The sequence below is a fragment of the Burkholderia sp. FERM BP-3421 genome (assembly GCF_028657905.1).
Lineage (GTDB): Bacteria > Pseudomonadota > Gammaproteobacteria > Burkholderiales > Burkholderiaceae > Burkholderia.
Genome location: NZ_CP117781.1, coordinates 2410106 through 2466505, shown reverse-complemented (window position 1 = coordinate 2466505; position 56400 = coordinate 2410106). Strand labels below are relative to the sequence as shown.

Here is a 56400-nt window from a genome sequence, read left to right as displayed (position 1 = left end):
GTACCGGGCCGCGACGGCGAGGCGGAAGTGGCCTCGCTCGGTCGCGACGGTCGCACGGGCGGGAGCGGCGTCGATGCGGACCTCGTTCACGGCATGTAAGAGCGGCCTGCGCGCCGCATGCCGCCGGCTGGTCGCGGCGGCGCTGCTCGCAGGCTGCGCGCCGAGCGCGCTGGCGCAGGACTGCTGGTCCCGCGCGGGCGATCGCCACGGTCTCGATCCGCTGCTGCTGGTGGCGATCGCGCAGGTTGAATCAGCGATGAATCCGCGCGCCTTCAACCGCAACCGCAACGGCACCTACGACATCGGCCTGATGCAGATCAACAGCACGCATCTGCCGCGCCTCGTGAAAGTCGGCGTGACGCGCCAGCGCCTGGTCGACGAGCCCTGTACCTCGATCGACACAGGCGCGGCGATTCTCGCGGGCTTCGTCGAGCGCCACGGCTACACCTGGAATGCGGTGGGGGCGTACAACGCCGGTTCCGCGGCGAAACGCGCCCCCGCGCGCAAGGCCTATGCGACCCGGGTGTGGGAGGTCTACCGCGAGCTGACCCTCGATCGGGCCGGCAGTCTCGCGCTGCTGGCCGAATGGCGGAGGTGAGCATGCACGCGTTCCAGGTTCGCCTGCTCGACGGCGGCAAGGTCGTCGAGCGCACCGTGCAGGCCACGGACGAGGCCGATGCGCGTGCGCAGGTTGGCGCGGCCGGCGCGGGCGCGGCCGGCATCGTCCTGCAGGTCCGGCGGCGCGGCCGCACCGGCGCGCGCGGTCGGCGGCCGGCGTTCGAACTTGCGCTGTTCCTGCAAGAGCTGTCGACCTTGCTCGATGCGGGGCTGGTGTTGATCGAGGCGCTCGAAGCCCTGCGCGACAAGACGGGCGGCGGCAAGGGCGCGAAATCCGTGATCGACCGGATCCTCGCCGTGATGGTCGAGGGCCAGCCGTTCTCGAAGGCGCTCGCGAAGCAGCCGGACGCGTTTCCCGCGCTGCTGGTCGCGACGGTCGAATCGTCCGAAGGCAGCGGCCAGCTGCCCGTGGTGCTCAAGCGTTACCAGCAGTACGAAACGCGCATCGCGCAGATCCGCAAGCGGGTGACGGGCGCGCTCGTCTATCCGGCGCTCGTGATCGGCGTCGGGGTCGGCATCCTGATGTTCATGGCGTTCTTCGTGATCCCGCGCTTCTCGGCGGTGTTCGAGACGATGAACACACTGCCCGCGACCGCGCAGGCGATGCTGTGGTGGTCGCGTCTGCTCGAGGCGCGGGGCGCCGTGATCGGCGCGGCGCTCGTCGCGCTCGCGGCGGCGGCCGTCGCGGCGGTGCGCGGCGGGCTCGCGGGCCGCATCGGCCTGAAGCTGCTGTGGCGTCTGCCGAAGCTGCGCGACATCGCGGCGCTGTTCGCGCTGACCCGTTTCTATCGGACCGTCGGCCTGCTGATCGGTGGCGGTACGCCGGTGCTCGCCGCGCTGGAGCTGGCGGGGAAGATCCTGCCCGCGCACTTCCATGCGCGGCTGGCCGCCGCGCTCGCGGCGCTGCGCGCCGGCCGGCCCGTATCGGCCGTGCTGGCGGGGCAAGGTCTCACCACTTCGGTCGCCGAACGGTTGTTGCGGGTCGGCGAGCAGAGCGGTGATCTCGGCGGGATGTGCGAGCACATCGCGCAATTTCACGACGGCGCGCTCGATCGCGCGATCGAGATGCTCAGCAAGGTGCTCGAACCCGTGCTGATGCTGGCGGTCGGCGCGACGGTCGGCGCGGTGGTCGTGCTGCTTTACATGCCGATCTTCGAACTGGCGGGCAGCATCGGCTGACCCGGCGGGATGCGCGCGGGCCGCGCGCCATACGAAACAGAACAGGAAACACTGCACATGAAAGCGAACTCTATCGTGGAAAACTGGCGCGGCGGGGCGGCGGACGCCGGGCTCGCGCTGGCCGACTACCTCGGCCGGCAACTCGCGGCCGAGCCGGCGGGCCTGGCCGACGCGGCCGCGTCGCTCGGGCTTGCCGCGGTCGCGTCCGACGCCTTGCGCAGCGCGCCGACGCGCTTCGACCTGCTGCCGCTGCACGATGCGCTGACCCTGCGCGTGTTGCCCGTCGAACTCGAGGGCGAACCGTGCCTGGTCCTCTCGGACCCGTTCGCGCGCCGGGTGCGCGATGCGCTGTTCGCACGCTTCGCGCGCCGCGCGGTGAGGCTCGCGATGAGCCTGCCGGGCGAGGTCGAGCGGCTGCTCGGCGAAGCCGAAGCCGGGGAGCGCCTGATGGACGGTGACGTGACGGTCGACGGTCACGGCGACTCGCTCGCGCAGGCGATCGAGTCGATCACGCTGACGAGTATCGCGAAGGACGAGAGCCCGGTGATCCGGCTCGTCAACATGACGCTGTACGACGCGCTGCAAAGCCGAGCGAGCGATATCCACCTGGAGGCCGTCCCCGACGGGCTGTCGATCCGCTACCGGATCGACGGCGTGCTGCAGCCGATTCGCCGGATTCCCGGGGTGGAGGTGGCGACGCAGACGCTCGCGCGCCTCAAGGTGCTCGCGACGCTCGACATCGCCGAGAAGCGCGTGCCGCAGGACGGTCGTTTCAAGGTGGTGCTGCAGGGCCGCGAGATCGATTTCCGCGTGTCGGTGATCCCCGGCACCTACGGCGAGAACGCGGTGCTGCGGGTGCTGGACAAGTCGCAGCGCGGCGACCAGGTGAGTCTGGACATACTCGGCTTCGATGCGCGCACGGCGCAGCGGATCCGCGCGCTCGCGCATCTGCCGTACGGACTGATGCTCGTGACCGGTCCGACCGGCAGCGGCAAGTCGACCACGCTCTATGCGGTGCTGTCGGAAGTGAATACCGGCGACGACAAGATCATCACGATCGAGGACCCGGTCGAATACGAGTTGCAGGGCGTGCTGCAGATCCCGGTCAACGAGCGCAAGGGGCTGACCTTCGCGCGCGGATTGCGCGCGATCCTGCGGCACGATCCGGATACGGTGATGGTCGGCGAGATCCGCGACGAGGAGACCGCGTCGATCGCGGTGCAATCGGCGCTGACCGGCCACCGCGTGCTGTCGACGGTGCACGCGAACGACGGCTTCAGCGTGATCGATCGCTTCATCTACATGGGCGTCGAGCCTTCGACGTTTCTCGAGGCGCTCAACGGCGTGGTGTCGCAGCGGCTCGTGCGACGGATCTGCCCGGACTGCGGCGCGCCCGCGGGCGAGGGCGAGGGCGCGTCGCTCGCCGGCGCGTCGCTCGACGACCTCCAGCATCTGGTGCGGCCGGGAGCGGGTTGCGAGACCTGTCGCGGCACCGGCTATCAAGGCCGGATCGGACTGGCCGAGATCCTGCCGATGGATGCGTGCATGAAGGCGGCCCTGCTCGAACGTTCGCTCGAGAAGCGTGCGCGTGCGCTGGCCGACAGCCTCGAATACCAGTCGATGCGGGCGGCGGGCCTCGCCGCGATCCGCCAGCGCCTGACCACGTTCCAGGAGGTGCAGCGTGCGATCGCTCTTCAATGACGTCTACGTGATGGTGGACGCCGACCAGCTGCGCGTGTGGGCCGGCCCGGACGCGGATGCGCGCTGCGGCGGCGCGCCGTGCTTCGCGGCCGAGCATGGCGGCGAACCGGCCGAACTGCTCGCGCGGGCATTGGCGGACCTGCCGAAGGCGCGTCCTGCGCTGCGCAACCGCGTGCAGGTGCTGCTTGCCCATCCGTGGGCGCAGGGCGTCGTGCTGCCGTGGCAGGATGGTCTGTGCTCGTCGACCGGGTGGGACGCCTATGGGCGGGCGCTGCTCGAACCTCATGCGCCGGGCGTGCCGCTCAGCGTGCGCGTCGCGCACGTCGGCTTTGGCCGTGCGCGGCTCGCGATCGCGGTGCGCGAGGATCTTTTGGGCGCGCTGGCCGAGGCGAGCCGCGCGGCGGGCTGGACCTTGACGCGCTGTCGCGACCTGTTGTCGTTCGTGCTGCGCGAATACGCGGCGCGGCGGGTCGACGCCGACTGCCGGATCGCGCTGTTGCAGCCGGGCGCGCTGACCTGCCTGTTCCGGTGGGGCGGCGAGTGGGCCGATCTCGTCACCCTGCCGAGCCTGCGGGGCCAGCGCGTGAGCGACCTGCTCGATGCGGCGGCGCTCGTGAGCGAGGCGGATGTGACGGGGCCGATCTATCTGTACGCGCACGATGCCGCCCGCGTGGCGCCCGATTGCGGGGACGCCGTGCTGCTCGGCGACGTCGCCGACGAGGTGCCGGCATGAGACGCGCCGAAACGATCGATTTCGCGACGCCGCGCCGTCGGCTGACGCCGTGGGGCGCCGCGGCTCTGGGCGCGGCGGCCTGCGCGGCGTTGCTGGTCGCGCAAGCGTTCGCGGAGCTCGGCGGGTTGCGCGACGAGGTCGAGCGGATCGAACAGCGCATCGAGCAGCGGCAGCGCGCGGCGGAGCGCGAGCAGCGTCGTCAGAAGCAGCTGACGCCCGAGCAGAAACGCATCGAGCGCGTGATCCGCGAGCAGCGCATGCCGATAACGGGGTCCGGAATGCCGGTGGTCGACTGGATCGAACAGGCCTGGACCCCGCAGATCGCGCTGACGTCGATCGTCGTCGACAAGGCCGGCACGGAAGCGCGCATCGAAGGCGCGGCGTCCGACCTGTCGCATATCTATCTGTTCGTGTCGCGTCTGAACGATCGGCATGCGGAGCGCCGCACCGGTCTGTTGCAGCACCGGACCAAGGTGATCGACGGTCGTTCCATCTATCTCTTCAGCTTGAGCGTGGAGTCGCCATGAAACGTCTGAGTGCGATCGATACGGGCGCGCTGCGCGCGCGCCTGCACTGGGCCGTCTTTGCGGCGGGCCGCCGGCTCGGGCCGCTCGGGATGCTCGCGGGCGCCGTGCTGGCGGTGTCGCCGCTGCTGTATACGGCCCATCTGGGCCCGGAGACGGAGCGGCTCGAAGCCGCGCGCGCCGAGCACCGGCGCACGCTCGCGGCGTTGCCGAGGCCGGACGTCGCGCGCGGCGCGGGCGGCATGACGCTGCGCGACGTGCAGCAGTTGCGCAGCAGCGAGCAGGCCTATTCGGTGTTCGAGATCCTGATGAAGCATGGCGTCGAGCGCAAGCACGCGACCTACCGCCGCGAGGCCGAGGTCAAGGGCCAGTTGCGACGGCTGACGATCGGCATCGCGGCGTCGGGCACCTACCTGGCCGCGCGCGAGGCGCTGCGCGCGATCGCCGATCAGCCGATGGCGCGGATCGAGAGCGTCACGTTCGAGCGCGAGAAGATCGACAGCCCGCTGCTCGACATCACGTTGCGCATCAGCCTGCTGGGGCCGGACGCATGAGCGCCGCCATCAGGGCCTGGCGTGCGGCTGCGCTGGCCGCGCCCTTGCTGCTCGGGGCGGCGACGGGCCAGGCCGAGCCGCCGGACGCGCCGTCGCGCGTGGTGATCGAGGTGTTTCCGGCGCAGAACTGGGCCGGACTGGGCGCCGATGCGCCGCCGATCGCCGAGCCGACGCTTGCGCCCGAACTGCCGGCGCAAGTCGATCCCGATTCGTTCGGCGCGGCGGATGCCGCGCCGCCGGCCGCCGCGCCGCTGCCGTTCCGGCTGAGCGGCGAGTGGCGCGACAACGGCCGGCGCATCTTCGTGCTCGACGGCGCGCCGGGCCTGCGCCTGCTGTGCGAGCAGCGCTGCGCGCTGCGCGACGCATTGCGGCCGGGCGACGAGATCGCGCCGGGCTACCGCTTCGAAGCGGTGCGGCCGGCCGGCGTGCTGATCCGGACCGAAGACGGCGCGACGCATACGCTGCCGATGCCGGGCCGCGCGCCCTGAACCCCATTTAATCGCGTCGAGCGCTTCGGCGCATCTGGAAGACATCATGAAACGAACCGTCAGTTTGCTCGTCCTGGTCGCCGTGGTTGCGCTGACCGGTTGCGCGGGTACGCCGTTCAACCCTGCGCCGGACGCGGCCGGCTCGCCCGCGGACGAACTGGCCGCGCTGCGCACGCGGCAGCAGGCCGAGCCGGAGGACATCGATGCGCAGCTTGCGCTGGAGCGGCGCAAGCCGGACTACGTGCGCGCCGAGTTGCGGCGGGCCGAGGACGAGGCCGCGCAAGGCAATTATTCGGCCGCGATCGATCATCTCGGCAATGCGCTGGCGCAGGACCCGGGCAACCTGAAGGTGGAGCAGGACCTGCGGCGGCTCGAACGGCGCCAGCAGATGCGCGTCGAGCTGGCGCGCGCGGAGCGGCTGCGCGACAGCCGCCCGCAGGAGGCGCTCGAGATTGCGCGCGGTGTCCTGGCCGAACAGCCGAACCATGTCGAGGCGCGCCGCCTGCGCGACGCGCTGCTGCGCGAATCGCAGGCGAGCCGCACGGCGCGTCCGCAGTTGTCGGACGCGCTGCGCAAGCCGGTCTCGCTCAATTTCCGCCAGCAGCCGCTGTCGAGCATCTTCGAGGTGATCTCGCGCGTGTCCGGCGTCAACTTCGTGTTCGACCGCGACGTGCAGGTCGACCTGCCGGCCACGCTGCTCGCGGAGCGCACCACGGCGCAGGACGCGATCAACCTGCTGTTGCGCACCAACCAGCTGGACAAGAAGGTGCTCGACCGGCACACGCTGCTGATCTATCCGGCGCAGGCCGACAAGGCGCGCACCTACCAGGAGTTCGCGCTGCGCACGTTCTTCCTGTCGCACGCGGATGCGAAATCGGTGATGGCCGCGCTGCGCCAGATGATCAAGCCGAAGGACGTGTACGTGGACGAACGGATCAACGCGGTCGTGGTGCGCGATACGCCCGAGACGATCCAGGTCGCGGAACGCGTGGTGATGGGTCTCGACATCCCGCAGTCCGAGGTCACGCTCGACGTGCAGGTGCTCGAGGTGAACGTGAACGACAAGCTCGACCTCGGCGTCGAGTACCCGGGCCGGATCCAGTTCGATGCGCTCGGTGCCGGCGGCGGTTCGTCGCCGATGACGCTCGGCGACCTGCTGCGGATCAACCGCGACCGGATCGGCGTCTCGGGCGACGCGGGCGCGCTGTCGGCCGCGATCAACATGTTGCAGAAGAAGGGGCGCACCAAGACGCTCGCCAATCCGAAGATCCGGGTACGCAACCTGGAGAAGGCGAACATCAAGATCGGCGAGCGCGTGCCGATCGTCACCACGACCAATGCGAACGGCGTGGTCAGCGAGTCGGTCAGCTACCAGGACGTCGGCCTGATCCTCAAGGTGGAGCCGCGCATCAGCCTCAACGACGAAGTGAGCGTGAAGGTGAACCTGGAGGTCAGCAACATCCTGTCGAAGGAAACCACCAAGACGGGCCTCGTCGCCTATTCACTGGGCACCCGCAACGCGGAAACGCTGATGACCGCGAAGAACGGCGAGACCCAGATCCTCGCGGGCCTGGTCAAGCGCAGCGAGACCGCCGACATGGTGGGGCTGCCGGGCCTGTCGGGCCTGCCGGTGGTGGGGCGGCTGTTCGGTTCGAAGGCGACCAGCGACGAGAAGTCCGAGATCGTGCTGCTGATCACGCCGCACATCGAGCGCAATCTCGACCTGCCGGAGGCCGCGGTCTCGACCTTCCTGTCGGGCACCGAGACGCGCGTGACCACCGAGCCGCTGACGCTCGATTCGAGCTTCGAGCAGGCCGCGCCGCGGCGGGCGTCGGCGCCGGATCTCTCGGCGCCGATCGTGCCGGCCGATGCGGCCGCCGCGCGGGACGGCGGCGCGAATGACGAGGCGAATGACGACGCGGCATCGGAGCGTGGAGCCGGTCAGGCCGGCGCGGCGGGAACCACCACCGAGGTGGGAACGGCCGCCGAAGCGGGGGCGGGCATCGAGGCGAAGATGACCGCCGAAGCGGGGGCGGGCGCGGTCGCAGACGAGCCGGTTGGCAGTACGCGCGGCGCGGGCATGATGCGGATGCGTGCGGATCTGCCGCTGCGCGTCACGAACGCGCGTGCGCCGCGTGTGTTGCGCACCGGCGGCGCGGCTGTCGCCGCCCGCGCGGCGGCGGTGCTGCGGACCTCCGGCGCGATGCGGGCGGTTCCGCGCGACCTGGACGGGGCGACCGCGCGGGCCGTGGCGCGTGACGGCGCGGGCGACCGCGCGACGCCGGCCCGGGACCTGCGTGCCGCAGGCCGGGACGCGACGGCGCGCGACGGCCTCGATGCGGCGCAACGGCGGCTGCGCAGGGGGGGGCTGCCGGAGGCCATCGGCGCGCTGCGCCATGCGCGTGACGCGGCGCAGCCGGAGCCCGCGCAGGTTGCGCGAGGCAACCCGGCATCGGCACGACGTCGCGCCGTTGCCCTGCACGACACCACTGGCGCGGCGAGGTTGGCCGGGGGGTGTGCGCCGGCGTTGACCGCATGCGCGGCCGTGGTTCGGGCGGCGCGGCTTGACACGATTGGCAGGTTTGCCTCGATCGACGCGGGCGGCTTCGCGCGCATCGAGGCAGGGCCGCTTGCCGAGCCATCGACGCCGGTGCGTGCGTGGCGGGGGCCCCGCGCGCTCGCGCGCGCCCCGGCTTTCGGCGGGATCGCTGGCGCGCCGCGCGCCGCGCGCGCCTATGCTGACGCGCCGGCGCTCGCCGCGCGCCTGGGCGTCCTCGCATGAGGCCCGGCGCCCGTCGCCGCACGCGCGGCTTCACGCTGATCGAACTGCTGGCGGCGCTGACCTTGCTGGCGCTGCTGGCGACGGTTGCGCTGCCGCTGACGGAGCTGGTCAAGCGCCGTGCGAACGAGGGCGAGCTGCGCCGTTCGCTGATCGTGATCCGCTCGGCGCTCGACGCCTACAAGCGCGCCTCGGACGCGGGCCGGATCGAGCGCAGCATCGACGCGAGCGGCTATCCGCCCGACCTGCGCGCGCTGGTGGAGGGCGTCGAGGACAAGCAGAGCGCGAACGGCGCGCGCCTGTATTTCCTGCGGCGGATTCCGGCGGACCCGCTGTGCGAGTGCGAGGGCAAGCCGCCGGAGGAGATGTGGGAGACGCGCAGCTACGACAGCGATCCCACCTCGTTTTCATCCGGAGCGGACGTGTTCGACGTACGCTCCCGCAACCGCAAGGAGGGGCTCAATGGCGTGCCATACAACGCGTGGTAGGCGCGGCCGGCAGCGCGGCTTCACGCTGATCGAACTGCTGGTCGTGATGGCGATCATCGCGGCGCTGACGGCGCTCGTCGCGCCGGGCTACCTGAAGCAGGGCGACCGCGCGAAGGAAACCGTGCTGCGCCACAACCTGAACACGCTGCGCGGCGCGATCGACGACTATCGCGCGGACCACGGCGGCGATCCCGACACGCTCGAATCGCTGGTCGACGGCCGCTATCTGCGCGACGTGCCGCTCGATCCGCTGACGGGCAAGCGCACCACCTGGGTGTTGCAGGCGGGCGAGGCGGCGGGCGTGCACGATGTGCGCAGTGGCGCGAAGGGGCGCGCGCTCGACGGGAGCGCCTATGAAACCTGGTAAGCCGCGCCCGGCGCGGCAGCGCGGCATCGCCTATCTTGGCGTGCTGCTGCTCGTCGCGGCGCTCGGCCTGACCGCCACCGAGGCGGCGCGGGTCTGGAAAACGGTCCAGCAGCGCGACCGCGAGGCGCAGCTGCTGTTCGTGGGCGACCAGATCCGGCAGGCGATTGCGAGCTATTACAATGCCGCGCAGGGCAGCCGCTTCCCGACCACGCTCGACGAGCTGGTCGACGATCGGCGCGGGCCGCGTCCGCTGCGGCACCTGCGGCGGGCCTACGCCGATCCGTTGGGCGGCGTCGAGTGGGGCGTGGTCGCCGCGCCGGACGGCGGCGTGATGGGCGTGTACAGCCAGGCGGCCGGCCGCCCGCTCAAGCGGCGTGGTTTTCCGGACGACTACGCGGCGTTTGACGACAAGGCGGCCTACAGCGAGTGGGTCTTCGTCTATCTGCCGTCGACGAACGGCGGCCCGGGCGGAACCGGAGCGGGCGGCGCGCCGCCGGGCGCGGGGCAGTGAATCCAAGGGAGGAAGGGATGATCGTCGGAATTCTGGAAGACATCGTGACCCAGGCGGGCACCGTGTCGGGGTGGCTGAAGAGGGCGGGCTACGAGACCGTCGTGCACCACGACGGCGAGCGCTTCATCGAGCATGTGAAGCACGCGCGCGTGGATGTGCTGCTGCTCGACTGGAACGTGCCCGGCAAGTCGGGCATCGAGGTGCTGCGCTGGGCGCGCGAGGCGTTCGGCGTGGCCTTGCCGATCATCATGATGACGCAGCACGACGGCGAGGAGGACATCGTGTTCGGCCTCGACAACGGCGCGGACGACTATCTCGTCAAGCCTTTGCGCGAGCGCGAACTGGTCGCGCGGGTCACCGCGCAGGCCCGCAAGTATTATCCCGAAGTCCGCCCGGACAAGCGCATCGAGGTGGGCCGGTTCGCGCTGGATCCCGCCGCGCATGCGGCGCTCGTCGACGGCAAGCCGGTGGAGCTGTCGCAGCGGGAGTTCGAGCTCGCGATGATGCTGTTCGAGAGCGTCGGCCGGATCGTGTCGAAGGACGTGATGATCAAGCGCATCTGGGGCGGCGTCGACCGCAAGTACGACGCGACGCTCGCCACCTACATCAGCAAGCTGCGTTCGAGCCTCGGGCTGCGCTCGAAGAACGGCCTCGTGGTCTCGACCATCTACAACTACGGGTATCGGCTGGAACGGGTCTGACGTCACGCGGTCCGCTGATCGGGATCGCTCTGCCGCGCGAACAGGTTCATCTGCAGGAAGTCGACGAACGCGCGCAGCTTCGGCGACGAATGCCTGCCGGAGGGCCACAGCACGCGGAACGTCCCGAGGTTCTCCGTATACGCGGCGAGCACGATCCGCAACTCGTGCGCGGCCACGGCGTCGCGGACCACGAAATCCGGCAGGCAGGCGATGCCTTGTCCGGACCGGGCGACATGCAGCAGGGTGTCGAGATGGTTGCAGATCATCCGCACCGGCAACTGCAGATTCTCGTCGATCGAATCGACATACAACGGCCATTTCCTGAGCTTGCCCGTCGCCGGAAAGCGGTGATGGAGGCAATCGTGGTCGCGCAGCTCGACGGGGTGCTGCGGCACGCCTTTGCGCGCGAAGTAGTCGGGCGAGCCGACGAGCACCTGGCGGAACGAGCCGAGCGGGCGCGACATCAGACGCGAATCGTTCGGGGTTCCGGTACGCACGGCGGCGTCGAAACCCTCGTCGATCAGGTCGACGAGCCGGTCGGAGAAATCGATGTCGAGTTCGATTTCGGGGTAGCGCTGCATGAACGCGGCGACCACCGGCGACATCAGGTCGCCCACGAGCGGCAGGCTGAGGCGGAACTTGCCGCGCGGCGCGCGCAGCGCATGCAGCAGCTCGGATTCGGCCGCTTCCGCCTCCGCGAGGATGTGCTGGCAGCGTTTCAGATAGAGCAGGCCTTCCGCGGTCAGATTCATGCTGCGTGTACTGCGGTGCAGCAGCCTGACCCCGAGGCGTTTTTCCAGGCGCGCGATGCTCTTGCCGACCGCCGATGCCGACAACCCAAGATGCTGTCCGGCGCGGACATAACTGCGCGTCTCGGCGACCTGCACGAAGACCGTGATGCCACTCAGATTATCGATAGCCATGTGTTGCGGAATATTTTTCCGAGGACAAGGGAATCATATGTGATTTTTCAATGCGCCCGAAACTTGTAACCTAACGCGGCACTGAGCGAGGAATTGCCGCTGTCATGGCCAACGCAAACGAGGACGTTGTGAAACGAGGCGCAAGAAACGAAATCACGACGATGAAACGGCCAAGCGGCCGGGCAATGGCGAAACAGACCGGCCCGCAGCGGGCGGGCGCGCGGCTTCCGGGGCCGCGCGCCTGAGCGGGCGGTCGCAGGGCCGGTGCGCCGGAATTGCTTCTGCGATGAATGCCAATCGTGCCGCGCATGGGTTGCGATAAAAGCACGCTGGAAAGCGAATAACGCGGAATGGGTCTTTTCCGTGCCGATGCCGTTCGTCGTGGTTCATCAAATTCACCGAGGCTTTCCATGGGAAAGAATATCGATTTCATTTATTGGCCCGCCTCCACCCGGAACGGCGGGATTCGGGAACATATCGCCGCGGCCTCGGCGGGCGGATTCACCAGCATGGCGATCGCGGCCGATACCTATTTCGACGCGCGCGCTGCCGGGCTGTCGGTGCGCGACATGAAAGCGCTGGCCGGGGACGCCGGCATCGAGATCCGCCACTTCGACACGGTCACCGACTGGGCGCCCGTGCGGTTCCCGGAATTCCTGACCGGGCAGTTGAAGCGCCGCTTCGATGTCGCGCTCGATACCTGCCTGGAGATCTGCGAGGCGTTCGAGCTGAAAACGATCCTGGCCTTTCCGGGCTTCAAGGCGGGCGAGGTGGACGAGGCGATCCTGGTCGAGCGGTTCGCGCGTCTGTGCGATCGCGTCGCGCCGATGGACATCCTGGTTCAGCTGGAGTTTTCCCCGATCTTCGGCCTGCGCGACATCGCGCAGGCGTACGCGATCGTCGCGGCGGCGAATCGCGGCAATGCGAGCCTGTTGCTCGATACCTGGCACTTCCTGAAGGGCAATCCGGATTTCGATCTCCTGGAAAAGATTCCCGCGCAGCTGCTGCGGGGTGTGCAGGTGGCGGACGGCTTGACCCACTTCAAGGGCGGCGATCTGTTCGACGAAACCATCAATAACCGGAAGTTCGTCGGCGAGGGCGATTTGCCGCTCAAGAAGGTGCTCTCGATCCTGAAGGCGCGCGGCGCGCTCGACATGGTCGGCCCGGAGGTCTTTTCCGCCGACGCGGATGTGCTGTCGCCCGAGGCGGCCGGCCGTCGCGACGGCGTCACGACGAAACGGCTGTGCCTGGCGCTGGGCATCGCGTTGTGAGCGGGCGCGAGGGCCGCGGCGCGGATGCGCCGTGAATATTTGTGCAATGAACGGAGGGCCGCACTCATGGAAATTTCAACCGGGATCAAAAGAGAACGAAGCGACGCATCCAGTCTCGCGCTCATCGCGATGGCGATGACCTCGTTCGGCGTCGGCACGACCGAGACCATCGTGACCGGGCTGCTGCCCAGCATCGCGCGGGATCTGTCGGTGAGCCTGTCGAGCGCGGGCTTCCTGGTCAGCGCCTATGCCTGGGTGGTCGCGATCTCCGCTCCCACCTTGACGGCGCTGACGCTGCGTTTCTCGAAGAAGAACCTGCTGTTGCTGCTGCTGCTGATCTTCGTCGTGGCGCACGTCGTCTCCGCGCTGTCCGACAGCTACGAGGTGCTGCTGATCTCGCGCAGCATCGCGGCGGCGGTGCATGGCGTGTCGATGGGGATCGGCGTGGTGGTGTCGGCGCATCTGGTCGATGAAAGCCGCCGGGCGCAGGCGGTGGGCGTGATGCTGTCCGGCATCACGCTCGCCAACGTGGTGGGGGTGCCGCTGGGGACGTTCCTCGGCAACTTCTTCTCGGACTGGCATGCGCCGTTCTGGGCGATCGCGGCGTGGGGCGCGATCTCGATGCTGGCGCTGTGGAAGACCTTGCCCGATGACGTGAACCTGCACGTGACCTCGGTCGCGAAGGAGATGGCGGTTTTCAAGGACTACAAGATGATCATCTCCTATGCGGCGATGATCGTCGGCTTCGGCAGCACCTTCGTGGGCTTCACCTACATCGCGCCGATCCTGGAGGACATCTCGCGGTTCTCGCCGTCCAGCGTGACGTGGATCCTGCTGGTCTTCGGCGCGGGCCTGAGCCTGGGGAACGTGGTGGGCGCCAAATATTCGGACAAATGGCCGCTGCATACGGCGTTCGTCAGCCTGATATGCCTCGTGGTCCTCATGGGTTCGGTGCATCTCGTCTATACGGTGAAGTGGGCGGTGGTCGCGTACGTGTTTCTGTGGGGCGCGGCCTCCTATGCGTTCGTGCCCGCGCTGATCGTGAGAATCCTGACCCGGGCGGGGGATGCACCGAACCTCGCGTCCGCGATGAACGTCTCCGCGTTCAACGCCGGGATTGGCGGCGGCGCGCTGATCGGCAGCCTGGTGGTCAAGAGCGGCGCCCACGGCGTGGCCTTGACGCCCGCGGCGGGGGCGCTCGTGGCGGCCGTGGCGATCGTGCTGCTGTACGGGTCCGTCAAGGCCGGGCGGGATTGAACGGCGGCCTGAGGCGGCCGTGTGTGCGGGGCTTCTACGAGGAGGCGGGATGGGATCGATGCTGGCGGGCAGGACGGCGATCATCACGGGCGCCAGTGCGGGAATCGGCCGCGAGGCGGCGAAGCTGTTCGCGCGGGAGGGGGCGGGGCTGGTGCTGGTCGCGCGCCGCGCCGAACAGCTGGCCGTGCTGGTCGACGAGATCGGCCGCGAAGGCGGGGTGGCCGTCGCGATGGCGGGCGACGTGAAGGACGAGCGTTGCGCGCAGCAGGCGGTCGAACTGGCGGTGGAGCGCTTCGGCGGGCTGGATATCGGCTTCAACAACGCGGCGACGATGGGCGTCATGGGAGCCGTGACGGAACTCGCGGCGGACGACTGGCGCGAGACGATCGAGACCAATCTGACCGGCGCGTTTTTCGCCGCGAAGCACCAGATTCCGGCGCTGCTGGCGAGCTGGCGCGGGTCGCTGATCTTCACCTCGTCGTTCGTCGGTCACTCGGTGGGGTTTCCGGGCATGGCGGCTTACGCGGCCAGCAAGGCCGCGCTCGTCGGCCTGGTGCGGACGCTGGCCGCCGAATTCAGTCCGCGCGGCTTGCGCGTGAACGCGCTGATGCCGGGCGGCACCGACACCGAGATGATCCGGGGCTCGGCCGCGAGCACCGCCGAACAGCGCGCGGGCATCGAGCAGATCCATGCGCTCAAGCGCATGGCGAATGCCGAGGAGATCGCGAAATCGGCGCTGTATCTCGCGTCGGATCTGTCGAGCTTCGTCACGGGCGCCACGCTGTTCGTGGATGGCGGCGTGTCGACCACGCGGACCTGAGCGCCGGCGGGGCGGGCTCGCGTGCGTGCCCGATCCGTCCCGCCGCTGGGCGCGATACGAGGGCCGGACTGCCGGGTAACGCTGATACAGGTATTGAAACTACCAGCCAACTCACTGTTTTTATTCGGTTTTTTCTTGCGGAGAGCGTGAATCGACGGGTTCTGCGTGGCATAATCGATCGCATCCGAACGGCTTGCAGCCACAACTACCCCGCATACCCATGGCACAGACTCTCTACGACAAATTGTGGAATTCGCACGTCGTCCATACCGAGGAAGACGGCACGACCCTGCTCTACATCGATCGCCAGCTGCTGCATGAAGTCACGAGTCCGCAGGCGTTCGAGGGGCTGAAGCTCGCGCAGCGTCCGGTATGGCGGCTCAGCGCGAACCTCGCGGTGTCAGACCACAACGTGCCCACCACGGATCGCAGCCACGGCATCGCCGATCCGATCTCGAAGCTGCAGGTCGATACGCTCGACCAGAACTGCGACAGCTACGGCATCACCCAATTCAAGATGAACGACGTGCGCCAGGGCATCGTGCACATCATCGGGCCGGAGCAGGGCGCGACGCTGCCCGGCATGACGATCGTCTGCGGCGATTCGCACACGTCGACGCACGGCGCGTTCGGCGCGCTCGCGCACGGGATCGGCACCTCCGAGGTCGAGCACGTGCTCGCCACCCAGACACTGCTGCAGAAGAAGAGCAGGAACATGCTGGTGAAGGTCGAGGGCCAGCTGCCGCGCGGCTGCACCGCGAAGGACATCGTGCTCGCGATCATCGGCAGGATCGGCACCGCGGGCGGCACCGGCTATGCGATCGAATTCGGCGGCTCGACGATCCGCGCGCTGTCGATGGAAGGGCGGATGACGGTCTGCAACATGGCGATCGAGGCGGGCGCGCGCGCCGGCATGGTCGCCGTCGACGACATCACGATCGACTACCTGAAGGGCCGCCCGTTCTCGCCGCAGGGCGTGGAATGGGATCAGGCGACGGGCTACTGGCGCACCTTCCGCTCGGACGACGGCGCGCACTTCGACCGCGTGGTCGAACTGAACGCGGCCGAGATCGTCCCGCAGGTCACCTGGGGCACGTCGCCGGAGATGGTCACGTCGATCGACGGGCGCGTGCCCGATCCGGAGCGCGAGAAGGATCCGGTCAAGCGCGATGCGATCGAGCGCGCGCTCAGCTACATGGCGCTCGAGCCGAACACGCCGATCGAGTCGATCCAGGTCGACAAGATCTTCATCGGTTCGTGCACCAACGCGCGCATCGAGGATATCCGCGCGGCCGCGTACGTCGTGAAGAAGCTCAACCGCCGGGTCGCGCCGAACGTGCGCCTCGCGATGGTGGTGCCGGGCTCGGGCCTCGTGAAGGCGCAGGCCGAGCGCGAGGGGCTCGACAAGGTGTTCATCGAGGCGGGCTTCGAATGGCGCGAGCCGGGCTGCTCGATGTGCCTCGCGATGAATGCCGACCGGCTGGAGCCGGGCGAGCGCTGCGCGTCGACGTCGAACCGCAATTTCGAGGGGCGTCAGGGCGCGGGCGGCCGCACCCACCTCGTGAGCCCGGCGATGGCCGCCGCGGCCGCGATCGAGGGCCACTTCGTCGATGTCCGCAGGCTGGGGTGAGCGCATGAAGGCAAGCAGATTCGGTCTCGCCGCGCTCGCGGGTCTCCTGTTCGCGCTGGCTGGCTGCAACACGGTCGCCGGCGTCGGCGAGGACCTGAGCGCGGCGGGCCACGCGATCAAGAAGGCGGCCGACTGACGTCGCGCCGCCGCCCCCATTCGGCTTTGCCGGCCCGCGCGGCCGGCGTCCAACCAGGTTGACGGATCATGGAAAAATTCACTGTGCATACCGGCGTCGTGGCACCGCTCGATCGCGAGAACGTCGACACCGACGCGATCATCCCGAAGCAGTTCCTGAAGTCGATCAAGCGCACGGGCTTCGGCCCGAACGCGTTCGACGAGTGGCGCTACCTGGACCACGGCGAGCCCGGCCAGGACAATTCGACGCGCCCGCTGAACCCCGACTTCGTGCTGAACCAGCCGCGCTACCAGGGCGCGTCGGTGCTGCTCGCGCGCAAGAACTTCGGCTGCGGCAGCTCGCGCGAGCATGCGCCGTGGGCGCTGCAGCAGTACGGCTTCCGCGCGATCATCGCGCCGAGCTTCGCGGACATCTTCTTCAACAACTGCTTCAAGAACGGCCTGTTGCCGATCGTGCTGAGCGAGCAGCAGGTCGATCACCTGTTCAACGACACCTATGCGTTCGGCGGCTACCAGCTGACGATCGACCTCGACGCGCAGGTGGTGCGCGCGCCGGACGGCCGCGAGTATGCGTTCGAGGTCACCGCGTTCCGCAAGTACTGCCTGCTGAACGGCTTCGACGACATCGGCCTCACGCTGCGCCATTCGGACAGGATCCGCCAGTTCGAGGCGGAGCGGCTCGCGAAGCAGCCGTGGCTGAACCACCGCCTGATCGGCTGAGCCGGCGGCGTCGCACAGATATCCCTCATCCATCCAGGAAATTCGCATGAAGATTGCAGTGTTGCCCGGCGACGGGATCGGTCCCGAGATCGTCAAGGAAGCGGTGAAGGTGCTGAACGCGCTCGACGAGCGCTTCGAGCTCGAAGAGGCGCCCGTCGGCGGCGCGGGTTATGCGGCGAGCGGCCATCCGCTGCCGGAGGCCACGCTCAAGCTCGCGAAGGAGGCCGATGCGATCCTGTTCGGCGCGGTCGGCGACTGGAAGTACGACACGCTCGAGCGCGCGTTGCGCCCGGAGCAGGCGATCCTCGGGCTGCGCAAGCATCTCGAGCTGTTCGCGAACTTCCGCCCGGCGATCTGCTATCCGCAGCTCGTCGACGCCTCGCCGCTGAAGCCGGAACTGGTCGCGGGCCTCGACCTCCTGATCGTGCGCGAGCTGAACGGCGACATCTACTTCGGCCAGCCGCGCGGCGTGCGCGCGGCGCCGGACGGCCCGTTCGAGGGCGCGCGCGAGGGCTTCGACACGATGCGTTATTCGGAGCCGGAAGTGCGCCGCATCGCGCACGTCGCGTTCCAGGCCGCGCGCAAGCGCCAGAAGAAGCTGCTGTCGGTCGACAAGGCGAACGTGCTCGAGACCTCGCAGTTCTGGCGCGATGTCATGACCGACGTGGCGAAGGAGTACGCGGACGTCGAGCTGTCGCACATGTACGTCGACAACGCGGCGATGCAGCTCGCGAAGGCGCCCAAGCAGTTCGACGTGATCGTCACCGGCAACATGTTCGGCGACATCCTGTCCGACGAGGCGTCGATGCTGACGGGCTCGATCGGCATGCTGCCGTCGGCGTCGCTCGACAAGAACAACAAGGGCTTGTACGAGCCCTCGCACGGTTCGGCGCCGGACATCGCGGGCAAGGGCATCGCGAATCCGCTCGCGACGATCCTGTCGCTCGCGATGCTGCTGCGCTACTCGCTGAACCGCGCCGAGCAGGCCGACCGGGTCGAGCAGGCCGTGCGCAAGGTGCTGGAGCAGGGTTACCGGACGGGCGATATCGCGACGCCGGGCGGCACGCGGGTCGGCACGGCCGAGATGGGCGATGCGGTGCGCGCCGCGCTGTAACGGAACGAAGCAGGCGGCCGCCGCGGCCGCGCGGCGCGCCGGCCGGGCCTGAAAACAGGGTCTGGTCGGTTCCACGCGGCCGTTGTGCGGCCAGTTAGGTTTGTGTAGACTCAAGCGATGACGCGATTTTCCCTGATCTCCCCGGTCTTGAAACTCCACGGCGATACGGCCCGTGCGGGTGTGCGCGTCATCGTCATCAGCAAAACCATCACCACGAAAACGATCATTAAACGCTGATCGTCCGTCGTGCCCGCCTGTTTCCCCGCGCGGTCACGCGGGGACGGAAAATGGCGGGGAAGCTCCAGTCAAAGGGTTAGTCATGAACGTAGGTCTCGTAGGTTGGCGCGGCATGGTCGGCAGCGTGCTCATGCAGCGCATGCAGGAAGAAGGCGATTTCGACCTGATCGAACCGGTGTTTTTCAGCACCAGCAACACGGGCGGCAAAGCCCCGTCGTTCGCCAAAAACGAGACTACGCTGAAAGACGCGACCGACATCGACGCGCTGCGCAAGTGCGACGTCGTGATCACCTGCCAGGGCGGCGACTACACCAACGAGGTGTTCCCGAAGCTGCGCGCGGCGGGCTGGAACGGCTACTGGATCGATGCGGCGTCGGCGCTGCGGATGAAGGACGATGCGGTGATCATCCTCGATCCGGTCAATCTCGACGTGATCAAGGACGCGCTCGTCAAGGGAACGAAGAACTTCGTCGGCGGCAACTGCACGGTCAGCCTGATGCTGATGGCGCTGGGCGGCCTGTTCCGCGGGAACCTGGTCGACTGGACGACGGTGATGAGCTACCAGGCGGCATCGGGCGCGGGCGCGAAGAACATGCGCGAGCTGCTCGCGCAGATGGGCGCGCTGCATGGCGCGGTGGCGGCGCAGCTCGCCGATCCGGCGTCGGCGATTCTCGACATCGATCGCCGCGTGCTGGCCACGATGAACAGCGATGCGATGCCGACGAGCGAGTTCGGCGTGCCGCTCGCGGGCTCGCTGATCCCGTGGATCGACAAGGATCTCGGCAACGGCATGTCGAAGGAAGAGTGGAAGGGCGGGGCGGAAACCAACAAGATCCTCGGCAAGCCGGCCGTGGGCGAGCCGGGCTCGATCCCGGTCGACGGCCTGTGCGTGCGGATCGGCGCGATGCGCTGCCATTCGCAGGCGCTGACGATCAAGCTGAAGAAAGACGTGCCGCTCGACGAGATCAACGGCATCCTCGCGTCGGCGAACGACTGGGTGAAGGTCGTGCCGAACGAGCGCGAGGCGACGATGCGCGACCTGTCGCCGGCCCGGGTGACGGGCGGGCTGACCGTGCCGGTCGGCCGCCTGCGCAAGCTGGCGATGGGCGGCGAATACCTGTCCGCGTTCACGGTCGGCGATCAGCTGCTGTGGGGCGCGGCCGAGCCGCTGCGCCGCATGCTGCGCATCCTGCTCGACAAGTAAGCCTGCCGCGCATGGTCCGGCCCACTGGCCGGGCCGCCGACGCAAACGCGCCGCGCCGGCCGTGACAGAGTCACGGTCCGGCGCGGCGCGTTTTTCATGCGCGCGTCAGCGCATGTTGATCAGCGTCTGGTCGACTGCCTGCTGGGTCTTGATGGTCTGCGCGTTGGCCTGGTAGTTGCGCTGCGCGGTGATCAGGTTCACCAGTTCGCTCGTCAGGTTGACGTTCGATTCTTCGAGCGAGCTGCCGCGCAGCGTGCCGTGGTTGGTGCTGCCCGGCGCGGAGATCTGCGGCACGCCCGATGCCGCGGTCTCGATGTACTGGTTGCCGCCGATGCTCACGAGCCCGTTCGGATTGTTGAAGTTCGCGATCGCGACCTGGCCGAGCGTCGTCGTCCGGCCGTTCGAGTAGTTGCCCGTCAGCATGCCGTCCGCGCCGATCGTGAAGTTCGTCAGCGAACCGCTCGCGAACCCGTCCTGCGCGAGGTTGTTGACGCCGTTCTTGCCGCCGTACTGGGTCGTGCCCGTCAGGTTCAGCGTCAGGTTCTGCGGGTTCGCGCCGCCCGTCGTGTTCGGGATCGTGAATGCGAACTGGCCGAGGCTCGGGGTCGGCGCGGGCGGGGTGCCCGTGGTCGTGCCGGTGATCTGGCCCGACGTGTTGAAGGTAATGGTGCCGAGGTTGGTCGGCGTTTGCCCGTCCACGCCCGCATACGCCTGCCAGGTGCCGGCCGGCGCCGCGCTCTTGACGAAGTACATGTTGACCGCTTGCGCGCCGCCCAGCGTGTCGTACACCTGGACCGAGGTGTTGTAGTTGAAGGACGTGCGGGTGGCCGGATTGAACGGCGTCGTGGTCGGCAGCGCATCCTGCGAGTTCAGGTTGAACTGCGCGTTGATGTTGCTGGTCGCCTGCGGCGCGATGTTGGTGGTCGGCGCCCGCAGCGGCACGGTGGCCGACGTGTTGATCACGCCGTTCGCATCGGCCTGGTAGCCTTTCAGGTTCATCTTCTGCGAATTGATGATGTAGCCCTTCTCGTCGCGCGAGAACGTGCCGTCGCGCGAGTAGGTGGTCACGCCGTTGTTCGACATCTGGAAGAAGCCGTTGCCGTTGATCGCGACGTTCAGCGTCGAATTGCTCTGCGTGATGTTGCCCTGCGTGAATTGCTGCTGCACCCCCGCCGTCATCGTGCCGATGCCGATCTGGTTGTTGACCGCCGAGGCGATCGAGTTCGCATACATGTCGGCGAACAGTGCGCGGCTGGCCTTGAAGCCGACCGTGTTCGCGTTCGCGATGTTGTTGCCGATGGTGTCGAGGCTGGTCGACGCCCCTGCCAAGCCGCTTAAGCCTTGCTGATAGCCCATGTTCGGTCCCCGTGACGAGCTGGTGGATCAATGCAGTCATGCGACTGCGTGGTGAAAAACGCCTGGTATCTCGTGACGTCGATGCGCGCCACCGCGTGCCGGTCATTTGCAATGGTGATGGCTGGAATGCGCCGATCCTTGTTTGAATCCGATCGTAGCGACGATTAATCGTTAAATTGTGTAAATTTGTGTAATGCGGATGGATTGTAGTTGAAAGATTGTTCTCGGGAAGATGCAGGTTTGCTCTGGTAGGCTTGAAAGCCTTGCTGGGCGGGGCTTTGGTAGGAGGAATGCCCAATCCTTCGAATAGAGAGGGGAGCTGGCCTCTTATCATTCGATTGAAATTCAATTCAGTGGGATGCGGCTTTGGCCGGATTGATTTTTTTAGTTTGGGCCAGAATTTTATTAACGGCGGGCGCGTCGAATTATTGACCCCCGCCAGGCTGTTTTATTGAGCCTGCGCGGTTGTTTCGAGGCGCGGCTGGCGCGGCGGCGGGAGGTCCGGCGCGTGTCCCGGACGGGACTTCGCTTCGCGACATCCGTAGGCGCAGGACGCGGTGTGCGATGTTTTGGGCGAGATTGCCGGCGGGTAAAGTAAACTGTGCGCTTACGACGCGTAGACAACCCCAAAAGCGTCGCGTGCCGCGCGATGCTTTTTCTATTTGTGCTCCGAATTTTGTGCTCTTCCAAATGTGACCCAGAGCCGCGCCAGCGCGCGGCGATCGAACCGATGACGTCTCGACTCCGTTTCCCCGCCGGCCGCGGTGCGATCGCGCTGGCCGTTGCCGCGCTGACGGCCGCGTCCGCCGCTTACGCGGCGCCTGACGCGGGCCATGCCGGCGCCGCGCCGTCGACGGTCACCGTCACCGCCGGACAATCGCTGAACGACATCGCCGTCGCCGTGACGCAGTCGCGCGATCCCGGCGTATTGGCCCGTACCGGGCGTGCGCTGTTCGACGCGAATCCGCAAGCCTTCATGAAACATGATCCGAGCCGGTTGCGGATCGGCGCGACGCTTACGGTGCCGCCGCTCGATGCGACCGGCGCCGTCGTTGCGCACGGCGCGTCGGGGGCTGCCGGTGTCGCGCCGAGTGTCGGCGCGAGCGCGCCGGCGCTCGCCTCGCATGCGCCGGGCGCGTCCACGCCGGGCGTATCCACGCCGGGCGTATCCACGCCGGGCGCGTCCACTGCCGCCGGCACGTCGGCGCCGACGCCGGGCGGCGCGTCGGCCGCCGTCGCGCGAGGCGCGTCCGCGCCGGATTTGGCCGTGCCGAGCGTACCGGGTTCGGCCGCGCTGGCGTCCGGCGCATCGATTCCGGCTGGCGCCGCTTCGGGCCCGGTCCCTGGCGCGTCCGCGCCGCTTGCGGCGCCGGCCCAGGCCACGGGTGGGGAGAGCGGGCCGCATGTCTGGGCGGGCTCGATCCAGGCCGCGCCGGTCGGGGCCAGCGAGGCGGGCGCCCACGCGAATGCCGCGTCGCCCGCGGCGGATGCCGTGCGCGGTGGGGCTGCCCTGAATGGCGCGGAGGCCGCACAGGCCCGGCCGTCCAGTTTGCAGCAGTTGCTGGCGCTGAAGAATCGCGTGTTGATGGAGTTGCAGAAGCATGGGATCGGCAAGCCCGCGCCCGACGCGGCGGCGGTCGCGCCGCGCGACGCGACCGCGCCGGCGGTGAAGCCGGCAGCGCCCGCCGACATGGATTCGGCCTCGGGCGCTGCCGGGCTGCCGGCGGCGGCCGCGAGCGGCGTAGCTGCGGCGTCTGCGCCCGCGCCGGCCCCGCTGGCCGCGCAACCGGTCGCCGCGCCTGCTGCGCCGTTCAACACGGGCGCGGCGATCGCGGTCGGGGCGGCGGTTGCGGCGCTGATCGTCGGATTTGCGCTGCGCCGTCGCAAGAAGCCGGAGGAGCCGGTCGAGGACGACCGCGATCAGTCGGATTCCGAGGCGGCGCGCGGCCTTGCCGCGCAGCCGGCGTCCACCGCACCGGCGTCCACCGCACCGGCGTCCACCGCACCGGCGTCCACCGCACCGGCGTCCACCGCACCGGCGTCCACCGCACCGGCGTCCACCGCACCGGCGTCCACCGCACCGGCGTCCACCGCACCGGCGTCCACCGCACCGGCGTCCACCGCACCGGCGTCCACCGCACCGGCGTCCACCGCACCGGCGTCCACCGCACCGGCGTCCACCGCACCGGCGTCCACCGCACCGGCGGCGCTTGCCGCGGCAGACGGGGCGGCGCTGGCGGCCGCCGATGAGGCGACACACGACGCGCCGGCGCAACCGGAAGCAACCGAGCCGAACGGGCACGAGATCGCGTCGTCGCTTTCCGGTCGCGACGCGGCTGAAGCAGACGCGCCGCAGCCGGCGTCCGACGTGGCCGACGAGCCGGCCGCCGTGGCGCACGTCATCGATGGCCATGACGTTCAGCCGGCGCCGACGCTGGTCTGGGACGACGAGCCGCGCACGGTCGCGGATGCGCCGGCGCCTGTCGCCCCGGCGCCGAGCGCCGAATTCCCGAGCGACGCGATTGCCGCGCTCGACAGCCTCGACATGCCGCTGCCGCCGCGCGCGACCTCGGACGGTGAGATGGCGTTCGGGGCGTTCAGCTTGAATGCGCCTCATGATGCAACTAACGGTCTAGCCCATCCGCTCCCTCCGAATGAGGGTCGTATCGCTCCCGCGAGCGCCGCCGACCTGACGGCCATGCAGGACGACGAGCTGCCGCCGCTCGACGCGGACGACGAGCAGGGCTCGACGCTTCCGCCGCTGAGCCTGACGCCGCCCCCGGCGCCGCTGGGCGGCGCGCAGTTCGGCGTGCTGAACCTCGATTTCGACCTGGACCTGCCGGCGAGCCCGAGCGCCGTGCTGCCGGCGCTGTCGCCCGAGACGCTCGCGAAGATCGCGCACAACAAGCTCGATCTCGCGTCCGAATATGTCGAGCTGGGCGATCTGGCGGGCGCGCGTACGCTGTTGCAGGAGGTGGTCGAGGCCGGCCACGCCGGCACGGCCGACGAGGCGCGCGTGCGGCTCGCGAAACTCGCCGAATTGTCGTGATGCGGATCGCACTCGGCATCCAGTACGACGGCGCCGCGTTCTGCGGCTGGCAATCGCAGCCGCACGGCAAGACCGTGCAGGATGCGCTCGGGCGCGCGCTCGCGGAATTCGCCCAGGCGCCGTTGCACACCACGGTCGCCGGGCGCACCGATACCGGGGTGCATGGTCTCGGCCAGGTCGTGCATTTCGACACGATGCTCGATCGCACCGAGTTCTCCTGGGTGCGCGGCACCAACGCGTTCCTGCCGTCGACGGTCGCGGTGCAGTGGGCGCGGGCGATGCCGGACACGTTCCACGCGCGCTTCGCCGCCTTCGAGCGCACCTATTACTACGTGCTGTACGTCCACCCGGTGCGCTCGCCGATGCTGTCGGGGCGAGCCGGCTGGGTGCATACGCCGCTCGATGTCGACGCGATGCGCGAGGCGGCCGCCTGCCTGATCGGCGAGCATGACTTCTCGGCGTTCCGCTCGTCGGAATGCCAGGCCAAGACGCCCGTCAAGCATCTGTACCAGATCGACATCCGGCGCGACGCGGCCGGTGCCGCGGGTGCGCGCCACGAGGGCAGCTTCATCCATTTCCGATTTCGCGCCAACGCATTCCTGCATCACATGGTGCGCAACCTGATGGGTTGCCTGATCGCGGTCGGGCGCGGCCGCTATCCGGCCGGCTGGCTCGCCGAGGTGCTCGCGAGCCGCGACCGGAATCAGGCCGCGCCGACCTTCATGCCGGAGGGCCTGTATCTCGCGCACGTCGGCTATCCGGCGGAATTCGCGGTGCCGCCCGCGCAACTCGGCAGCGTCCCGTGGAGCGGGGTGTGGGCCGACCTGGACCTGCAATCATGACCGATACGTCTCTCGATTCCTCCGTGCCGGGCGCCGTCGCGTCGGGCGCCGCTGCGTCGGGCGCCGCCGCGTCGGGCCGCACCCGCATCAAGCTGTGCGGGCTGTCGCAAGCGGCCGATGTCGATCATGCGGTGGCGCTCGGCGCCGACGCGATCGGCCTCGTGTTCTACCCGAAGAGCCCGCGCGCGGTCACGCCGGCCCAGGCGGCCGAGCTGGCGCGCCGGGTGCCGCCGTTCGTGACGCTGGTCGGCCTGTTCGTCAACGCGGACGCCGACACGCTCGCGCGCGTCGCGGACCAGGTGCCGCTGTCGCTGCTGCAGTTTCACGGCGACGAGACGCCCGAGCAGTGCGCGTCGCTCGCGCAGGCCGCTCGGCTGCCCTGGCTGCGCGCGCTGCGCGTTGGTAGTACGACGCGGGCCGCCGATTTGCTAGAATCATCACTTCACTATTCGGCAGCCCGCGGCCTCCTGTTCGACACGCTCGTCGAAGGCTATGGCGGCGGCGGCAAGGTATTCGATTGGTCACTTATTCCCGAAGAGCTCGCGCATCGGGCCGTTTTGAGTGGTGGCTTGAACGCGCAAAACGTCGGTGATGCGATTCGCCAGCTGCGCCCGTTTGCGGTCGATGTCTCGAGCGGCATCGAAGCGCCGGGCGCGAAGGGCGTGAAGGATCACGCCCGCATGGCTGCGTTCGTGCGCGCAGTGCGCGACGCGGACGCCCAATGACGCCAGCCGGTGCGTGACGCCGGGCCGCAGCGCCCGTGCGCCGCACCGCAACCCGAGAGTGACATCATGTACAACCTCCCAGATGATCGCGGCCATTTCGGCCCCTATGGCGGCGTGTTCGTCGCCGAAACGCTGATTCACGCGCTCGACGAGCTGCGCGCCGCCTACGAACGCTTCAGCGTCGATCCGGAATTCGTCGCCGAATACCAGCGCGAACTCAAGCACTTCGTCGGCCGTCCCTCGCCGATCTACCACGCGCAGCGCTGGAGCGAGATGCTCGGCGGCGCGCAGCTGTACTTGAAGCGCGAGGACCTGAACCACACCGGCGCGCACAAGGTGAACAACGTGATCGGCCAGGCGCTGCTCGCGAAGCGGATGGGCAAGCGCCGCGTGATCGCCGAGACGGGCGCGGGCCAGCACGGCGTCGCGACCGCGACCATCGCCGCGCGCTTCGGCATGGAGTGCATCGTCTACATGGGCTCCGAGGACGTGCGCCGCCAGGCCGCGAACGTCTACCGGATGAAGCTGCTCGGCGCGACCGTGGTGCCCGTCGAATCGGGCTCGCGCACGCTGAAGGACGCGCTCAACGAGGCGATGCGCGACTGGGTCACGAACATCGAGAACACCTTCTACATCATCGGCACGGTCGCCGGCCCGCATCCGTATCCGATGATGGTGCGCGACTTCCAGCGCGTGATCGGCGACGAGTGCAAGGTGCAGATGCCCGAGCTGGCCGGCCGTCAGCCGGATGCGGTGATCGCCTGCGTTGGCGGCGGCTCGAACGCGATGGGCATCTTCTATCCGTACATCGACGATCGCGACGTGCAGCTGATCGGCGTCGAGGCGGCGGGCGACGGGCTCGACTCGGGCCATCACGCGGCCTCGCTGATCGCCGGCAGCCCGGGCGTGCTGCACGGCAACCGCACCTACCTGCTGCAGGACGCCGACGGCCAGATCATCGAGACCCACTCGGTGTCGGCGGGCCTCGACTATCCGGGCGTCGGCCCCGAGCACGCGTGGCTCAAGGACAGCGGCCGCGCGCAGTACGTCGGCATCACCGACGAGGAGGCGCTGAAGGCGTTCCACGACTGCTGCCGGATCGAGGGCATCATCCCGGCGCTCGAATCGAGCCATGCGATCGCGTATGGCGCGAAGCTCGCGCCGACGCTGCCGAAGGATCGGATCCTGCTCGTCAACCTGTCCGGTCGCGGCGACAAGGACATGCACACGGTCGCCGAGCGATCGGGCATCGTGCTCTGAAGCCCGCTCCGATGCGCGACCTGATCGACGAACCCGGCGGCGGCGCGGCGAGCCCGGCGCTGGCCGAGCCGTGCGCGCTGCCGAACGGCATCGCGTTGTTGAACCGCGATTTCCTGACCGATGCGGCGAACCTGCCGGATGCGTCGATCGACCTGATCGTCGCCGATCCGCCCTACGGGCTCGGCAAGGATTACGGCAACGACTCCGACAAGCGTTCGGGCGATGATCACCTCGCCTGGACCCGTGCGTGGCTCGAGCTGGCGATCCCGAAGCTCAAGCCGAGCGGGTCGCTGTACGTGTTCTGCACCTGGCAGTACGCGCCGGAGATCTTCAGCTTCCTGAAGACGCGGCTCACGATGATCAACGAGATCATCTGGGACCGGCGCGTGCCGAGCATGGGCGGCACGACGCGCCGCTATACCTCGGTGCACGACAACATCGGGTTTTTCGCGGTGTCGAAGGGCTATTACTTCGATCTCGATCCGGTCCGCATCCCGTACGACGCCGATACGAAGAAGGCGCGCTCGCGCAAGCTGTTCGAGGGCAGCAAGTGGCTCGAACTCGGCTACAACCCCAAGGACGTCTGGTCGGTCTCGCGCCTGCACCGGCAGCACGCGGAGCGCGTCGACCATCCGACCCAGAAGCCGCTCGAGATCGTCGAGCGGATGGTGCTCGCGAGTTGCCCGCCGGGCGGCCGCGTGCTCGATCCGTTCATGGGCAGCGGCACGACCGCGGTGGCTTGCGCGCGCCAGGGGCGCGACTTCGTCGGCTATGAGATCAACGAAAGTTATTGCGCGATCGCGCGCGAGCGCGTGTGCGCGATCGCCGCGCCGGCCGGCGGCGCGTAAGCGGCCGCCGCGCGCCGGTCGCGCGGACGATGACTTTTTATGGGTTAGGAGTAGGCGCTGAAGCGCCAACTCCTATCGACTACCTTGTATGGGACCGGAGTAAGCGCTAAAGCGCTGACTCCGGTCGACAACCTTGTATGGGATAGGAGTAAGCGCTGAAGCGCCAACTCCTATCGACAAAGGAACTTTGCCATGTCCCGTATCCAGAACACTTTTGCAGCACTCGCAGCACAGGGCCGGAAGGGCTTGATCCCGTTCATCACCGCCGGCGACCCCGATCCCGCGAAAACCGTCGATTTCATGCACGCGCTCGCCGCAGGCGGCGCCGACGTCATCGAGCTCGGCGTGCCGTTCTCCGATCCGATGGCGGACGGCCCCGTGATCCAGCGCGCCTCGGAGCGCGCGCTCGCGCGCGGCGTCACGCTGCGCAGCGTGCTCGACGACGTGCGCCGGTTCCGCGAGCGCAACGACACGACCCCGGTCGTGCTGATGGGCTATGCGAACCCGATCGAACGGATGGGCGTCGCGGCGTTCGCCGACGCGGCCAAGGCGGCCGGCGTCGACGGCGTGCTGGTGGTCGACTATCCGCCCGAGGAAGCCGATGTCTTCGCCGCCACGCTGCGCGAGGCAGGTATCGACCCGATTTTCCTGCTGGCGCCGACGTCGACCGACGCGCGCATCGCGGAAGTGGGCAAGATCGCGAGCGGCTACGTGTATTACGTGTCGCTGAAAGGGGTGACCGGCGCCGGAAATCTGGATGTTTCGAGCATTGCGGGTAAAATCCCGGCCATCAAGTCGCGCGTGCCGGTTCCGGTGGGCGTCGGCTTCGGCATCCGGGACGCCGCCACGGCGCGCGCGGTGGCCGAAGTGTCGGACGCCGTCGTGATCGGCAGCCGCCTCGTGCAATTGCTCGAGGAGACCGCGCCGGAAGGCGCCGTCGCCGCGCTGCAGGCGTTTGCCGCCGAGCTGCGCGCGGCGCTCGACGGCGCGGCCCGCACCACGGCGTGAGGCGCCGCGACCTTACGATTCACTGACGGAGAAGCCGGATGCGACGCGTCCGGCTTTCCCACGGAACAGGAAACCATACGATGAGCTGGCTCGACAAACTGTTGCCGCCGAAGATCAAGCAGACCGACCCGAAGAGCCGCAAGGGCATTCCCGAAGGGCTGTGGGTCAAGTGCCCGTCCTGCGAGGCGGTGCTGTATCGCAACGACGTGGAGGCGAATCAGCATGTGTGCCCGAAGTGCGACCACCACATGCGGATCGGCGCGCGCGAGCGCCTCGACGCGCTGCTCGATCCGGAAGGGCGCTATGAGATCGGCCAGGAGATCCTGCCGGTCGACACGCTGAAGTTCAAGGACAGCCGCAAGTATCCGGATCGTCTGAAGGAAGCGATGGACGACACCGGCGAGACCGACGCGATGGTCGTGATGGGCGGCGCGATCCACACGCTGCCGGTGGTGGCCGCGTGCTTCGAGTTTTCGTTCATGGGCGGCTCGATGGGTTCGGTGGTCGGCGAGCGCTTCGCGCGCGGCGCGCAGAACGCGCTCGAGCAGCAGGTGCCGTTCATCTGCTTCACGGCGTCGGGCGGCGCGCGCATGCAGGAAAGCCTGCTGTCGCTGATGCAGATGGCGAAGACGACCGCGATGCTGACCAAGCTGGCCGAGGCCAAGCTGCCGTTCATCTCGGTGCTGACCGATCCGACCATGGGCGGCGTGTCGGCGAGCTTCGCGTTCCTCGGCGACGTGGTGATCGCCGAGCCGAAGGCGCTGATCGGCTTCGCGGGCCCGCGCGTGATCGAGCAGACCGTGCGCGAGAAGCTGCCGGAAGGCTTCCAGCGCGCCGAATTCCTGCTGACCACGGGCGCGATCGACATGATCGTCGACCGCCGCAAGCTGCGCGACGAGATCGCCCAGCTGCTGGCGCTGCTCCAGCGCCAGCCGGCCGACGCGCTGGCCTGACGCCCGTTCCGCAACCCGTCGCGCGTCGCCCGGCCTTGCCGCCGGGCGGCGCGCGTTGTCTTTTCGCGTAAGCTTTCCGCTTCCCGGTTGAACTCGATGAGCACTTTTCCCACCCTCGACGCGTGGCTTTCCCATCTCGAAAGCGCGCATCCCGTCGGCATCGACATGGGCCTGACCCGCATCGGCCAGGTCAAGGACGCACTGAAGCTCGCGTTCGACTGCCCGGTCATCACGGTCGGCGGCACCAACGGCAAGGGTTCGACCTGCGCGTTCCTCGAGACGATCCTGACGCGGGCCGGCTATCGGGTCGGCTGCCACACCTCGCCGCACCTGCTCGATTTCAACGAGCGCGCGCGCCTGAACGGGCAGATCGTCGCCGACGCCGACCTGCTGCCGCATTTCGAGGCGGTCGAGGCCGCGCGCACGAGCCTGCCGGAGCCGGTGTCGCTGACCTATTTCGAGTTCACGACGCTGGCGATCATGCATCTGTTCGCGTCGCGCGGGCTCGATGCGGTGATCCTCGAGGTCGGCCTCGGCGGCCGGCTCGACGCGGTCAACATCATCGACGCCGATTGCGCGATCGTCACGAGCATCGATCTCGACCACGTCGAATACCTGGGCGACACGCGCGAGAAGATCGCCTTCGAGAAGGCCGGCATCTTCCGCGCGGGCAAGCCCGCGATCTGCGGCGATCCGGCCGTGCCGGCGACGCTCGTCGAGCACGCGGCGGCGATCGGCGCGGACCTGTGGCTCGTCGGGCGCGACTTCCGCTACGAGACGCAGGCGGGCAGCGAACGTCAGCAGTGGAGCTACCTGGGCCGCGAGAAGCGCTATCCGGCGCTTGCCTATCCGGCGCTGCGCGGCGCGAACCAGCTGATCAACGCGTCGGCCGCGCTGGCGGCGCTCGAGGCGCTGCGCGACCGGCTGCCGGTGTCGGCGCAGGACATCCGGCTCGGCCTCGCGAACGTCGAGCTGCCCGGCCGCTTCCAGGTGCTCCCGGGCAAGCCGGCCATCGTGCTCGACGTCGCGCACAATCCGCACGCCGCCGCCGTGCTCGCGCAGAATCTCGGCAACATGGGCTTCTTCCCGTACACCTACGCGGTGTTCGGCGCGATGCACGACAAGGACATCGCGGGCGTGCTCAAGCAGCTGAAAGGGGAGATCGACCACTGGTGCGTGACCGATCTGCCGCTGCCGCGCGCGGCCTCGTCCGCCGCGCTGGAGGCGGCGCTGCGCGAGGTGGGCGTCGAGGATGGACCCGATGCGGGCGTGACGCGCTGCGCGAGTCCCGCCGATGCGTTTCGCGATGCGCTAAAAAGGGCGTCCGACAATGATAGAATCGTGGTTTTCGGTAGCTTCCACACGGTAGCCGGCGTGATGGCCTATCGTAAATCGCAGCAACACTGACTGACGGGTAGTTTCGGACCAGCCATTCATGGGCATTTTCTCGTTCGGCAAAAAAGATGACGACGCGCCGGCTCGGCGCGGCTCGCGAACCGGTGGTTCTTCCCGGAACGTTCGCACTGAACGCGTGGAGCGGCGGCCTCGCCGCACCGAACAGCGCCCCGATGCGGACGCTTTTCTCCTCGATCCGACCCTTCCTGAAAAACAACGTGCGCGCCGGCGTCTCGTCGGCGCGATCGCGCTCGTGGTCGCGGCGGTGATCGTGCTGCCGATGGTGCTCGATTCCCATCCGAAGCCCGTGACCGACGACATCGCGATCGAGATCCCGAACCGGCCCGCGCATCAGGCGACCGCCGCGAGCGACGACGACGCGGCCGACGTGCAGGCGGGCGTCGCGCACGACGAGCCGCCCGCGTCGGATGCCACGGCCACCGCGCCCGCGCAGGCCACGCGCACCCAGGCGGCCGTCGCGCCGGCGCAGACGCAGGCGAACAAGCCGGCTGTCGCGGCGAACAAGCCGGCCGCCGTCGCGAACGTCGCGCCGCCGCCCGCGAAGCCGGCGGCCGCGGACCAGGCGCCCGTCACGGCCGCCGCGGGCGACGGCGACGCGTCGTCGCCGGCCTCGCCGCCGGGCGCGCGCTTCGCGGTGCAGCTGGGCGCATTCCCCGACGACGCGACGGCGCGCGCCTGGGCGACCAAATTGAAGGCGGCGGGCGTGCCGGCCTATGTCGAACATCGCAAGCAGACCGACGGGCGGACTTCCGCGCTGTTGCGGGCCGGACCGTTCGCCGATCGCGCCGCGGCGTCCGCCGCGATCGCCAAGGTGCGTGACGCGGGCCTGACCCAGTAATCCGCGATGCTGACTGCGTTCGACTATGCCGTCCTGGCGGTGATTGGCCTGTCCGCGCTGCGCGGCGCGTGGCGGGGTTTCGTTTCGGAAGTATTCGGGCTGATCGGCTGGATCGCGGCTTTTTTTATCGCATGCCGCTTTGTCGGCCTCGTGGTGCCCTATATTCCAGCTAACTGGCCGGGCGGCGCGTTGACCCAGTGGGTGATCGCCTTTGCGCTGCTCGTGATCGGCGTGGTGCTGGTGGCGGGCGTGGCCAATGCGCTGCTGTCGCGGATCGCGCAGGCGAGCGGCCTGGGCGGCGTCGACCGCTCGCTCGGCATGATGTTCGGCCTCGTGCGCGGCGTGCTGCTGGTGCTGCTGCTGGTCGCGGCGGCGGGCCTGACCGAATTGCCGAAACAGGATTTCTGGCGCGACGCGCTGTTGCGTCCCTTCGCCGAACAGGGTGTGCGCGAGCTGAAGCCGCTGCTGCCCGACGGACTGGCCGCGTACATACATCTGTAAGTGCGCGCACGACCGGGACCGAACCGATTTTGCATCCTTGAAGGACACATGCCATGTGCGGCATCGTAGGCGTTATCTCTCAATCCCCGGTCAATCAGCTGATCTATGACAGCCTGCTGCTGCTGCAGCATCGCGGTCAGGACGCGGCGGGCATCGCGACCGTGGACGGCAGCAACTTCCACATGCACAAGGCGAACGGCATGGTGCGCGACGTGTTCCGCACGCGCAACATGCGCAGTCTGCCGGGCACCCTGGGTATCGGCCAGGTGCGTTATCCGACGGCCGGGTCGGCGACGAGCGAAGCCGAGGCGCAACCGTTCTACGTGAACGCGCCGTTCGGCATCGTGCTCGCGCACAACGGCAATCTCACCAATTGGCAGCAGTTGAAGGACGAAATGTTCCGGATCGACCGCCGCCACATCAACACCAATTCCGACAGCGAAGTGCTGCTCAACGTGCTCGCGCACGAGCTGCAGCTCGCCACCTCGGGCCTCGAGCTCGATCCGGACGCGCTGTTCAAGGCGGTGTCGGGCGTGCATCGCCGGGTGCGCGGCTCGTATGCGATCGTGTCGCTGATCGCCGGCTACGGGCTGCTCGCGTTCCGCGACGCCTATGGCATCCGTCCGCTGTGCATCGGCAAGCAGGAAACCGCGCACGGCACCGAGTGGATCATCGCGTCGGAATCGGTCGCGGTCGAGGGCATCGGTTTCGAATTCGTGCGCGACGTGCAGCCGGGCGAGGCGGTCTTCATCGACCGGGACGGCAACTTCCACAGCCGCCAGTGCGCCGAGGCGCCGAGCCTGAATCCGTGCATGTTCGAATACGTGTACCTCGCGCGGCCGGATTCGTGCCTCGACGGCGTGCCCGTCTACAACGTGCGCCTGCGCATGGGCGACTACCTGGCCGAGAAGATCAGGCGCGAGCTGCCGAACGTGCCGATCGACGTCGTGATGCCGATTCCCGACTCGTCGCGGCCGGCCGCGATGCAGGTCGCCGCGAAGCTCGGCGTCGAGTATCGCGAGGGCTTCTTCAAGAACCGCTACGTCGGCCGCACTTTCATCATGCCGGGCCAGGCGGTGCGCAAGAAGTCGGTGCGCCAGAAGCTCAACGCGATGAGCATCGAGTTCAAGGACAAGCATGTGCTGATCGTCGACGATTCGATCGTGCGCGGCACCACCTCGCACGAGATCGTGCAGATGGCGCGCGACGCGGGCGCGAAGTCGGTGATCTTCGCGTCGGCCGCGCCGCCCGTGAAATTCCCGAACGTCTACGGGATCGACATGCCGACGCGCGGCGAGCTGGTCGCGCACGGCCGCAGCGACGAAGAGGTCGCGAAGATCATCGGCGCGGACTACCTGATCTACCAGGACGTCGGCGATCTGCGCCGCGCGGTGCGCGACATCAACCCGGCGCTCGACCATTTCGAGGCGTCGTGCTTCGACGGCGACTACATCACCGGCGACATCACGCCCGAGTACCTCGACATGATCGAGCGCGCGCGCCTCACGCCCGCGTCGCAGGCCGACCGCGACGCCAACGGCGACACGGTCCGCTCGCAAATGAACCTCCAGCTGTCGGTGGAGTGAGCGGCGCGCACCTGATCCGACAGGCGTGATACGATGCAGGCTTGCGTCGATTTGATATCAGCTTGCGGACGCGGGGCAACCCAAAACAGCTAAAGCGAAGGCCGGTACAGTCGCCGTCCCGAGTCGAACGCTGCCGCCGCCCCCAGAAGCCCGCTGATGCCGATGCATGAGCGGGCTTTTTTGTTGCCTCCACGCCCGGAAGGCGATTGGATACGGATGAACGGAACATGGACGATTCACTGAATTTCGACACGCTGGCCGTGCGCGCCGGCACGCTGCGCAGCGAATTCAACGAGCACTCGGAAGCGCTGTACCTTACGTCGAGCTTCTGTTTCTCGAGCGCGGCCGACGCGGCCGAGCGCTTCAAGAATTCCGAGGACTATTACACCTACTCGCGTTTCACGAACCCGACCGTCACGATGTTCCAGGATCGTCTCGCGGCGCTCGAGGGCGGCGAGGCGTGCATCGCGACCGCGTCCGGGATGGCCGCGATCCTGTCGGTGGTGATGGCCGCGCTGCAGGCGGGCGATCACATCGTCAGCTCGCGCAGCCTGTTCGGCTCGACGCTCGGGATGTTCTCGCAGATTTTCAGCCGCTTCGGCATCGAGACGACCTTCGTCGATCCGACCGACCTCGACGCGTGGCGCGCCGCGGTGCAGCCGCAGACCAAGCTGTTCTTCCTCGAGACGCCGTCCAATCCGCTCACCGAACTGGCCGACATCGAGGCGATCGGCGCGATCGCGAAGGGCGCGAACGCGCTGTTCGTGGTCGACAATTGTTTCTGCAGCCCGGTGCTGCAACAGCCGCTCAAGCTCGGCGCGGACGTCGTGATGCATTCGGCGACCAAGTTCCTCGACGGCCAGGGCCGCGTGCTCGGCGGCGCGCTGGTCGGCTCGCGCGCGTTCATCATGGAGAAGGTGTTCCCATTCGTGCGCAGCGCAGGGCCGACCTTGTCGGCGTTCAACGCCTGGGTGCTGCTCAAGGGCATGGAGACGCTGTCGCTGCGCGTCGAGCGTCAATCGGCGAGCGCGCTCGAACTGGCGCGCTGGCTCGAACAGCATCCGGCCGTCAAGCGGGTGTTCTATCCGGGCCTCGAATCGCATCCGCAGTACGCGCTCGCGCAGCGTCAGCAGAAGGCGGGGGGCGCGATCTTCTCGTTCGAACTCAAGGGCGACACGCCCGACGCACAGCGCGCGAACGCGTGGCGCGTGATCGACGGCACGCGGATCGTGTCGATCACCGGCAATCTCGGCGATACGCGCACGACCATCACCCATCCCGCCACCACGACTCACAGCCGCGTGACGCCCGAAGCGCGCGCGGCGGCGGGGATCAGCGACGGGCTGATCCGGCTCTCGGTCGGCCTCGAGCACCTGGACGACCTGCGCCGCGACCTCGCGCGCGGGCTCGACGCCTGACGCAGCCGGGCGCCCACCGCTGCCGGCGAGCCGGCAGCGGGCCGCGCAGCGCTAACGAGGCGCGTCGCGCCGCGCGTCGTACATGCGGCGCAGCGTGGTTTCGAGCGGCGTGAGCGGCTGTGGGCCGATCAGCTCGCGCAGTTTCGCGCGCGACCCCACCAGCTGCCTGACCTCGTTGTCGCGCACGAGCGCCGGGTCGACCCGCACGTCGATCACGTAGCCGGCGATCCGCGCGAGCATCGCCAGCACCTCCTTCAGCGAATACGCGCGCTCCGAACAGACGTTGAACAGCTGTCCGGCGCTGGCGCTCGCATGCTCGATGAGCCGCACATAGGCATCGGCGACGTCGCCGACATCGGAGAAGTCGCGGCTCACGTCCAGATTGCCGAGCGTGATGCGGGCGTCGCCGCGCGCGTAGTGCGCGACGAGCTTGGGCAGCAGGTACGCATCGCTCTGGCCGACGCCGGTGTAGTTGAACGGGCGCGCGATCACGATCGGCAGTGCGTCGCTCCAGAGGCGCGCCGCGTATTCCATCGCGAGCTTGCTGACCGCGTAATCGTTGGCCGGTTGGGGCGGCGTACTTTCATCGAGCCGGTCCCGCCGCGTATTGCCGTAGACGTTCGCGCTGCTCGCGAGCAGCACCGCGCGCGGGCGCGTGGCGAGGCTCGCGAGCGCGGCGAGCAGGTTGCGCGTGCCGACCACGTTGACGAGATAGAGCGCGCGCGGGTCGCTGTGCGCGACGTGCGCGCACGCGGCCAGATGCACCACGACCTCCGGCTGCGCGTCCGCCACCGCGGCCTGCAGCGCGTCGAGATCGAGCAGGTCGGCGAAGCGGTGCGGATGGCGGTGCAACAGCGGATCGTCCAGATGCGTGCTGCCGGGCGCGACCATGCCCCACACCGCGTAGCCGGCCGCTTCGAGGCGCGCGGCGAGATGGCGGCCCGTGAAGCCGGCGAGGCCGGTCACGAGCGCGCGGCGCGCGCCGCCCTCAATACGATTCATGGCGCTGGTTCCGGGCCAGATCCGCGTCGACCATCATCCGGCACAGCTGTTCGAGCGTGGTGTCCGGCTGCCAGCCGAGCTGGTCGCGCGCCTTGTCCGCGCAGCCGATCAGCAGGTCCACCTCGGCCGGCCGGTAGAACTTCGGATTCACGGTGACCAGCACGCGCCCCGTCGCCACGTCGAGGCCGCGTTCGCGCTCCCCGCTGCCAGTCCATTCGAGCTGGTAGCCGGCCGCCGCGAACGCCATTCCCACGAAATCCCGCACGGTCTCGGTGCGCTGCGTGGCGAGCACGTAGGTGTCGGGCGTCTCCGCCTGCAGCATGCGCCACATGCCTTCGACGTATTCGCGCGCGTAACCCCAGTCTCGCTTGGCATCGAGATTGCCGAGTTCAAGCACCTGGGCCTGACCAAGACGGATCTTCGCGACGGTGTCGGTGATCTTGCGGGTGACGAATTCGCGGCCGCGCAGCGGCGATTCGTGGTTGAACAGAATGCCGCTGCAACCGAACAGGCCGTATGACTCGCGATAGTTGACCGTGGTCCAGTGTGCGAACAGCTTGGCGATTCCGTAAGGACTGCGTGGATAGAACGCGGTCCGCTCGGTCTGCGGAATCGCCTGGACCTTGCCGAACATTTCCGAAGTGGATGCCTGGTAGAAGCGCGTGCGCGGACTCACCACCCGGATCGCCTCGAGCAGGTTCAGCGTGCCGAGGCCGGTGACGTCGGCGGTGGTCCTGGGTTGATCGAACGAGACACCGACGAAGCTCTGCGCGGCGAGGTTGTACAACTCGTCGGCCTGCGCGGCTTCGAGCAGGCGCAGGCTCGAACCGGGGTCGGTGAGGTCGTGCTCGACCAGCGTGAGGCGCGGATGCTCGGCGACGCCCAGCTCGGCGATGCGCCAGAAGTTCACGGAACTCGTGCGGCGATAGGTGCCGGTCACCGCGTAACCCTTGTCGAGCAGCAGTTGCGTCAGATAGGCGCCATCCTGTCCCGATACTCCGGTGATGATCGCTTTGCGCGCGTGGGTCATGGCGGTTTCCTCGTCGAGTGATGGGAGTGCGTCAGGCGCGCGTGCCGGCGGCGTCCGGCAGGGAGGCAGGCGGCGCGCCGCGCGTGAGGCGGCGCTCGAAGGCGTGCCAGCTCAGGCTCGCGTAGCCGAGTGTGATGCCCAGCGCGAGCGCTGCGCTCAGGTAGCGGTTCAGCGGCAGCGTCCAGACCACGTACAGCACGCTCAGGTGAATCAGGTAGACCGTGTAGCTGACGGCGCCGAGATAGACGAGCGCCGGCTGCGTCAGCACGCGTTGCACGAGCCCGCGGCCGCGCAGCGCGATCACGACGAGCGAGGTGCACAGCAGCAGCGACACGCTGTACAGCGTCGCATTCGACAGTGGCGTGTTGGCCGCGCGAAAGCGCGGATAGGCGAGGTGCAGCCCTGCAAGCAGCGCGAGCGCGACGCAGGCGAGCGCGAACGCGGGACGGTAGAACCGCGCGAGCAACTGCCGGTCGTGCCGTTGCGCGAGCGCGAGCAGCGCGCCGGCCGCGAGCAGGTCCATGCGGAACGGCGTCAGGTAGTAGATCGGCCAGTACGAAGCGAACCAGGGCGTCGCCGCGGCGCGCAGCAGCGGCGCGGCGATGACGAGCCCGACGGCGACCCGTGCGAGCGCGCGCGGCGAGCAGGCGAGCACGACGAACGGCCAGAACAGATAGAACTGTTCCTCGACCGCGAGCGACCACAGCACGTTGAGGCTGTCGTGACCGATGCTGCCGAGCGACAGGCCGATGTTGGTCGAGAAGAACGCGTACCACGGCCAGTGCGCGAGCCAGTCGACGCCGAACAGCAGCGACGACACCGCGAGCAGCAGCAGATAGGGCGGCAGGATCCGCCGCGCGCGGCGCGCGTAGAAGTGGCCGAAGTACGGGAGCCCGCGCGCCTTGCGATCGAGCAGGATGCCGGTGATCAGGAAGCCGCTGAGGACGAAGAACAGGTCGACGCCGATCCACAGCGGCGCTTTCAGCGCATGCTGGCAGAACACCGCGAGCACCGCGAACGCGCGCAGGCCGTCGAGTTGCGTGATGCGGCCGGATTGCCGGGCGGGCGGGGCGAGAGGCAAGGGGCTGCTGGGCATGGTCGATTCCGTCCGCGGGCGTGAAGGCCGCGTCGCGCGGCCGGTCGGGATGCCGTCGAGGCATCGGGATTCGGCAGTCGGAATCGATTCTAGGAAAAAGAAATCGGCAAAAAAACGCGTGTAAAACGCCTGCAACGTCGCAAAAAATAAACCGGAGCGCGCGCAGTTCCGTTCATTTTCCGTCGGCGCAAGCGCGCCGGCGTCGCGCGCGGTTCCGCGCACGGATCGTTACGGATCACGAACCGGCGCGCGCGCCGATGAACAATATTTGCGGATTTCTTGCGAATATTTTGCCGCTAACCTGCGTCCGATCGTTTGTAACCCCGATCGGCGAGGCGGCCCGACGCGATGGCCGCGCCGTGCCGCGTCCGCGCGGTGCGCGCTTCGCCGATCGTCGACGGCGGAGGCGCATTGCGGCGTTCGATACTGGCTCTCCTGGCGGGTGGCGTCGCGCTGCTCGCGGGCGGCGCGATGGCGGCGGCGCCCGTGCTGCCCGCGACCACGTCCTGGATCGGCAACACCTTCGGCTATGGCGACGGCGCCTGGACCCAGATCGACATCCGCGCGATCGCGGTGACGCCGGACGGCAAGGTCTACACGAACGCGCCCTGGGACGAGAGCGGCGCGGAGGCGAGCGTCTACCAGGACGGCCGGATGCTCGGCTTCGCGGGCGGCACGCACGGCTGGGGCAATACGGGCGGCAGCGCGATCGCGGTCAATCGCCGCTATGCGTACGTCGCGATCGGCGTCGGCAACGAGAAGGGGCATCTCGTGAGCCCCGGGATCTGGCCGTCGAAGGGACGACAGTGGTACGGCATCTCGCGCCGCGCGCTCGGCGACCTGCGCACCGCCGCGCCGTTCCGCGCGGCCGGCGCGTCCGATCCGCGCGCGCGGCTGGCCGCGAGCTTCCTGGTGGTCAACGAGGTGCCCGTCGATACGCGGGCCGAGGTCGCGGGGCTCGCGGCGAGCGAGACGCTGCTGTACGCGAGCGATCCGCTGCATGACAGCGTCGCGGTCTACGACGCCGAGACCATGCAGAAGAAGACCGCCTGGGACGCGCACGAGCCCGGACGGATCGCGCTCGCGGGCGACGGCACGCTGTGGCTGCTCGCCGATACGCTGCACGGCCCGGCGCGGCTCGCGCACGTGCGCCCCGACGGCCGCCTGATCGACGACGCGCCCGCGCTGCCCGACGACGCGCAGGCCGTCGACGTGGCCGTCGATGCGCGCGGCCGCGTGCTCGTGGCCGACAACGGGCCGCGCCAGCAGATCCTGATCTACGCGAAGGCGGGCGAACGCTACGCGCCAGCCGCCACGCTCGGCGCGCGCGGCGGGATTTTCTCGGACTATGCGGGGCGGCCGGGGCCGCAGCGCTTCAACGGGCTGACGGGCGTCGGCGTCGATCGCGCCGGCAACGTCTATGTCGCGATGAACGGCATCGGGCCGCGCCACGACACGATCGGCGCCGGGCTCGGCGCGGCGCTCGAGAGCTACGCGCCCGACGGCCGGCTGCGCTGGCAGGTGCAAGGCCTGTTGTTCGTCGACGGCGCGTGGATGGATCCCGGCCGGCCGAACAGCGTCTATACCGGCAACAAGCGTTTCGATCTCGACTTCTCGCGTCCGCCCGGCAAGGAGTGGACCTACGCGGGCTTCCTGTCGAACCGGTTCCGCTATCCGGACGATCCGGTCTTCCATACCGACCAGTGGCCGGGCATGCCGTTCGCGCGCCGGATCGACGGCCGGACCTTCCTGTACCTGACCGACATGTATGCCGACCACCTGAAGATCTACCGCTTCGATCCGAAGCGGGACGGCGAGACGGCGATTCCGGCCGGCCTGCTCGCGGGGCGCGCGCGGCCCGTCGACGCGGTGCCGAACCGGCCGCCCGGCGGCGACTGGATCTGGCGCGACGCGAACGGCAACGGCCGCTTCGACGACGGCGAGTTCGAGCTGAACACGAGCGGGCGCGGCATGGCGGGCGGCTGGGGCTGGTGGGTCGACACGGCGGGCGACATCTGGCGCACGAGCGACACGCGCGGGATCCATCGCTATCGCTACGGCGGGCTCGATCGCGCGGGCAATCCGATCTACTCGTACGCGAAGCTGACCACGTATCCGACGCCCGCGCCGTTCACCGAGCTGCGGCGCGCGCTGTACGAGCCCGCCACGGACACGCTGTACGTGACCGGCTACACCGCCGACCTGCCGCCGCAGCCCGGCATCACGAAGGAGGTCGGCCGGGTGCTCGTGCGCTTCGACAAATGGTCGACGGGGTCGCCGGTCGCGCGCTACACGCTGCCGCTGCCGTGGCGGCCGGACGCGAAACCGATCCTGACGCTGATCGGCTTGACGGTCGAAGGGCGCTATTTGTTCGCGGTCGAGCCGGTCGGCACCGTGCACGTCTACGACAAGGACAGCGGCAGGGAACTCGGCGTGCTGCGGCCCGGGCCCGAGGTCGGGCGCGCGTCGGGCTGGGTCGACGTGCCGTTCGGCATCAGCGCGTACCGGCGCGACAACGGGGAGTACCTGGTGTTCGTCGAGGAGGACGCGCGCGGCAAGGTGCTCATGTATCGCTGGAGGCCGCAATGAGCGGGAAGGGACGGCGCGCGCATGGATAAGGGGCTGCTCAGGAACGTCGCGATCAATTTCTGCGGGCTGGTGCTGCCGACCTTCGTCTCGCTCGTCACGGTGCCCGCGTACATCCGGGTGCTCGGCGTCGAACGCTATGGCGTGGTGAGCCTCGTCTGGACGCTGATCGGCTATTTCGGCGTGCTCGATCTCGGCATGAGCATGGCCGCGCAAAACCATATCTCGAAGGCGCTCGCGAGCGGCGACGCGCGACAGGGCGCGCAGGTGTTCTGGAGCGCGTGCTGGCTCAATCTCGCGACGGGCGTCGCGGGCGGCGTGCTGATCTATGCGGGCGCGTTCGTCTATACCGCGAGTTTTTCGTCGCTGCCGGCCGGCTTGCGCCACGAGGTGTACGGCGCGCTGCCCTGGCTCGCGTGCGCGATCCCGCTCGCGAACGTCTCGTGGGTATTCGCGGGTGCGATCAATGGCGCCGAACGCTTCGGCGTGTTCAACACGAACCAGACGATCGGGACCTTCCTGTTCCAGCTGCTGCCGCTCGGCGCCGCGTGGCTCGTCGCGCCGACGCTGCCGGTGGTGCTCGCGGCGGCGGTCGGCGCGCGCCTGATCGCGGCGCTGCTGCTCGGCGTCGCGAGCCTGCGCGTGCTCGGCATCCGCCGCGTGGAGCGGCCGCGGCTCGGCGTCGCCAAGGGATTGTTCAGCTTCGGCGGCTGGATGCTGATCGCGAGCACGGCGGGGACGATCGCCGACACGCTCGATCGCGTGATGCTCGGCGCGGCGCTCGGTGCGCGCTACGTCACCTACTACACGGTGCCGCAGAACCTCGTCACGCGCCTGAACATGCTGCCGAACGCGCTGGTGCGCACCCTGTTTCCGCGCCTGTCCGCGCTCGGCCGCGAGCACGCGGACGCGCTCGCGCGCCAGTCGCTCGAATGCCTGAACGCCGCGTTCACGCCGGTCGCGATCGTCGCGGTCTTCGCGCTGGAACCGTTCCTCGCGGTGTGGGTGGGCAGGGACCTCGCGACGCTGTCGGGCCCGGTCGGGCGGCTGCTCGTGATCAGCGTGTGGCTGGTCGGGCAGGCGAGCGTCACGCGGATCCTGATCCAGGCGCAGGTCAATCCGGCGCGCGCCGCCCTGGTCGGGCTCGTCGAACTGCCGTTCTTCATCGCCGCGCTCGCGTACGGAATCCACGCGTTCGGCCTGACGGGCGCAGCGGTGGTCGTGGCCGGGCGCGCGCTGCTCGACTATCTCGCACTGCTGTACCTGTCCGCGATCCGGATGCGATCGATCGTGCTCGACATGGCGGCGCACCTCGCGTTCCTGCTCGCGAGCCTGTATCTCGCGCCCGCGCTGCCCGGCATTCCGGCCGCCGCGATCGGGTGCGCGGCCGTCGCGGCGGCGAACCTGGCGTGGTCGTTCACGACGACGCCCGGCCTGCGCGCGTGGGCGCGCGCGGTGCTCGGGCGTCTCCATTCGAGGAAAAGCGCATGAACCGCGATCTCGCAGCATCCGCGTTGTTTCCGGCCGCGCCCGGGGCCGCCGCGCCCGCCGGCGTCGATGCGCCCGCGCTGCCGCGGACGGCCGAGCGCCCGTTGCGCGTGGCGATCGTGCATGACTGGCTCGTGACCTATGCCGGCGCCGAGCGCGTGCTCGAACAGATCATCGCGTGCTTCCCGAGCGCCGACCTGTTCAGCCTCGTCGATTTCCTCGACGACCGCCGCTGCCTGCGCGGCCGGCCCGTGACCACCTCGTTCATCCAGCGCCTGCCGTTCGCGCGCACCCGCTATCGCAGCTACCTGCCGCTGATGCCGCTCGCGATCGAGCAACTCGACGTATCCGCGTACGACCTCGTGATCTCGAGCAGCCATGCGGTCGCGAAAGGCATCCTGACCGGGCCGGACCAGGTGCATGTGAGCTACGTGCACTCGCCGATCCGCTACGCGTGGGACCTCCAGCACCAGTACCTGGCGCAGTCGCAGCTCACGCGAGGCCTCAAGTCGTACGCCGCGCGGGCGATCCTGCACTACATCCGCAACTGGGACAGCCGGACCGCCAACGCCGTCGACGGGTTCGTCGCGAATTCGGCGTTCATCGCGCGCCGCATCCGCAAGGTTTACCAGCGCGATGCGGCCGTGGTGTTTCCGCCGGTGGATGTCGACGCGTTCTCGCTCCACGCCGACAAGGAGGATTTCTACCTGACTGCGTCGCGGATGGTGCCGTACAAGAAGATCGATCTCATTGTCGAGGCGTTCGCCAGGATGCCCGCGCGCCGGCTGGTCGTGATCGGCGACGGTCCCGAGATGCGGAGGATCCGCGCGAAGGCCGGCGCGAACGTCGAGATCATGGGCTATCAGCCGTTCGCGGTGCTGCACGACCGGATGCGGCGCGCGAAGGCGTTCGTGTTCGCGGCCGAGGAGGATTTCGGGATTTCCGTGGTCGAGGCCCAGGCCTGCGGCACGCCGGTGATCGCGTATGGGAAGGGCGGCGCATTGGAGACCGTGCGCGACGCGGCGTCGGAGCCGCGGCCGACCGGCCTGTTCTTCCCGACCCAGGACCCGGCCGCGATCGCGGCCGCGGTCGAGGCCTTCGAGCGGCACGCGCCGCGTTTCGAGCCGGCGGCCTGCCGGGAGAACGCGGAACGTTTCGCGACCGCCTGTTTCAGGGAGCGCTTCGTCGAGCAGGTCGAGCGCCTCGTGCCGGATGCGCGGCGGCGCGCGCGCCCGCTGCCCGCGCCACGGGGCGCGCCGCCCGGTGGGCCGCGGCCGAGGGTGCTGGTGCTGGATCAGAGCGGCGTGCTGGGCGGCGCGGAGTTGTCGCTGCTCGACGTCGCCGCGAGCCTGGGCGGGGCCGCCGACGTGCTGCTGTTCGACGACGGGCCGTTTCGCGACGCGCTCGCCGAGGCCGGGGTGCGCGTCGAGGTGCTGGCCCGTCCGGCGCTGGCCGGCGCGCGCAAGCAGGGCGGCTTGCCGTGGCGCGCGCTCGGCGCGCTCGCGTCGCTGGTGCGGGCGGTCGCGCGGCGCGCGCGCGATGCGGAGGTGATCTATGCGAATACGCAGCGCGCGATGGTGGTGGGCGCGCTCGCGGCGCGGCTGGCGCGCCGGCCACTCGTCTGGCACGTGCGCGACATCGTCAGCGATGCGCATTTCGGCGCACGCCAGCGGTTTCTGATCCGTCAATGCGCGCGGCGCGGCGTGACGCGGGTGATCGCGAATTCGGCGGCGACCGCACAGGCGTTCCTCGCGCTGACCGGGTTCGACGCCGAGGCGGTGGAGGTCGTGTTCAACGGCATCTCGGCCGAGCCGTTCGTCGCGCTGGAACCGGTGCGACAGGCGGCGCTGCGGGTGCGCTTCGGCTTGCCCGAGGGGGCCTGGCTCGTGGGCTCGTTCAGCCGGCTGGCGCGCTGGAAGGGGCAGCACGTGCTGCTCGAGGCCGCGCGGCTGGATCTTTAGCTGCACGTCGTGCTGGTCGGCGCGCCGCTGTTCGGCGAGGATGCGTATGCGGCGGAACTGGAGGCGTATGTCGCGTGCCACCGGCTCGGTGCGCGCGTGCATTTTCTGGGTTTCCAGCGCGATATCGCCGCGTGCATGAAGGCGGTCGACGTCGTTGCGCATACGTCGATCACGCCGGAGCCGTTCGGGCGCGTGATCGTCGAGGGGATGCTCGCGAAGCGGCCGGTGGTGGCCGCGCGCGCGGGCGGCGTGATGGAGATCGTCGAGGACGGCGTCGACGGCTTGCTGTGCGAGCCGGGCGACGCGGCGGCGCTGGCCGGCGCGCTGGCCGGGCTGCGCCGCGACGCGCGGCTGCGTGAGCGTCTGGTTGAGAACGGCTTCGAGACGGCGCTGCGGCGCTTCGGGCGCGAGGCATATGTCGAGCAGGTCGAGCGGATCCTCGTGGAGACGGCGCGCGGGCAGTGACGGCCTGAAGCGCGCGGGGCGGTGCGTCGTGGGCCGGATAGGGCGAAGGGGCCGTGTTGGCCTCGCGATGCAGGCCGCGCGTGCGGCGCGTGGCTGGCCAGGGGACGATCGATTGGGACGCGGCGTGAGTGGCGCGTTGACGGCTCGCGAAGGGGCGGCGGCGATTTCCCGGGAGGCGGCCTGCGCGATGCAGGGGTAGGGGCGCGTCCGGGTGGTTGATCGAGGGTTTTCGAATCCACTTCCCGAGCCGATCCCTGAGCGATCCCTGAGCGATCCCTGAGCGATCCCTGAGCGATCCCTGGGCGGTTCCTGGGCGGTTCCTGGGCGGTTCCCGGGGCCGATCCCTGGGCGTGGTCCCTGGGCGATCCCTGAGCGATCCCTGGGCGGTTCCCGGGGCCGGACCTGTCCGGGATTTTGTGGGCGGGGCATATCATGAGAGGTAAAAGTCATGGATATGCCGATGCCGAAAAAACGAACAGCCGCTGCGCAGGCGGCGGAGCGGGGCCCGCTGCCGGACCTGCCCAAAGAACTGCTTGACCAGTTGGTTACTGGTCCAATGACGCCAGCCGAGGTGCAGAACCTGATGCTGGCCTTCAACAAGGCACTCATCGAGCGCGCCATGGGTGCTGAGATGAATTTGCACCTGGGTTACCCGTCCGGACAGCCCAAGCCACCTGGACAGGCCAACGAGCGCAACGGTGCCAGCGGCAAGACGGTCATGACGGAGCGCGGCCCGGTCCGGGTCGAAGTGCCTCGTGATCGCGACGGTAGCTTCGAGCCAATCCTGATTCCCAAGCACGAGCGCCGCTTTACCGGTTTCGATGAGCGCATCATCGCGATGTACGCGCGCGGCATGAGCGTACGCGAGATTCAAGCGTTTCTGGCAGAGAGCTACGGTACCGAGGTGTCTCCCGATTTCATCAGTTCGGTAACCGACGAGGTCATGGCCGAGGCTTTCGCCTGGCAAAGCCGGCCGCTCGAAACAATGTATCCGGTGGTGTTCTTCGACGCGCTGCGGGTCAAGATCCGCGATGACGGAATCGTCAGCAACAAGGCCGTGTATCTGGCACTGGGCATCCAGGCTGACGGCCAGCGCGACGTGCTGGGGCTGTGGATCGAGCAGACCGAGGGCGCCAAGTTCTGGCTCAAGGTATTCAATGAACTGAAGGTACGCGGCTGCCAGGATATTCTGATTGCCGTGGTTGACGGTCTGAAAGGACTTCCCGAGGCAATCGGCACGGTTTATCCCCAGACTACCGTGCAGACCTGCATCGTGCATCTGATCCGTAATAGTTTGGAGTTTGCCAGCTACAAGGATCGCAGCGTACTCGCCAGAGCGTTGCGCCCGATCTATGCCGCGGCCAGTGCGCAAGCGGCCCAGCAAGCGCTACAGGATTTCGCCGAGGGTCCATGGGGAAACAAGTATCCGATGATCGTCCAGTGCTGGCAGCGCGCCTGGGAGCACGTCACACCGTTCTTCGTGTTTCCGCCGGACATTCGGCGAGTGGTTTACACCACAAACGCCATTGAGAGTTTGAACATGCAACTGCGCAAGATCATCAAGACCCGCGGTCACTTCCCACACGACGAAGCCGCCGTCAAACTGCTCTGGCTCGCGCTGCGCAACGTGCTGGCCAAGTCGGTACGAACGACCTTCGACTGGAAATCCGCGATGAACCAGTTTGCTATTCTGTTCGGGGAGCGATTTACGCAAGCCCGCTGATCACTGGTTGTTCAACCGCCTCGCCCACAAAAATGCGGACAGGTCCCGGGGCCGATCCCTGGGCGGTCCCCGAGCAATCCCCGAGCAATCCCCGAGCAATCCCCGAGCAATCCCCGAGCAATCCCCGAGCAATCCCCGAGCAATCCCCGAGCAATCCCGAGCAATCCCGAGCAATCCCGAGCAATCCCGAGCAACTTCGCGCGCAATCCGGCGAGGCGCTCACACGGTCATGCGGGACGCCTCCGGCGCGCGGACGCGCCGCGGTTTCAAGCTGGCCGACCAGCGCATCGCGGGCAGTTCGACCGCGCGATAGAACAAATAGGCGAACGGCAGCGCGAGCGCCATCAGGCCGAACGACGGCCAGATCGACAGTTGCGGCGTCGAACGGTACAGCAGCGACGCCATGCAGACGAACAGCGGCAGATGCACGAGATACAGCGAATAGCTGAACGCGCCGCAGCCGGACAGCGCGCGCAGTACCGCGTTGGGACGGGGCGGGTGCGCGAGCGCCGGGTACAGGCAGCACGCGAAGCCGGCCGCCCACAGCTGGAACGCGCCGTACTGACCGTAGCGGAACGCGCCGCAGCCGAGCGCGAGCAGCGCGATGCCCGCGCCGTACCAGCGCGCGGAGGGCCGGCGCCCGGGCGTTCGCGCGCGCGTCTCCGCAATCCACGCGCCGAGCATCCAGGCGAGCCAGTAGGACGTGAAGAACTGCAGGTCATGGCGTTCGAGCCACCACGCCGACGCGACGTTGACGAGCACCACTCCCGCCAGCACGGGCGCGAGGCCGAAGCGGCGGCGCGCGGCGAACACGAGCGGGTAGAGCGCATAGAACTGGACTTCGAGCGACAGGGTCCACAGCGCGCCGTTCGAGCCGTAGGCGGGCCCGGCGACGCCTTGCAGCGACAGCAGGTTGACGGCGAACGCGAGCGGCCCGAGCGCGCGGATCTTGTGGCTGACCGGCTCGTACTGCAGGCTGACGAGATCGAGCGCGAGGGTGACGACGAGCGCGGCGAGCAGCACCGGATAGATGCGGGCGAAGCGGCGCGCCCAGAAATTCGCCGTGTCGAGCCGCCAGGTCGGATCGGCGGCGAGCCGGAGCGCCGCGTTGCGATGAATGCAGTAGCCGCTGATCACGAAGAAGATCGGCACGCCCGCCGAGCCCCAGGCGATAGGAAAGGTCAGGTAGCCGAGCAGCACGTCGGGCCCGATCGCGTGGCCGTGCACCCGATGAAACTGCTGGATGCCGACCCACACGACCTGGCGGCAATGGAAATAGGCGACGAGCAGCGCGGCGAATCCGCGCAGCGCGTCGATCAGGTGCTCCTTCCGGTCGAGGGCGAAGGCATTCGCCCGCGCGAGCGGGGAGAGGGCGGCGACAGACATGCGGTCTCGCTCCTTGCACGAAGAACGGTGTCGATGGGCAGGCCATCGTAATGCGCGAGAAATCGTGCAATGAACGAAAAAAATGCCTCGGCGCGCACGCTGCGCGGCGTGCGGCGGACACCCTGCGCGCCAATTATTTGTCGATTTTTTTCTGATAGCTTGAAGGCTCGCTGATAGACCCAAGGAGCCCACGATGGATATGCATTGGTTGGCGAGTGGCGTCGTTCTGCTCATCCTGGCCGTGCTCTCGGCGTACCGGGACGCGTTGCGCAACGAGCCGATCAGTCGCTTCGATCCGGGTTACGACGGTGCGTCCTATGCCGAGGAGTTCGAATGATCGGCGCGACTCGTGCAGTCCGGTAAATTCTTTGCTTCCCGGCCATTTGATCGGCAAGATCAACCGGATTCAGGCGCGGTCCTGAACGAATGCGAGGATCGACGCGATTCGATGAATGATGGCGTGCGCCGGGCGCGACGATGCGCGGGGCGGCCGGCGTGTGCGTCGGCTGCCGTGCGGCGCGCGGTGCGAGGCCGACAACCGATGCGGAATGCGACCATGCTCAAAGTCACCAAAGCCGTGTTTCCCGTCGCCGGGCTGGGCACGCGGTTCCTGCCCGCCACCAAGGCGAGCCCGAAAGAGATGTTGCCGGTCGTCGACAAGCCGCTGATTCAGTATGCGGTGGAGGAGGCGATCCACGCGGGCATCACCGAGATGATCTTCGTGACCGGGCGCAGCAAGCGCGCGATCGAGGATCATTTCGACAAATCCTACGAGGTCGAGGCGGAACTCGAGGCGCGCGGCAAGGACAAGCTGCTCGATCTCGTGCGCGGCATCAAGCCGAGCCACGTCGATTGCTTCTATGTCCGCCAGCCGGCCGCCCTCGGCCTCGGCCATGCGGTGTTGTGCGCGGAGAAGCTGGTGCACGGCGAGCCGTTCGCGGTGATCCTCGCCGACGACCTGCTGCACGGCGAGCAGCCGGTGCTGCGGCAGCTCGTCGACGTGTTCAACCACTATCACAGCTCGGTGATCGGCGTCGAAACCATCGCGCGCGAGGACAGCCGCGCGTACGGCGTGGTCGAGGGCCGCGAGTGGGAGGAGGACGTGATCAAGCTGTCGGGCATCATCGAGAAGCCGGCGCCCGAGCACGCGCCGTCGAATCTCGGCGTGGTCGGTCGCTACGTGCTGATGCCTAGCATCTTCGAGCACCTGCGCCGGATCCGGCCGGGCGCGGGCGGCGAACTTCAGCTCACCGACGCGCTGCAGTCGCTGTTGACCGAGGAGCAGGTGCTCGCCTACCGCTACTACGGCACGCGCTTCGATTGCGGCAGCAAGATCGGCTACCTGAAGGCCACCGTCGAGCTGGCGCTGCGGCACCCGGAAGTGAGCCGCGATTTCGAGGCGTACCTGCGTACCTGCCTGCCGGCGCTCGCGGCGGTCGCCTAGCATCCCCGTGTTGTCCCGCCGCGAGGCGGCGATGGGCCCGGCCCCGGCGCGTGCGTCGGGGCTGTTTTCTTGGGCGTGGAACCGGTGGACGGCGCGGGGCGGGCGGGTGGTTGGGCCGCCGGTTGCGTCGAGGCGGGCGCGCGAGTGCCGCGTCGCCCGATGCGCGGGCGCCGCGCGCTGCTCGTGTCGACGGTCGTGCGGAGCGACGGCGCGCCGCATGCGTCATGCGCGGCGCGCCGATTTTGCTGCGAGCGGCGCGCGGCGCGCGGCGGACGGCGTGTGCGGTTGCAGTGGAGACGCTGTTTTTACAGGGGTGAAACGGACCGGGAGTGAGTGCCGCGCAACAAAACCTGCGGGAAACCCGGGGATAACACACAAAAGTGCTGCACGAAGCGGCGCGGCGCTTGTAGAATCCGGCCTTGAAGCTTGCGTCGTGCGGGCTTCGTGTATCCAACGACCACACCTGGTAGGAGAAACATGGCGACTTCCGCAAAAAAGGTGGCTAAGAAGGCTGCCGCACCGGCCAAGAAAGTGGCTGCAAAGAAAGCAGCGCCCGCGAAAAAAGTAGTGGCCAAGAAGGCTGTCGCGAAGGCGCCCGCCGCTCTGACGCCGATCAAGGACTCGTTCACCAAGGCCTCGCTCGCAACGCACATCGCGGAACGCGCCGAAGTCGAAGTGAAGGCGGTGAAGGCAGTGCTCGCGGCGCTCGAGAACGTCGTTCTCGGCTCGATCCACAAGAAGGGCGCCGGCGAATTCACGCTGCCGGGTCTTCTGAAGGTCACCGCGCAAGCCGTGGCGGCGAAGAAGAAGCGCTTCGGCAAGGATCCGTTCACGGGTGAAGAGCGCTGGTTCCCGGCCAAGCCGGCAAGCGTTCGCGTGAAGGTTCGTGCGCTGAAGAAGCTGAAGGACGCAGCAGCCTAAGGATTTTGCAGGGGTTGCCGGCTCGTCCGGTCGCTGCCCGCAGTCCGAAAAAATCCCCGCGTGCCGTCGGCGCGCGGGGATTTTTTTATGTGCGCGGCGACGGCGGCGCGCTCATTTTGGGGCAGCGCGGCCGGATCGGCGGCGCGCCGCGCCGGCGCGGCGCACGTGACGGTGGAGCGGCCGCCCGTCAGTGCGGAGGGCGTCCCGGGCGGCAGCGCGCGCGGGCAGGCGCAACGCGCGGAAGGGGGCGCCGCGCGATTGCATGGCGAGTGGAGTGGCTGGCGTCGAGAGGCAGGATTGGCGCGATGGGTGTTCCGAAGCGGGATTCCGGTGTCATGCCGGCGACATGATCGGGACGCGCCAGGAGGGGCCGGCCAGGCGTCGGGTGATGTGACTGGGGTCTTGGACACCGCTCGCCTCGCTCGCCAACCCGTTTTCCCGCCTGCTTGCTATTCCGTTCGCCAACGCGCTCGTCAGCCCGTTCACCAACCGAGCGCCACGAACGCCACGAGCGCCACGAACGGCAGAACGGCAGAACGGCAGAACGGCAGAACGGCAGAACGGCAGAACGGCAGAACGGCAGAACGGCAGAACGGCAGAACGGCAGAACGGCAGAACGGCAGAACGGCAGAACGGCAGAACGGCAGAACGGCAGAACGGCGTCGGTGCGCGCGCAAAAAAACAGCCAAGGGCGCATGCCCTTGGCTGTCTATACCGCGATACGGGGCGCCCGAAGCCGGCGCGCGCCCGTCGACGCGATGCTTAGAACTTGTGGCGGATACCCACGGCGACCATTTCCTGCGAGCTGGTGCCGGCGTAGCCGTACGAGCCGATCGACGCTTGCGCCGTCTGCGTGCTGACGACGCCGCTGCTGCTGACCGTCAGCTGCGTACCGCTCGCGTGCTGGTACGCGCCCACCAGGTACAGGTCGGTGCGCTTCGACAGCGAGTAGTCGCCGCCCAGCGACACCTGATGGTACTTCGCGTCCGTGTTGCCGTTCGCCTTCGTGTACGAGTAGCCGACGCCCAGCAGCAGTGCCGGAGTCGCCTGGAACGCAGCGAATGCGCGGCCCGTGTTGAACTTCTGCGTCGACGTGAACAGCGAATAACCGTCCGACTTGTACTGCGCGTTGCTGTAGCCGAGACCCAGGGTGACGGGGCCGATCACGTACTGGCCGCCGACCTGCGCGATGCCGATCGACTTCGCGCTCTGGTAGCCGCTATTGATCGGGCCGTCGAAGATCGGATCCGACGAACCGCCCCACGAATTGCTGCGCAGGGCTGCCGTCGCCGGCGACGGGTTCGACGCGCGGAAGTAGCCGGCGGCGAGGCCGATCGGGCCGTTGTTGTAGGCGACCGCGGCCGACCAGGTCTGGCCCGCGCCCGTTTGGCCCGCGATGCCGCCGAAGCCGTACAACGCTTCGAACTGGAGGCCCGAGAACACCGGCGACGCGTACTTGACGGTGTTGCTCACGCGCAGGCTGTTATCGTTGTTGTCGACGTCGCCCGGCGTGGCGAACACGCTGCCGAAGTAGTTGTCGGCCGTGACCGGCTGCACCAGGTCGACGAGCGGGTCGTATTGGCGACCCAGCGTGACCGTGCCGTACTGGTCGCTCTGCAGGCCGACGAACGCCTGGCGGCCGAAGATCCGCTGCGTGCTGCTGTTGCTCTGGCCGAGCGCGCCCGTACCCGAGTTGAAGCCGCCTTCGATCTGGAATATCGCCTTCAGGCCGCTACCCAGATCTTCCGTACCCTTCATGCCCCAACGGCTGCCGGACAGGTTGCCGCTGCCCATTTGCCAGGCGTTGTTGCCCTGGCCGTCGTTACCGTGAACATACGTGATCGACGTGTCGATCACGCCATACAACGTGACGCTGCTTTGCGCATGCGCGACGCCGGCCGCGCCCATGAGTGCCAACGAGAGGGTAGATAACGCGAGTTTCTTCATCGGTAGGTTTCTCCACGCGAGTGAGTCGTTATTTGTTGCGTTTTGGAGAATAGCGCACCGCACCAGACGCAAGAACCCGAAAAAAATAAAGTGTCTCCAAAAGGTGACAAGGACCGAAAGTCCTTATATATCAACGACATTACGTAATATTCCTGAAATCGGAATATTGACGGATTGATGCACTGCGATTGTTGCGTTAGCGGATGACGCCGAATGGTGTCGTTCCGCCGCGCACGGTTCCGTCACACGATTTCACGCGCGCGAACGTTTGCGTGTGCGGATCCCGGGGCACGCAAAATTAACGCTGCGTCGCGCGTCGCGTGCAGGATGGCTGGACACGCGCGGCAGCCTGTGCTGCTTTCCATGCGTCAGCGTGCGGGGGCGCCGTCTTGCGCGCGCGCCGCCGCGCCGCGCGCCGCCGCGAATTCCGCGCCGAGCAGCAGCACGGCCGCCGAGAAATACAGCCACATGAGCAGCACCGCGAACGAGCCGGCCGCGCCGAACGCGCTCGCGGTGCCCGCATGCGCGAGGTACAGCGCGAACAGCTTCTTGCCCGCCGAGAACAGCACGGCGGCGACGATGCCGCCCGTGAGCGCGTCGCGCAACGCGATGCGCGCGTCGGGCAGGAACTTCATGAGCGCGGTGAAGGCGCCCGCGAGCACCGCGATGCCGGCCGTGAACTGCAGCAGGTTGCCGATCACCACGTAGGGCGTGGCGCCCCACAGCCAGCGGCCGATGAACGTGATCGCGGTGTCGAGCACGAGCGACACGATCAGCAGGAAGGCCACGCCGAGCACGAGGCCGAACGAGATGAGCCGGACCCGCACGAGCCCGAGCACCGACGAGGCGCGCTTCTCGGTGGCGGGCCAGATGATGCTGAGCGCGGTGTTCAGCGACGAGAAGGTCGCGGAGGCGCCGATCGCGAGCATCGAGAACGAGATCAGCGCGGCGACGCCGCCGCGATTGCCGCTGCGATGCGCGTTCTCGACGATGGTTTGCACGCTGGCGGCGGCCTCGTTGCCGATCAGTTCGTGCACCTGGCTGAAGATCTGGCCGCGCGCGGCGTCGTCGCCGAAGAACCAGCCGGCGACCGCGATCACCATCACGAGCATCGGCGCGAGCGAGAACGCCGCGTAGAACGCGATGCTCGCCGCCATCGTCGTGCAGCGATCGGCGGCGAAGCGCTGGAAGGCGTTCATCGCCCAATTGACGTTGTGGCGGACGAGCTTCTGGGGTTGTTCGGGAATCAGTGACTTCATCGGCAAGGTCGGCTGCGCACGGCGGCGCGGAGAGGGACATGGTTTGTCGGACGCATCTTTCGCGGAAAAGTTTAGATCGGGATGCGGCCGGCCGGGCTCGGCGCGCATCGTCAAGCAGATCTCGTGCCCGCTGTGGACGGGTGCGCGCTGATATCGATGTGACGAGCGATTGTTGGCGGGCGGCGCGCCGGCCCGCTAGTATCGGACACGCCCGGGCGCGCGCAAACCAGCGCGCCGCCGCCCCGAACCGCGTCCCTGCGAACACGCGCCGTCCGGCCCTTCGCCAGGATGCCTCCACGCGATGCCGACCATGACCGAACCTGCCCGCTTGCGCAACCCGATCCACTGCGAAATCGATCTCGACACCGACGGCAAGCAGGTCGGCTATCTGCGGGTGCCGCATTCCGTGCACCGCTCCGCGTACGGCTGGATTCCGGTCCCGATCGTATCGATCCGGCGCGGCGACGGCCCGGTCGTGCTCGTGATGGCCGGCAATCACGGCGACGAATACGAAGGTCAGATCATCGTGTCGGAGCTGATCCGCGAGATCGAGCCGAGCATGCTGACGGGCCAGCTGATCCTGCTGCCGATGGCGAATTTCCCCGCGGCGGACGCGGGCCTGCGCGTGTCGCCGCTCGACGGCGGCAACCTGAACCGGAGCTTCCCCGGCGATCCGGCGGGCGGCCCGACCGCATTGATCGCCGACTATCTCGAACGGGCGCTGCTGCCGCGCGCGCAATACCTGGTCGACCTGCATTCGGGCGGCAGTTCGCTGCGCTATCACGGCGGCAACCTGCTCGCGCTGCTGCCGCGCGATGAAGCGGAAACGGCGCGGGTGCGCGCGCTGCTGTCGGCGTTCGGCTTGCCGAACGCCTTCCTGCATGCGCCGAATCCGGTTCATGCATCGGCGGCGGCGCGTCGCCAGGGCGCGCTGTCGATCCTGACGGAGCTGGGCGGCGGCGCGACGGCGGATCCGGCGCTGCTGCGCCAGGGCCGCCACGGGCTGCTGCATTTCCTGGGCTTCGTCGGCGCGCTGAGCGGGCCGCTCGTGCCCGCCGCGCCGCCCGTCGTCACGCGCTTCATGCGCATCGACGGCGCGCGCCATCATGTCTACGCCTACGACAAGGGGCTCTACGAGCCGCTCGTCGCGCTGGGCGATCAGGTGCGCGAGGGGCAGCCCGCCGCGCGCCTGCACTTTCCCGACACGCCCCTGCGCGAGCCCGTCGTCTACCGGTTCGCCGGCAGCGGCGAGGTGGTATGCCAGCGGCATCCCGCCCAGGCGCAGCGCGGCGACTGCCTGTTCCAGCTCGCCGAGCCGCTCGACGCCGGCCGCTGAACGCCGCGCCTCGGCGCGCGCGGCCCGATGAAGGCGCGCGGCATGTCTTGTGCAGCGTCGCCTCGATATTCTTATCGAAATTGCTTGGTTAGCCGTTACGCGCGCGGCCGGTAAGGTGCTGATCAGGGCCGCGCGGCGACGCGTCGTTGTCGCGGGCGGCCGGTTGATTGGTGAAAAAGAACGATGGCGTCGCGACGCCGGGCGGAGCGGTTCCGCTCCCGTCTCCCCACGACGCCCGAACCGAGCTTGCGATCATGGCTGACAGCATCATCGATGTCTCATCGGAGGACCCGCGTGCCCGCCCGCTGGTCGACGCGTTGACCGATGAATACGCGACCCGCTACCACGACTATCGAGACAACAGTCGTGCCCGGGCCGAGCAGGAGCTGGCGCGCTATCCCGCCGCGCTGTTCGCGCCGCCCGACGGCGCGTTCATCCTGCTGATCCGCGACGGCGAGACCATCGGCGGCGGCGCGTTCAAGCGCTACGACGCGCGGACCGCCGAGCTGAAGCGGATCTGGACGCGCGAAGACCTGCGTCGCCAGGGGCTCGCGAAGCGCATCGTGGCGGCGCTGGAACAGCGCGCCGCGCGACTGGGCTACGACCGCCTCTATCTGACCACCGGGTTCCGGCAGCCCGAGGCCTGGGCGCTGTATCTCGACTCGGGCTACGCCGCGCTGTACGACCCGGACACCGCGCCCGAGATCCACGAGCACCTGCCGTTCGGCAAGGATCTCGCGCAGCCGGGGCGCACCAGCACGCTGGCCGACCTATGGGCGCCCGAGCCGGCCGCCGCGCCGCGCTGAGCGCCGCCGAGCGCGTGCAGCGCGCGCCTTCCGATCATTCCAATCCGCGCAGACAGGGGAGTCCGATGAACGTCACCCATATCCTGAGACGACGCATGCGCGTCGCGCTCGCCGCCGTGCTGGTCGGCGCGAGCGCGGCCGCGTGGGCGGTCAGTTTCGATTTGAGCCCGGAGCAACCGGGGCGGCCGCGCGTCGC

At 68.5% G+C, this 56400-nt stretch carries 50 protein-coding genes and 1 pseudogene (2 of these 51 only partly in view); 43 read left to right on the top strand and 8 right to left on the bottom strand.

Annotation, left to right across the window (positions count from 1 at the left end):
- The 13 genes in view from gspG to Bsp3421_RS13660 are tightly spaced (at most 57 nt apart) and all read left to right on the top strand, a layout consistent with a single transcriptional unit that may run on beyond the window.
- On the top strand, window positions 1–99 hold the 3' end of the coding sequence (gene gspG / locus Bsp3421_RS13720; protein WP_273996485.1) for a type II secretion system major pseudopilin GspG. The gene continues 336 nt to the left of window position 1, outside the view; 99 of the gene's 435 nt are visible here — the last part of the coding sequence; the start codon falls outside the window, past its left edge; the stop codon is at window positions 97–99.
- Complete coding sequence (locus Bsp3421_RS13715; RefSeq protein ID WP_273996484.1) at window positions 74–598, top strand: lytic transglycosylase domain-containing protein; 525 nt, start codon at window positions 74–76, stop codon at window positions 596–598. Before gspG ends, Bsp3421_RS13715 begins: the two co-directional genes overlap by 26 nt.
- Window positions 599–600: 2 nt before the next feature.
- Window positions 601–1797 carry a type II secretion system F family protein gene (locus tag Bsp3421_RS13710; protein ID WP_273996483.1) on the top strand — a complete coding sequence of 399 codons (1197 nt, stop codon included), beginning with the start codon at window positions 601–603 and terminating at the stop codon, window positions 1795–1797.
- Between the two features lie 57 nt (window positions 1798–1854).
- Window positions 1855–3498, top strand: a complete 1644-nt coding sequence (locus Bsp3421_RS13705; protein ID WP_273996482.1) for a GspE/PulE family protein — start codon at window positions 1855–1857, stop codon at window positions 3496–3498.
- Window positions 3479–4231: a hypothetical protein gene (locus Bsp3421_RS13700; RefSeq protein WP_273996481.1), complete on the top strand. Its 753-nt coding sequence runs from the start codon at window positions 3479–3481 to the stop codon at window positions 4229–4231. The genes Bsp3421_RS13705 and Bsp3421_RS13700 overlap by 20 nt, the downstream gene beginning before the upstream one ends.
- Window positions 4228–4758, top strand: coding sequence for a hypothetical protein (locus tag Bsp3421_RS13695; protein WP_273996480.1), 531 nt, complete (start codon window positions 4228–4230; stop codon window positions 4756–4758). Before Bsp3421_RS13700 ends, Bsp3421_RS13695 begins: the two co-directional genes overlap by 4 nt.
- Window positions 4755–5309, top strand: a complete 555-nt coding sequence (locus Bsp3421_RS13690; RefSeq protein ID WP_273996479.1) for a hypothetical protein — start codon at window positions 4755–4757, stop codon at window positions 5307–5309. Before Bsp3421_RS13695 ends, Bsp3421_RS13690 begins: the two co-directional genes overlap by 4 nt.
- Window positions 5306–5797 carry a hypothetical protein gene (locus Bsp3421_RS13685; RefSeq protein ID WP_273996478.1) on the top strand — a complete coding sequence of 164 codons (492 nt, stop codon included), beginning with the start codon at window positions 5306–5308 and terminating at the stop codon, window positions 5795–5797. Before Bsp3421_RS13690 ends, Bsp3421_RS13685 begins: the two co-directional genes overlap by 4 nt.
- Window positions 5798–5843: 46 nt before the next feature.
- Window positions 5844–8579 (top strand): secretin N-terminal domain-containing protein, encoded by a 2736-nt coding sequence (locus tag Bsp3421_RS13680; protein ID WP_273996477.1) that lies wholly within the window; start codon window positions 5844–5846, stop codon window positions 8577–8579.
- Window positions 8576–9064: a prepilin-type N-terminal cleavage/methylation domain-containing protein gene (locus tag Bsp3421_RS13675; RefSeq protein ID WP_273996476.1), complete on the top strand. Its 489-nt coding sequence runs from the start codon at window positions 8576–8578 to the stop codon at window positions 9062–9064. Before Bsp3421_RS13680 ends, Bsp3421_RS13675 begins: the two co-directional genes overlap by 4 nt.
- The gene (locus Bsp3421_RS13670) at window positions 9039–9431 is read left to right on the top strand and encodes a type II secretion system protein (RefSeq protein ID WP_273996475.1); all 393 of its coding nucleotides are present in this window, start codon (window positions 9039–9041) and stop codon (window positions 9429–9431) included. The genes Bsp3421_RS13675 and Bsp3421_RS13670 overlap by 26 nt, the downstream gene beginning before the upstream one ends.
- Window positions 9418–9942, top strand: coding sequence for a type II secretion system protein (locus tag Bsp3421_RS13665; protein ID WP_273996474.1), 525 nt, complete (start codon window positions 9418–9420; stop codon window positions 9940–9942). Before Bsp3421_RS13670 ends, Bsp3421_RS13665 begins: the two co-directional genes overlap by 14 nt.
- A gap of 17 nt (window positions 9943–9959) precedes the next feature.
- Complete coding sequence (locus tag Bsp3421_RS13660; RefSeq protein ID WP_273996473.1) at window positions 9960–10643, top strand: response regulator transcription factor; 684 nt, start codon at window positions 9960–9962, stop codon at window positions 10641–10643.
- A 2-nt stretch (window positions 10644–10645) separates the two neighbouring features.
- Here the strand turns inward: Bsp3421_RS13660 and Bsp3421_RS13655 are convergent, their stop codons facing one another.
- Complete coding sequence (locus Bsp3421_RS13655; protein WP_273998396.1) at window positions 10646–11560, bottom strand: LysR family transcriptional regulator; 915 nt, start codon at window positions 11558–11560, stop codon at window positions 10646–10648.
- Window positions 11561–11976: 416 nt separating this feature from the next.
- Between Bsp3421_RS13655 and Bsp3421_RS13650 the strand changes: the two genes are divergently transcribed.
- From Bsp3421_RS13650 to asd, 8 genes are all read left to right on the top strand, one after another.
- Window positions 11977–12837: a sugar phosphate isomerase/epimerase family protein gene (locus tag Bsp3421_RS13650; RefSeq protein WP_273996472.1), complete on the top strand. Its 861-nt coding sequence runs from the start codon at window positions 11977–11979 to the stop codon at window positions 12835–12837.
- 66 nt (window positions 12838–12903) lie between these two features.
- Window positions 12904–14094 carry an MFS transporter gene (locus tag Bsp3421_RS13645; RefSeq protein ID WP_273996471.1) on the top strand — a complete coding sequence of 397 codons (1191 nt, stop codon included), beginning with the start codon at window positions 12904–12906 and terminating at the stop codon, window positions 14092–14094.
- A 49-nt stretch (window positions 14095–14143) separates the two neighbouring features.
- The gene (locus Bsp3421_RS13640) at window positions 14144–14914 is read left to right on the top strand and encodes an SDR family oxidoreductase (protein ID WP_273996470.1); all 771 of its coding nucleotides are present in this window, start codon (window positions 14144–14146) and stop codon (window positions 14912–14914) included.
- Between the two features lie 220 nt (window positions 14915–15134).
- Window positions 15135–16544, top strand: a complete 1410-nt coding sequence (leuC, locus tag Bsp3421_RS13635; RefSeq protein WP_273996469.1) for a 3-isopropylmalate dehydratase large subunit — start codon at window positions 15135–15137, stop codon at window positions 16542–16544.
- Between the two features lie 4 nt (window positions 16545–16548).
- Window positions 16549–16680: an entericidin A/B family lipoprotein gene (locus Bsp3421_RS13630; RefSeq protein ID WP_273996468.1), complete on the top strand. Its 132-nt coding sequence runs from the start codon at window positions 16549–16551 to the stop codon at window positions 16678–16680.
- Between the two features lie 68 nt (window positions 16681–16748).
- Window positions 16749–17399, top strand: a complete 651-nt coding sequence (gene leuD / locus Bsp3421_RS13625) for a 3-isopropylmalate dehydratase small subunit (RefSeq protein WP_273996467.1) — start codon at window positions 16749–16751, stop codon at window positions 17397–17399.
- Window positions 17400–17445: 46 nt separating this feature from the next.
- Complete coding sequence (gene leuB / locus Bsp3421_RS13620) at window positions 17446–18513, top strand: 3-isopropylmalate dehydrogenase (RefSeq protein WP_273996466.1); 1068 nt, start codon at window positions 17446–17448, stop codon at window positions 18511–18513.
- Window positions 18514–18832: 319 nt separating this feature from the next.
- Window positions 18833–19954: an aspartate-semialdehyde dehydrogenase gene (gene asd, locus Bsp3421_RS13615; RefSeq protein ID WP_273996465.1), complete on the top strand. Its 1122-nt coding sequence runs from the start codon at window positions 18833–18835 to the stop codon at window positions 19952–19954.
- Between the two features lie 105 nt (window positions 19955–20059).
- Here asd and flgE read toward each other — a convergent pair whose 3' ends face one another.
- Window positions 20060–21310 carry a flagellar hook protein FlgE gene (flgE, locus tag Bsp3421_RS13610; protein WP_273996464.1) on the bottom strand — a complete coding sequence of 417 codons (1251 nt, stop codon included), beginning with the start codon at window positions 21308–21310 and terminating at the stop codon, window positions 20060–20062.
- 730 nt (window positions 21311–22040) lie between these two features.
- On the opposite strand from flgE, the gene Bsp3421_RS13605 reads away from it, so the two are divergent.
- From Bsp3421_RS13605 to Bsp3421_RS13550, 12 genes are all read left to right on the top strand, one after another.
- On the top strand, window positions 22041–24359 hold the full coding sequence (locus Bsp3421_RS13605) for a FimV/HubP family polar landmark protein (RefSeq protein WP_273996463.1): 2319 nt from the start codon (window positions 22041–22043) through the stop codon (window positions 24357–24359).
- A complete protein-coding gene (gene truA, locus Bsp3421_RS13600; protein WP_273998395.1) occupies window positions 24359–25201 on the top strand; it encodes a tRNA pseudouridine(38-40) synthase TruA in 843 nt (280 codons plus the stop codon). Before Bsp3421_RS13605 ends, truA begins: the two co-directional genes overlap by 1 nt.
- Entirely contained in the window at window positions 25198–25926 is a 729-nt protein-coding gene (locus Bsp3421_RS13595; protein ID WP_273996462.1) for a phosphoribosylanthranilate isomerase, read from the top strand. Before truA ends, Bsp3421_RS13595 begins: the two co-directional genes overlap by 4 nt.
- A 66-nt stretch (window positions 25927–25992) precedes the next feature.
- Window positions 25993–27186, top strand: coding sequence for a tryptophan synthase subunit beta (gene trpB / locus Bsp3421_RS13590; protein WP_273996461.1), 1194 nt, complete (start codon window positions 25993–25995; stop codon window positions 27184–27186).
- Between the two features lie 11 nt (window positions 27187–27197).
- A complete protein-coding gene (locus Bsp3421_RS13585; protein WP_273996460.1) occupies window positions 27198–28034 on the top strand; it encodes a DNA-methyltransferase in 837 nt (278 codons plus the stop codon).
- A gap of 192 nt (window positions 28035–28226) precedes the next feature.
- Complete coding sequence (trpA, locus tag Bsp3421_RS13580) at window positions 28227–29042, top strand: tryptophan synthase subunit alpha (RefSeq protein WP_273996459.1); 816 nt, start codon at window positions 28227–28229, stop codon at window positions 29040–29042.
- A gap of 80 nt (window positions 29043–29122) precedes the next feature.
- A complete protein-coding gene (gene accD / locus Bsp3421_RS13575; RefSeq protein WP_273996458.1) occupies window positions 29123–29995 on the top strand; it encodes an acetyl-CoA carboxylase, carboxyltransferase subunit beta in 873 nt (290 codons plus the stop codon).
- Window positions 29996–30091: 96 nt separating this feature from the next.
- Window positions 30092–31402: a bifunctional tetrahydrofolate synthase/dihydrofolate synthase gene (gene folC / locus Bsp3421_RS13570; RefSeq protein WP_273996457.1), complete on the top strand. Its 1311-nt coding sequence runs from the start codon at window positions 30092–30094 to the stop codon at window positions 31400–31402.
- Window positions 31403–31430: 28 nt separating this feature from the next.
- Window positions 31431–32249 (top strand): SPOR domain-containing protein, encoded by an 819-nt coding sequence (locus Bsp3421_RS13565; protein ID WP_273996456.1) that lies wholly within the window; start codon window positions 31431–31433, stop codon window positions 32247–32249.
- A gap of 6 nt (window positions 32250–32255) precedes the next feature.
- The gene (locus Bsp3421_RS13560) at window positions 32256–32750 is read left to right on the top strand and encodes a CvpA family protein (protein WP_273996455.1); all 495 of its coding nucleotides are present in this window, start codon (window positions 32256–32258) and stop codon (window positions 32748–32750) included.
- Between the two features lie 53 nt (window positions 32751–32803).
- Complete coding sequence (purF, locus tag Bsp3421_RS13555; RefSeq protein ID WP_273996454.1) at window positions 32804–34336, top strand: amidophosphoribosyltransferase; 1533 nt, start codon at window positions 32804–32806, stop codon at window positions 34334–34336.
- 227 nt (window positions 34337–34563) lie between these two features.
- Window positions 34564–35754, top strand: coding sequence for an O-succinylhomoserine sulfhydrylase (locus Bsp3421_RS13550; RefSeq protein WP_273996453.1), 1191 nt, complete (start codon window positions 34564–34566; stop codon window positions 35752–35754).
- 51 nt (window positions 35755–35805) lie between these two features.
- Here Bsp3421_RS13550 and Bsp3421_RS13545 read toward each other — a convergent pair whose 3' ends face one another.
- Genes Bsp3421_RS13545 through Bsp3421_RS13535 form a run of 3 tightly spaced genes read right to left on the bottom strand, consistent with a single transcriptional unit; the run spans window position 35806 to window position 38882 of the window.
- Window positions 35806–36756 carry an NAD-dependent epimerase/dehydratase family protein gene (locus Bsp3421_RS13545; protein WP_273996452.1) on the bottom strand — a complete coding sequence of 317 codons (951 nt, stop codon included), beginning with the start codon at window positions 36754–36756 and terminating at the stop codon, window positions 35806–35808.
- Complete coding sequence (gmd, locus tag Bsp3421_RS13540) at window positions 36743–37786, bottom strand: GDP-mannose 4,6-dehydratase (RefSeq protein ID WP_273996451.1); 1044 nt, start codon at window positions 37784–37786, stop codon at window positions 36743–36745. Before gmd ends, Bsp3421_RS13545 begins: the two co-directional genes overlap by 14 nt.
- A 31-nt stretch (window positions 37787–37817) precedes the next feature.
- Window positions 37818–38882: an acyltransferase family protein gene (locus Bsp3421_RS13535; protein WP_273996450.1), complete on the bottom strand. Its 1065-nt coding sequence runs from the start codon at window positions 38880–38882 to the stop codon at window positions 37818–37820.
- A 471-nt stretch (window positions 38883–39353) separates the two neighbouring features.
- Between Bsp3421_RS13535 and Bsp3421_RS13530 the strand changes: the two genes are divergently transcribed.
- The 4 genes and pseudogenes from Bsp3421_RS13530 (at window position 39354) to Bsp3421_RS13515 (ending at window position 47105) form a co-directional block, all read left to right on the top strand.
- On the top strand, window positions 39354–41471 hold the full coding sequence (locus Bsp3421_RS13530) for a hypothetical protein (RefSeq protein WP_273998394.1): 2118 nt from the start codon (window positions 39354–39356) through the stop codon (window positions 41469–41471).
- Between the two features lie 21 nt (window positions 41472–41492).
- A complete protein-coding gene (locus tag Bsp3421_RS13525; RefSeq protein ID WP_273996449.1) occupies window positions 41493–42959 on the top strand; it encodes an oligosaccharide flippase family protein in 1467 nt (488 codons plus the stop codon).
- Window positions 42956–45382, top strand: a pseudogene (locus Bsp3421_RS13520) (glycosyltransferase family 4 protein). Before Bsp3421_RS13525 ends, Bsp3421_RS13520 begins: the two are co-directional and overlap by 4 nt.
- Window positions 45383–45842: 460 nt before the next feature.
- The gene (locus Bsp3421_RS13515) at window positions 45843–47105 is read left to right on the top strand and encodes an IS256 family transposase (protein ID WP_273998330.1); all 1263 of its coding nucleotides are present in this window, start codon (window positions 45843–45845) and stop codon (window positions 47103–47105) included.
- A gap of 219 nt (window positions 47106–47324) precedes the next feature.
- Here Bsp3421_RS13515 and Bsp3421_RS13510 read toward each other — a convergent pair whose 3' ends face one another.
- Window positions 47325–48491, bottom strand: a complete 1167-nt coding sequence (locus tag Bsp3421_RS13510; protein ID WP_273996448.1) for an acyltransferase family protein — start codon at window positions 48489–48491, stop codon at window positions 47325–47327.
- A gap of 193 nt (window positions 48492–48684) precedes the next feature.
- On the opposite strand from Bsp3421_RS13510, the gene Bsp3421_RS13505 reads away from it, so the two are divergent.
- From Bsp3421_RS13505 to Bsp3421_RS13495, 3 genes are all read left to right on the top strand, one after another.
- Window positions 48685–48828 carry a hypothetical protein gene (locus Bsp3421_RS13505; protein ID WP_273996447.1) on the top strand — a complete coding sequence of 48 codons (144 nt, stop codon included), beginning with the start codon at window positions 48685–48687 and terminating at the stop codon, window positions 48826–48828.
- A 219-nt stretch (window positions 48829–49047) separates the two neighbouring features.
- Window positions 49048–49935: a UTP--glucose-1-phosphate uridylyltransferase GalU gene (gene galU / locus Bsp3421_RS13500; protein ID WP_273996446.1), complete on the top strand. Its 888-nt coding sequence runs from the start codon at window positions 49048–49050 to the stop codon at window positions 49933–49935.
- Between the two features lie 477 nt (window positions 49936–50412).
- Entirely contained in the window at window positions 50413–50856 is a 444-nt protein-coding gene (locus Bsp3421_RS13495) for an HU family DNA-binding protein (protein WP_252983550.1), read from the top strand.
- 762 nt (window positions 50857–51618) lie between these two features.
- Here Bsp3421_RS13495 and Bsp3421_RS13490 read toward each other — a convergent pair.
- Entirely contained in the window at window positions 51619–52803 is a 1185-nt protein-coding gene (locus tag Bsp3421_RS13490) for a porin (RefSeq protein WP_273996445.1), read from the bottom strand.
- Window positions 52804–53171: 368 nt separating this feature from the next.
- Window positions 53172–54062, bottom strand: a complete 891-nt coding sequence (locus Bsp3421_RS13485) for a YihY/virulence factor BrkB family protein (RefSeq protein WP_337995262.1) — start codon at window positions 54060–54062, stop codon at window positions 53172–53174.
- Between the two features lie 310 nt (window positions 54063–54372).
- On the opposite strand from Bsp3421_RS13485, the gene Bsp3421_RS13480 reads away from it, so the two are divergent.
- From Bsp3421_RS13480 to Bsp3421_RS13470, 3 genes are all read left to right on the top strand, one after another.
- On the top strand, window positions 54373–55398 hold the full coding sequence (locus tag Bsp3421_RS13480) for a succinylglutamate desuccinylase/aspartoacylase family protein (RefSeq protein ID WP_273996444.1): 1026 nt from the start codon (window positions 54373–54375) through the stop codon (window positions 55396–55398).
- Between the two features lie 254 nt (window positions 55399–55652).
- Window positions 55653–56204, top strand: coding sequence for a GNAT family N-acetyltransferase (locus Bsp3421_RS13475; protein WP_273996443.1), 552 nt, complete (start codon window positions 55653–55655; stop codon window positions 56202–56204).
- 65 nt (window positions 56205–56269) lie between these two features.
- Window positions 56270–56400, top strand: partial view of an ABC transporter substrate-binding protein gene (locus tag Bsp3421_RS13470; RefSeq protein WP_443111447.1) — the 5' portion only. It continues 811 nt past the right edge of the window; only the first 131 of its 942 coding nucleotides appear in the window; it begins with the start codon at window positions 56270–56272; its stop codon lies off the right edge, out of view.

Coding starts and splice junctions, on each gene's coding strand:
- Bsp3421_RS13715 (WP_273996484.1), top strand. CDS start 74: ATGCGGACCTCGTTCACGGCATGTAAGAGCGGCCTGCGCGCCGCATGC.
- Bsp3421_RS13710 (WP_273996483.1), top strand. CDS start 601: ATGCACGCGTTCCAGGTTCGCCTGCTCGACGGCGGCAAGGTCGTCGAG.
- Bsp3421_RS13705 (WP_273996482.1), top strand. CDS start 1,855: ATGAAAGCGAACTCTATCGTGGAAAACTGGCGCGGCGGGGCGGCGGAC.
- Bsp3421_RS13695 (WP_273996480.1), top strand. CDS start 4,228: ATGAGACGCGCCGAAACGATCGATTTCGCGACGCCGCGCCGTCGGCTG.
- Bsp3421_RS13690 (WP_273996479.1), top strand. CDS start 4,755: ATGAAACGTCTGAGTGCGATCGATACGGGCGCGCTGCGCGCGCGCCTG.
- Bsp3421_RS13685 (WP_273996478.1), top strand. CDS start 5,306: ATGAGCGCCGCCATCAGGGCCTGGCGTGCGGCTGCGCTGGCCGCGCCC.
- Bsp3421_RS13680 (WP_273996477.1), top strand. CDS start 5,844: ATGAAACGAACCGTCAGTTTGCTCGTCCTGGTCGCCGTGGTTGCGCTG.
- Bsp3421_RS13675 (WP_273996476.1), top strand. CDS start 8,576: ATGAGGCCCGGCGCCCGTCGCCGCACGCGCGGCTTCACGCTGATCGAA.
- Bsp3421_RS13670 (WP_273996475.1), top strand. CDS start 9,039: ATGGCGTGCCATACAACGCGTGGTAGGCGCGGCCGGCAGCGCGGCTTC.
- Bsp3421_RS13665 (WP_273996474.1), top strand. CDS start 9,418: ATGAAACCTGGTAAGCCGCGCCCGGCGCGGCAGCGCGGCATCGCCTAT.
- Bsp3421_RS13660 (WP_273996473.1), top strand. CDS start 9,960: ATGATCGTCGGAATTCTGGAAGACATCGTGACCCAGGCGGGCACCGTG.
- Bsp3421_RS13650 (WP_273996472.1), top strand. CDS start 11,977: ATGGGAAAGAATATCGATTTCATTTATTGGCCCGCCTCCACCCGGAAC.
- Bsp3421_RS13645 (WP_273996471.1), top strand. CDS start 12,904: ATGGAAATTTCAACCGGGATCAAAAGAGAACGAAGCGACGCATCCAGT.
- Bsp3421_RS13640 (WP_273996470.1), top strand. CDS start 14,144: ATGGGATCGATGCTGGCGGGCAGGACGGCGATCATCACGGGCGCCAGT.
- leuC (WP_273996469.1), top strand. CDS start 15,135: ATGGCACAGACTCTCTACGACAAATTGTGGAATTCGCACGTCGTCCAT.
- Bsp3421_RS13630 (WP_273996468.1), top strand. CDS start 16,549: ATGAAGGCAAGCAGATTCGGTCTCGCCGCGCTCGCGGGTCTCCTGTTC.
- leuD (WP_273996467.1), top strand. CDS start 16,749: ATGGAAAAATTCACTGTGCATACCGGCGTCGTGGCACCGCTCGATCGC.
- leuB (WP_273996466.1), top strand. CDS start 17,446: ATGAAGATTGCAGTGTTGCCCGGCGACGGGATCGGTCCCGAGATCGTC.
- asd (WP_273996465.1), top strand. CDS start 18,833: ATGAACGTAGGTCTCGTAGGTTGGCGCGGCATGGTCGGCAGCGTGCTC.
- flgE (WP_273996464.1), bottom strand. CDS start 21,310: ATGGGCTATCAGCAAGGCTTAAGCGGCTTGGCAGGGGCGTCGACCAGC.
- Bsp3421_RS13605 (WP_273996463.1), top strand. CDS start 22,041: ATGACGTCTCGACTCCGTTTCCCCGCCGGCCGCGGTGCGATCGCGCTG.
- truA (WP_273998395.1), top strand. CDS start 24,359: ATGCGGATCGCACTCGGCATCCAGTACGACGGCGCCGCGTTCTGCGGC.
- Bsp3421_RS13595 (WP_273996462.1), top strand. CDS start 25,198: ATGACCGATACGTCTCTCGATTCCTCCGTGCCGGGCGCCGTCGCGTCG.
- trpB (WP_273996461.1), top strand. CDS start 25,993: ATGTACAACCTCCCAGATGATCGCGGCCATTTCGGCCCCTATGGCGGC.
- Bsp3421_RS13585 (WP_273996460.1), top strand. CDS start 27,198: ATGCGCGACCTGATCGACGAACCCGGCGGCGGCGCGGCGAGCCCGGCG.
- trpA (WP_273996459.1), top strand. CDS start 28,227: ATGTCCCGTATCCAGAACACTTTTGCAGCACTCGCAGCACAGGGCCGG.
- accD (WP_273996458.1), top strand. CDS start 29,123: ATGAGCTGGCTCGACAAACTGTTGCCGCCGAAGATCAAGCAGACCGAC.
- folC (WP_273996457.1), top strand. CDS start 30,092: ATGAGCACTTTTCCCACCCTCGACGCGTGGCTTTCCCATCTCGAAAGC.
- Bsp3421_RS13565 (WP_273996456.1), top strand. CDS start 31,431: ATGGGCATTTTCTCGTTCGGCAAAAAAGATGACGACGCGCCGGCTCGG.
- Bsp3421_RS13560 (WP_273996455.1), top strand. CDS start 32,256: ATGCTGACTGCGTTCGACTATGCCGTCCTGGCGGTGATTGGCCTGTCC.
- purF (WP_273996454.1), top strand. CDS start 32,804: ATGTGCGGCATCGTAGGCGTTATCTCTCAATCCCCGGTCAATCAGCTG.
- Bsp3421_RS13550 (WP_273996453.1), top strand. CDS start 34,564: ATGGACGATTCACTGAATTTCGACACGCTGGCCGTGCGCGCCGGCACG.
- Bsp3421_RS13545 (WP_273996452.1), bottom strand. CDS start 36,756: ATGAATCGTATTGAGGGCGGCGCGCGCCGCGCGCTCGTGACCGGCCTC.
- gmd (WP_273996451.1), bottom strand. CDS start 37,786: ATGACCCACGCGCGCAAAGCGATCATCACCGGAGTATCGGGACAGGAT.
- Bsp3421_RS13535 (WP_273996450.1), bottom strand. CDS start 38,882: ATGCCCAGCAGCCCCTTGCCTCTCGCCCCGCCCGCCCGGCAATCCGGC.
- Bsp3421_RS13530 (WP_273998394.1), top strand. CDS start 39,354: ATGGCGGCGGCGCCCGTGCTGCCCGCGACCACGTCCTGGATCGGCAAC.
- Bsp3421_RS13525 (WP_273996449.1), top strand. CDS start 41,493: ATGGATAAGGGGCTGCTCAGGAACGTCGCGATCAATTTCTGCGGGCTG.
- Bsp3421_RS13515 (WP_273998330.1), top strand. CDS start 45,843: ATGCCGAAAAAACGAACAGCCGCTGCGCAGGCGGCGGAGCGGGGCCCG.
- Bsp3421_RS13510 (WP_273996448.1), bottom strand. CDS start 48,491: ATGTCTGTCGCCGCCCTCTCCCCGCTCGCGCGGGCGAATGCCTTCGCC.
- Bsp3421_RS13505 (WP_273996447.1), top strand. CDS start 48,685: ATGGATATGCATTGGTTGGCGAGTGGCGTCGTTCTGCTCATCCTGGCC.
- galU (WP_273996446.1), top strand. CDS start 49,048: ATGCTCAAAGTCACCAAAGCCGTGTTTCCCGTCGCCGGGCTGGGCACG.
- Bsp3421_RS13495 (WP_252983550.1), top strand. CDS start 50,413: ATGGCGACTTCCGCAAAAAAGGTGGCTAAGAAGGCTGCCGCACCGGCC.
- Bsp3421_RS13490 (WP_273996445.1), bottom strand. CDS start 52,803: ATGAAGAAACTCGCGTTATCTACCCTCTCGTTGGCACTCATGGGCGCG.
- Bsp3421_RS13485 (WP_337995262.1), bottom strand. CDS start 54,062: ATGAAGTCACTGATTCCCGAACAACCCCAGAAGCTCGTCCGCCACAAC.
- Bsp3421_RS13480 (WP_273996444.1), top strand. CDS start 54,373: ATGACCGAACCTGCCCGCTTGCGCAACCCGATCCACTGCGAAATCGAT.
- Bsp3421_RS13475 (WP_273996443.1), top strand. CDS start 55,653: ATGGCTGACAGCATCATCGATGTCTCATCGGAGGACCCGCGTGCCCGC.